This window comes from Rhizobium sp. 05L419, assembly GCF_056397845.1.
In genome coordinates this window covers 226734-283399 of sequence record NZ_JBFTOF010000002.1, presented here as the reverse complement: position 1 = coordinate 283399, position 56666 = coordinate 226734, and the positions used below count along the sequence as shown (strand labels likewise).

The following is a 56666-nucleotide window of genomic DNA, read 5'->3' as shown; positions in this document are numbered from 1 at the left end:
ACGATGACGAAGCTTCTGGAGCGTGAAAACCGCCCCGACCATATTGTCATCGAAACCTCCGGCCTGGCCTTGCCGCAGCCGCTCATCGCCGCCTTCAACTGGCCGGATATCCGCACGCAGGTCACGGTCGACGGCGTGATCACGGTGGTCGACAGCGCCGCTGTTGCCGCCGGTCGCTTTGCCGACGACCACGATGCCGTCGAAGCACGTCGCGTCGAGGACGAATCGCTCGATCACGAGAGCCCAATCGAGGAGCTTTTCGAGGATCAGCTGACCTGCGCCGACCTGATCGTTCTCAACAAGACCGATCTTCTTGACAGCGCGAGCCTCAGCCGCGTTCGTGACGAGGTCGCCTCTCGCATTTCCCGCAAGCCCGTCATGATCGAGGCAAAGAACGGCGAGGTGCCGGCAAGCATATTGCTTGGTCTCGGCATCGGCACCGAAGGCGACATCGTCAACCGCAAGTCCCATCACGAACTCGAGCACGAGGACGGCACGCCGCACGACCACGACGAATTCGACAGCTTCGTCGTCGAACTCGGCCCCGTTGCCGATCCCTCGGCTTTCGCTGAAAAGCTGAAGGGCATCATCGCGGAGCATGACGTACTGCGTCTCAAGGGTTTCGTCGATGTCCCGGGGAGGCCGATGCGACTGCAGCTGCAGGCCGTTGGCACCCGTATCGATCACTATTTCGACCGAGCCTGGGCACCCGATGAAGCGCGCGGCACGCGTCTGGTGGTGATCGGGCTGCACGAGATGGACGAGACTTTGGTGCGCAAGGCGATAGAAGTCCTGGCATAAGGCAAACCGATGCATCTGCTTCTGGCACAGCAGGGAACGATCAATGACGGCGAGGAGGCGATCGATCTCGGTCAGTCTCCCGGCGACATCCTGTTCCTGTCCGCCGCCGACACCGAGCTTTCGGCAATCGCCGCCGCGCATGGCCACAGGCATCAGGCGCGCACGCTGCGCATTGCGAGCCTGATGAGCCTCAAGCATCCGATGTCGGTGGATGCGTATATCGAGCGAACGGCACGACATGCCAAGCTCATCATTGTGCGGGCGCTCGGTGGCGCAAGCTATTTCCACTATGCGCTCGAAGCCCTGCACGCCGCCGCCGCGCGGTATGGCGCGCTGATTGCCGTCTTGCCGGGCGATTCCAAGCCTGATGCGGGTTTGGCGCCGTTTTCGAATGTGCCGCTTGAGGATCTGAATGCGCTTTGGGCCTACCTGATCGAAGGCGGGGACACGAATTCTGCGGCATTCCTTGCGTATGCGCAAACCATGCTTTCGGGTGGTGAGAAGCCGGAAGCGGCCAGCCCTTTGATGAAGGCGGGGATCTGGTGGCCGGGGCGCGGTGTTATCGGCGTCGAGGAGTGGAAGGAAGCGGTTGATCGCTTCTGCTACCCAGGGAGAAGTGGCCCTTCAGGGCAGATGTGGCGCAGGAGTGATGCTGGGAGTGAGCAAGTCGATCGTCACGCCGATGGTTGCGGCACTGCCGATGGGGAGACGGGAGAGCGCCCGACTGTCGCCATCTCCTTTTATCGCGCACTTGTCCAGAGCGGCGAAACGCGCCCCGTTGAAGCGCTGATCGAAGCGCTTGCGGCGGAGGGAATGCGGCCGCTGCCGTTATTTGCCTACAGCCTCAAGGACGCGGTCTCGAAGGGTATCGTCGAGGCTGTCTTTCATGCGGTGAAGCCCGATGTGGTGATTAACACCACGGGATTTGCAGTCTCCGCACCCGGCGCTGCACGACAGCCGACCGTGCTGGAGGCTAGCGACGCCGTCGTGCTGCAAGCAATCTTTTCCGCGTCGTCTCAAGAGGCATGGGCCGCATCGTCGCAGGGCCTTTCGGCGCGCGATCTCGGCATGAATGTGGCCCTGCCGGAGGTCGATGGGCGGATACTTGCGCGGGCTGTCTCGTTCAAGTCGGCAGCGCGCTACGATGCGCTGGTCGAGGCGAACATCGTCGCCAGCGAGCCGGATGCCGGCCGCATGCAATACACCGCGCGGCTCGCCGCCAGTTGGGCGCGATTGCGCAAGACGCGTCCGCAGGACCGACGTGTGGCGCTTGTCATGGCGAACTATCCCAACCGCGATGGCCGTCTTGGAAATGGTGTTGGCCTGGACACGCCGGCAGGCACCATCGAGGTGCTTGGCGCGATGCGGTCGGCCGGCTACGCGGTTTCCAACTTTCCCGGGGATGGTGATGCGCTGATGCGGCATCTGATGGCGGGGCCGACGAATTCCGGCAACGATGGCAAGGTTGTCCGCGAGACGCTTTCCTTGAGTCGCTACAGGGAGTTCCTCGAAGGTCTTCCGAAAAAGATTCAGGATGAAATCGGCCGTCGCTGGGGTGCCCCGGAGACTGATCCGTATGTCAGGGATGGGGCGTTTGCACTGTCGTTCACCCGTTTCGGCGACGTGCTGGTCGGTATCCAGCCGGCGCGCGGCTACAATATTGATCCGAAGGAAAGCTACCATTCGCCGGATCTGGTGCCGCCGCACGGATATCTCGCTTTCTATGCCTTTCTCCGTCATGAGTTCGGTGCCCATGCCGTCATTCACATGGGCAAGCACGGCAATCTCGAATGGCTGCCGGGCAAGGCGCTGGCACTGTCGCAGGAGTGCTACCCCGAGGCCATCCTCGGGCCTCTTCCGCACCTTTATCCCTTCATCGTCAACGATCCTGGCGAGGGAACGCAGGCCAAGCGCCGCACCGCCGCTGTAATCATCGATCATCTGACGCCGCCGCTGACGCGCGCCGAGAGCTATGGGCCGCTGAAGGACCTGGAAGCGCTGGTCGATGAGTACTACGAGGCCTCGGGGGGCGATCCGCGCCGTATTCGTTTGCTCAGCAAGCAGATCCTCGACCTCGTCGCCGATATCGGCCTCGACCGGGATGCCGGCATTGCGAAAGGCGAGAGCGAGACCGAGGCGCTTAAGAAGCTGGACGCATATCTCTGCGACCTCAAGGAAATGCAGATCCGCGACGGCCTGCACATCTTCGGCGTTTCACCGCAGGGGCGGTTGCTGACCGATCTGACGGTGGCGCTGGCGCGCGTGCCACGTGGGCTTGGCGAGGGTGGAGATCGGAGCTTGCAGAGGGCGATCGCAAGCGATGCGTTTGGAAACCCCTCCCCAACCCCTCCCCATAAGGCGGAGGGGCTCAATCTGCGGCAGACCTCTCAACCACGCAAAAAGATCCTCAACCAGCTGCTAGGAGAGGCGGTAAAACAGGTAAGTCCTTCCCCCTTGTGGGGAGGGGTTGGGGAGGGGGCTTGTTTCGACCCGCTCGATTGCGACATGGCCGGCGATTGGCTCGGACCGCGCCCGGCGATGCTCACCGAGGTCTCCGCCGATCCATGGCGGACACAGGGTGACACGGTTGAACGGATCGAACTGCTCGCGGCGAAGTTGGTGTCTGCCGAGATCGCCTGCCCGAGCGATTGGCATGCGACCAATGCAGTCCTTGCCGAGATCGACGCCCGCCTGAAGCCCGCGATCCTCGCCTGTGGCGCCGCCGAGATCGATGGATTGCTGCGCGGTCTTGACGGTCGATTCGTGCCGCCCGGTCCTTCCGGAGCGCCGACGCGAGGGCGTCCGGACGTGCTGCCGACGGGGCGCAATTTCTACTCGGTGGACAGCCGCGCGGTGCCGACACCGGCGGCATATGAACTCGGCAAGAAGTCTGCCGAGCTCCTGGTCCGTCGCTATGTGCAGGATCACGGCGAATGGCCGGTTTCCTTCGGACTGACGGCATGGGGCACATCCAACATGCGCACCGGTGGCGACGATATCGCCCAGGCAATGGCGCTGATCGGCGTGAGGCCGATCTGGGATATGACGTCACGGCGTGTCACCGGCTACGAGATCATCCCGCCTGCCATGCTGCGCCGTCCGCGTGTGGACGTCACCTTGCGCATATCAGGCTTCTTTCGCGATGCGTTTCCCGAGCAGATTGCGCTTTTCGACAAGGCGATCCGCGCGGTCGGTGCGCTGGACGAAGATGTCGCGGACAATCCGGTCGCCGATCGCATGCGCGGCGAGGCGGCGAGGCTTGTCACAGCCGGGCTCGACGAAGCGCAGGCGCGCCGCCGTGCGGGCTTTCGCATTTTCGGCTCGAAGCCGGGGGCTTACGGCGCGGGGCTGCAGGCGCTGATCGACGAGAAGGGATGGGAGCGGCGTGCCGATCTGGCCGAAGCCTACCTGGTCTGGGGCAGTTATGCCTACGGTGCCGGCGACGAGGGGTGCGCGGAGCGCGGCGTCTTCGAGGAGCGGCTGCGGTCGATCCAGGCCGTGGTGCAGAACCAGGACAATCGCGAGCACGATCTTCTCGACAGCGACGAATACTATCAGTTCGAGGGCGGCATGGCGGCGGCGGCCGAGCAGTTGGCCGGCGCACGGCCGTCTATCTACCACAATGACCACTCGATGCCCGAAAAGCCGGTGATCCGCTCGCTGGAAGAGGAAATCGGCCGGGTCGTGCGCGGCCGTGTCGTCAATCCGAAGTGGATCGACGGTGTTATGCGGCATGGCTACAAGGGCGCCTTCGAGATTGCTGCGACGGTGGACTATCTCTTTGCCTTCGCGGCAACGACGGGTGCCGTCGGCAATCATCATTTCGAAGCCGTCTACCAGGCCTTCGTCGCCGATCCCAAGGTGCGCGACTTCATGATCGAGAAGAACCCAGCAGCGTTTGAAGAGATGAAGGAGCGGCTGCTGGAAGCGGTCGACCGCCAACTCTGGACGCCACGCAGCAATTCGGCGCAATTCGATCTTGCGCGCGCCGTCCACGACACTTTCAAGACCACAGAGACATTCAAGATTGCATCCGGGGAAAAATGAGATGACTGACGAAACGACGGATATGGTGGCCCACGACGACGCGCGCCATGCTGACAAGATGGCCAAGAAGAAGGCCGCGCGCGACAAGATCATGGCGACGAAGACGGACGAGAAAGGCCTTGTCATCGTTCATACAGGCAAAGGCAAGGGCAAGTCGTCAGCCGCCTTCGGCATGATCTTCCGGCATATCGCGCATGGAAAGCCCTGCGCTGTCGTGCAGTTCATCAAGGGTGCGATGTGGACGGGTGAGCGTGACCTCATCGAGAAGCACTTCTCCGATATCTGCCAGTTTCACACGATGGGCGAGGGCTTCACCTGGGAAACGCAGGACCGCGCCCGCGATGTCGCCGCGGCCGGTGCCGCATGGGAAAAGGCAAAGGAGCTGATCCGAGACGAGCGCAACTCGATGGTGCTGCTTGACGAGATCAACATCGCGCTTCGCTACGACTATCTCGACGTCAACGAGGTGGTGGCGTTTCTCAAGAACGAGAAGCCCTATATGACTCACGTCGTGCTCACCGGGCGCAATGCAAAGGACGAGCTGATCGAGGCCGCCGATCTGGTAACCGAGATGGAACTCATCAAACATCCGTTCCGATCGGGCATCAAGGGGCAGCCGGGCGTGGAGTTTTGATGACGCAGAGCTGGATTTTCTGGGCCATACTATCTGCGGCCTTTGCCGCGCTGACGGCGATCTTTGCGAAGATCGGCGTCGCCGGTGTGAATTCCGATCTCGCAACGCTTATCCGGACGATCGTTATCGTCATCATCATCACAGTGATCGTGGCTGCGACCGATCAGTGGCAGCCGTTCTCCAGCATCTCCGGGAAGACGTGGCTGTTTCTCTGTCTGTCCGGGGCAGCGACGGGTGCCTCCTGGCTTGCGTACTTCCGGGCGCTGAAAATCGGCGACGCGGCGCGCGTGGCGCCGATCGACAAGCTGTCGATCGTGCTTGTGGCGGTGTTTGGCGTCGTGTTTCTCGGCGAAAAGCTCAACACGATAAACTGGCTCGGCGTGAGCCTTATTGCCGGCGGGGCCTTGTTGCTCGCGCTGTTCTAGGGCCGTTTCGCAGCCGGCGCCATTTGAGCGAGGATTTCCACCGTTTCTCTGTTGGCTGGAAAGAAGGACTCGATCGCCAGTTCCGAGAGCGTGACGTCCACCGGGGCCCCGAATACCGTTGTCGTGGAAATGAAGGAAAGCAAGCCTGCCTCCGTCTGCAACTCGAATGGTACGGCGATGCCGGCATAGTCGTGCCCGCCGGCATGATCCTGTTTTTCGGACGGTGCCGGGTAGGCGGACAGTTCCTTGAGCAATTCACCGAGGACGGGGTCTGCCGTTGCCGATATCTGCTGGTGCAGGCGCTCCAATAGGTGAACCCTCCATTCTGGCAGGTTTGCGATGTGTGGCGCAAGGCCCATCGGGTGCATGCTGACGCGCAGGACGTTGACCGGCCCTGCCAGCAGCGACGGGTCGGTGACCCCAGCAAGAAGCGGGGCAACTGCCGCGTTGGCTGCTACCAGCGTCCAGTGGCGATCGACGGCGAGGGCCGGGTAGGGCTCGTGCCCCTTTAGCACCATGTCGATTGCTTGGCGTGCCGGACGCAGGGCAGGATCGTCGAGAGAGCGCTCGGAAAACAGCGGCGCAAAACCTGCGGCAAGCAGCATCGGATTGCGTTGGCGCAACGGCACGTCGAGCCGTTCGGCCAGGTGCAGCAGCATGTCGCGGCTCGGAACCGACCGGCCGCTCTCGATGAAGCTCAGGTGCCTTTGCGATATCTCGGCTTCCAGCGCGAGGTCGAGCTGACTCATCCGACGTCTCTGCCGCCAATCTCTGAGGTAGTCTCCAAGGGAGCGGGCGGGCGCCATCATCACGCGGCGTCCGGCAGCTGGTCGATGAAGCCGTGCACGGTCTTCAGGCGTCCGCTTTCGAGCACGGCAAAGTCGGTGCCCTTGATCAGATGTTCGCCGTCCTGCGGTCCAAGGCCCCAGGAAAACCGCAGGTTGTTGCCGTAGCCGTCGGCAGGGCCGAGGAGTTCGAACCGGAAGCCGGGGAAGCGGGTCTGGACCGCATCGACCAGAGCGTTGATCTGCGCGTGGCCTTCGCCGCGCATCAGCGGGTCGATATAGCTTGCCTCTTCATGCCAGGTTTCGGCAATCAGCGCGCTGCGGCGGGCGGCGTCCGTCTCGTTCCAGATTGCGATGTAGCGTTCGGCGCTGCTGTTTGCGTCTGTCATCAGATCGTCTCCTGTTTGGCGCCCGGCTCGTCCAGGCATTGCGATCATGGAGTAGCGCCAACGCCTCATCAATTACGCCGGAGGTAATCGGACGCCGGCCTCAGATCTCCAGCCAGAGGCGGATAGGGTTCAGCGGATCAGCCAGCAGCTTGATCGTAAAGGCGATGCACACGATGACCAGGAGTGGCTTGATCAGCCGCGCGCCGGTGCGCATCGCGAGCCGGGAGCCGAGCTGCGCACCCAGAAACTGGCAGGCACCCATAATCAGGCCGATCTTCCACAATATCGCGCCATAGGAGATGAAGACGACGAGGGCGCCGACGTTCGAACCGAAGTTGAGCAGCTTGGTGTGCGCGGTGGCCTTGAGCATTCCGAAGCCTGCCAGGGAAACGAAGGCCAGCATCAGGAACGAGCCGGTTCCGGGTCCGAAGAGGCCGTCGTAGAAGCCGATTGCCGGAACCAGCGTGAGTCCGAAAGCAAACGGCGTGATGCGGCGGTGTTTGTCGATATCGTTGAGGTTGGGCTTCAGCGCGAAATAGAGGGCGATTGCCACGAGCAGAACCGGCATGATCGCGCGCAGTACACCGCCGGGTACAATCGTCGCTAGCGCTGCACCGAGGGCGCCGCCCATGACCGCCATCAGCGCCATCGGCAATTGCTTGCGCAAATCGACATGTCCCTTGCGGGCGTAGGCAAACGTCGCAGACGCTGCCCCGAAAACCGATTGCACCTTGTTGGTGCCGAGCGTCTGCAGCGGCGGGATGCCGGCAATCAGCATGGCCGGAACCGTGATCAGCCCACCGCCGCCAGCGATCGAATCGACAAAGCCGGCAAGAAATCCCGCGGCGGCGAGGAAGAGAAGCAGATTGGGGGCAAGATCGGACAAGGCGGGCTCTGAGATGGGCTGTAATGGCGCGCATGTTGCATTTCCGGCCCTCTGCTGCAATGGCTTGCGTGACACAGGGGGACTGGTATTCGAAACGCCTATGAGCAAGATCGAATTCGATATGACACGCCGCCATGTGCTCGGGCTCGGTTGCGAGCGCGGCACATCGTTTGAAGAAGTGCATAGCCTAGCCGTGGCTGCGTTGGCGAAAGCAGGCGTTGCAGCAAAAGAGCTGGCTGCCGTTGCATCAATCGATACGCGCAGGCAGGAGGCGGCGATTTTGGCGGTGGCGGTGAAATTCGCCGTGCCGAGCATCTTTTTCGATGCAGCCTCGCTCGAGCGGGAGACGCCTCGTATCAAGAATCCCTCGACAATAGTCTTCGCGCACACGGGCTGCCACGGCGTCGCCGAAGCTGCGGCGCTGGCGGCAATCGGACCGGCGGCGGAATTGATCTTGCCGAAACTCAAATCGGAACACGCCACTGCGGCGATCGCGCGCATCCTGTTGCAGAAACAATAACGGGCGCTATGGTTGCCGCCGATCTCGCGGCGCCGTCGGGCGGCCTGCGGAAATAACGATAGAAGGAACACTCATGCACAAGGTCATTTATGACACGGATCCGGGCGTCGACGATGCAATGGCGCTGCTATTCCTGCACCGCCATCCGGAGATCGACCTTATCGGCATCACGACCGTCTTCGGCAATGCCTCGATCGAGACGACCACCCGCAACGCGCTGTTCCTGAAGAAAGAATGGAATATTCCGGCCCCCGTCGCTAAGGGTGCCAACGTGACGATCGATCCCTCCCGCAGGGAGGGCGCGTGGCCGACCTTCGTGCATGGCGACGACGGCCTTGGCAACATCAACGTGCCGGCCACCGTTGACGTGCCGCTCGATCCGCGCCCGGCCTACAAGTTCATCATCGAAACGGTTCGCGCCAATCCAGGCGAGGTAACGCTGGTTGCGGTTGGCCGCATGACCAATCTCGCGCTAGCCCTGAAGGAAGATCCCGAGATTGCCAGGCTGGTAAAGAGTGTGGTCATCATGGGCGGCAATTTCTATGTGCCGGGCAATATGTCGCCGGTCGCCGAGGCGAACATCCATGGCGATCCCGAGGCCGCCGATATCGTCATGACTGCGCCCTGGAAGGTGGTGGTCATCGGTCTCGATGTCACCGCGATTACGACGATGAGCCGCAGCTATCTTGCCGATGCCGCCGCCAGGGGCGACAACGCGGTGAAGCTGTTGAACGACCTGTCGCAGTTTTACATCGACTTTTACAAGCATGCAGTCGATGACGGAATGATGGTTCACGACAGCTGTGCCTGCGTCTACGTCGTGGCGCCCGAGCTGTTCACCACGATATCCGGTGCGGTGCGCGTCGTCTGCGGCGGCATTGCCGACGGGCAGACGATCGTGAAGCCGGATGGCCGCCGCTTTCCGCCAGGCGATTGGGACGGCCTGCCGAGCCAGGTCGTTTGCACCGGTATCGAATCGGGAAAGGTGATCGACCTCATCCGAGATACGCTGCTCAGGGCTTAGTCGCCGGCTGTCCCTGCGGATTTCGGCGCAACGGCAATGGATGAGTCCATTCAGTCGCTTGCGCCGCAATCTTCGCGTCTTGAATCCGATCGTTGAACATCTGCTACAATGCTATTTCGACAGATCGGATTCATCGCTCCAACTGGCGTTGACCTTGTCACCCCTCCGGCATAGATCATCCCCATGATCGAAGCTGCGCTTTCACATCTTCCGGCTCTGGAACCCGGCAGCGTCTGGCTTGTGGGCGCAGGCCCGGGCGCGCCCGGCTTGCTGACGCTTCTTGCTGTCAGGGGGCTGATGGACGCCGATGTCGTCGTTCACGACGCGCTGGTCGATGCCGACTGTCTCAAGCTGGCGCGGCCCGATGCGCTGCTGGAATATGCAGGCAAGCGTGGAGGCAAGCCTTCGGCCAAGCAGCGCGACATTTCGCTTCGCCTCATCGAACTGGCACAGGCCGGCAAGCGCGTGTTGCGTCTCAAAGGGGGCGATCCGTTCGTTTTCGGGCGTGGCGGCGAGGAAGCCCTGACGCTGGTCGAATACAATATCCCTTTTCGCATCGTGCCTGGTATCAGTGCCGGGATCGGTGGCCTTGCCTATGCCGGTATTCCGGTTACCCATCGCGACATCAATCATGCGGTCACGTTTCTGACCGGCCATAACTCTTCCGGTCTCGTGCCGGATGGCATAAACTGGGACGCGGTCGGCAAGGGCTCGCCTGTCATTGTCATGTACATGGCGATGAAGCATATCGCCGAGATCAGCACGAACCTGATCGCGGCAGGGCGGTCTCGCTCGGAGCCGGTGGCGTTCGTCTGCAACGCGACGACGAGTGGTCAACAGGTTCTGGAAACGACGCTCGGTGAGGCACCTGCTGCGGCTCTGGCGTCGGGCCTCGAGCCGCCCGCCATCGTGGTGGTGGGCGAAGTGGTACGGTTAAGGCAGTCTCTCGATTGGTTGGGCGCGCTCGCCGGACGGCGGTTGCGCCCCGATCCATTCCGGCATTCCAGCAGCAAGGAGACGGTATGAGTGGTCTGTTGATTGCGGCTCCGTCCTCCGGGTCGGGTAAGACGACGGTAACCCTTGGGCTCCTCAGGGCGCTGCGTAAGAGAGGTGTGGAGATCGCACCGGGCAAAGCGGGCCCGGACTATATCGATCCCGCCTTTCACGCAGCCGCGAGCGGAGTTGCCTGCCTCAACTTCGACCCATGGGCAATGCGGCCGGAGCTGATTGCGGCAAACGCGACGCTGCACCGCACCGGCGACCGGCTGCTCGTCATCGAGGCGATGATGGGGCTGTTCGATGGCGCTGCAGACGGAAAGGGAACCGCGGCTGATCTGGCGGCCATGCTCGGCCTCTCCGTCATCCTCGTGGTCGATGCCTCGCATATGTCGCAATCGGTTGCGGCGCTCGTGGCCGGATTTGCCGGATTTCGGGCAGATGTCCGCATCGCCGGCGTGATCCTCAACAAGGTCGGGGGCGAGCGCCATGAAATGATGCTTCGTCAGGCGCTGGATGCGATCCGCATGCCCGTGATCGCCGTCGTCCGCCGCGACAATCAAATCGCCCTGCCTGAACGTCATCTCGGTCTCGTGCAGGCTGGAGAACATCAGGCTCTGGAGAACTTTATCGAGCATGCGGCCGAGGCCGTGTCGGAAGAGTGCAATTTCGAGTTCCTGCTGCGCGTCGCGCGCCAGGGGCTGAACAAGCCATCGACCGCAAACATTGCGCGCTTGCCGCCGCTTGGCAGCCGTATTGCCGTTGCCCGCGATATCGCTTTTGCTTTTTCCTACGAGCATATGCTGCTCGGCTGGCGCCGCCGTGGTGCCGATATCTCGTTCTTCTCGCCGCTTGCCGACGAGGCACCTGAGAGAACGGCGGACGCCATTTACCTTCCCGGCGGATATCCCGAGTTGCACGCTGGCGAGATTGCAGCGGCGCAGACCTTCAGGGCCGCGATGCGTCAAGCCGCCGATGGTGGCGTGCGGATCTACGGCGAGTGCGGCGGGTACATGGTTCTGGGCGAGGGACTGGTCGATGCCGGCGGCGAGCAACATTCCATGCTCGGTCTGCTGCCGTTGGTGACGACCTATGTGGATCGAAAGCGCCACCTCGGCTATCGGCGCGTGTCACCACTCCGCGGCTCGTTCTTCGAGCAATCCATGACGGCGCATGAGTTTCACTATTCGGCCGTCGTTTCCGAGGGTGATGCAGACCGCCTCTTCGGCGTGACCGATGCCCTGAACAACGACCTCGGCAGCGCCGGGCTCCAACGGGGACAGGTTGCCGGATCCTATATGCACCTGATCGACCTTGCCGGGGAAACAGCATGAATGCGCCGATCGTCCACGGCGGGGGCATCACGGCAGCTGCAGCGCTTTATGGTGGCAAGCCGGAGGAGTGGCTGGACCTGTCCACCGGCATCAGTCCTTTCGCGGCGGCATTGCCCGAAATCTCGACGCGTGCCTGGCAACGGCTTCCCGACGGCTATCTGACGGATGAAGCACGCAAGGCCGCACGCGATTATTATGGTAGCGGCGATATTCTGCCCTTGCCCGTTCCGGGTACGCAGTCGGCCATTCAGCTCGTGCCGCGATTGCTGGTGGGGGCGGGGAGGGTTGCCATTCTCGGGCCGACCTATGGAGAGTACGAGCGTGCGATGAAATCGGCGGGCTGTGCCGTCGATCTGATCGGTGACCTAGAACAGATCTGCGACGCCCATGCCTTGGTTGTCATCGTCAATCCCAACAATCCCGATGGCCACACCTACGAGCCGGATCGGCTTGTCGCGCTCTGCAAGACCATGGCCGCGAGCGGAGGTCTCGTCGTCGTCGATGAGGCCTTTGGCGATACCGTCCCGCGCGCCAGCGTGGTGCCGCGGGTGGCGGAGCTGCCCAATCTCATCGTTTTCCGCTCTTTCGGCAAATTCTTCGGGCTTGCCGGACTGCGGCTGGGCTTCGTGGTTGCCGCCGGACCGATTCTTGATCGCTTCGAGAACTGGCTGGGACCATGGGCAGTATCCGGTCCCGCCCTGTCGATCGCCTCGTCGTTGCTGCGTTCGGACACCGCGCCGATCCGCCGGGCCATTGCGGAGAGCAGCGCCGCACTGCGTGTGGTACTGGAGAGCGGCGGACTTCGCATCGAAGGCGGCACCGCACTTTTCTCGCTCGTGGATCATTCATCTGCGAGTGCTCTGCATGCGCATTTGTGCCGCCACCGTATATTGGTCCGCAAATTCGACTATGCCCCGCATTGGCTACGTTTCGGGATCACTGCCCATGCCGCCAGCGACAAGCGGCTGGCGGCAGCCCTTCAGAGTTACGACGGATGATAATCGAGCTTAATCTTCTCGTGCTGGTGCTGGCCCTTCTGCTCGACAGGATAGTCGGAGATCCGGACATTCTGTGGGCGCGCTTGCCGCATCCCGTCGTCCTCTTCGGCAAGGCGATTTCAAGAGCGGACGCGTGGTTCAATCACGGCGACCTGACAAAGCCGAAACGGCGGCGCAATGGCGTGTGGTCGATTGCATGCCTGCTTGCCTTAAGCGCTCTTGCAGGGCTCGCGTTGCATTGGTTCTTTAGTCTATTCGGTCTTGCGGGCATTCTGCTGGAGGTCGTCTGCGTCACCATTTTCCTGGCGCAAAAGAGCCTTGCCGACCATGTCGGGGCGGTTGCAACCGGGCTCAAGGATGGCGGCATTCGCGGCGGGCGCACTGCCGTGTCCATGATTGTCGGGCGCGATCCGGAAACGTTGGATGAGCCTGCGGTGTGCCGCGCGGCTATCGAAAGTCTTGCCGAGAATTTCTCCGATGGCGTGGTTGCGCCGGCTCTGTGGTATGCCGTCTTCGGTCTGCCGGGGCTTCTGGCCTACAAGATGTTGAACACGGCAGACTCGATGATCGGCCACAAGTCCGAGCGCTATGTGGATTTCGGAAGGGCTGCGGCGCGTCTCGACGACTTTGCCAACTGGCCTGCGGCAAGGCTCTCAATCGTGCTGATCGCAGCGGGTGCATGGCTGCGTCGTGGACGTGCCGCTTCCCGCGAGGCATTCCGTACCGCCATGCGCGATGGTGGCCTGCACCGCTCGCCGAATTCGGGTCGGCCGGAAGCAGCCATGGCGGGCGCGCTCAATGTCCAGCTCGCCGGTCCGCGGGTCTATTCCGGCGTCGTTGTCATGGAGCCGATGATCAACGCGGCCGGACGAGAGACTGCAAGCGCAGCAGATATAGACGATGCAGTTTCCGTTTTTTATGCCAGCTGCTCGATGCTGACATTCATCGTCCTGTTGTTCTTCGTTTTTCTGCTGTAGGTGGTCAACAATTGCGCGACCTGGCGCTTCAGGCCGAGCTGCAGCTAGCCTGCACCACTGCCAATTGCCGGTCTCGCTCCAGGCAAGTGTGGCGCGCACACCCGGCCATAAGCTCCATGCTGTTTAAGCAACAGTGCGGTCGCAAATTGCGCCTTGCAGCAGGTGAGGGCATTGGCTTTTGAAATGGATTTGCCTATGAGGGGGATAAATTGTCATTACAAGAGGTACAGGCGTGACCGCTACATTCGATAAAGTTGCCGACATCATTGCAGAGACGAGCGAGATCGATCGCGACACGATCACGCCGGAAAGCCATACGATCGACGACCTCGGTATCGATAGCCTCGACTTCCTCGACATCGTCTTTGCGATCGATAAGGAATTCGGCATCAAGATCCCGCTCGAAAAGTGGACGCAGGAAGTCAACGAGGGCAAGGTCTCCACGGAAGAGTATTTCGTGCTGAAGAACCTTTGCGCGAAGATCGATGAGCTGCGTGCCGCCAAGGCCTGATCTGTATAGCCATTTTTTTCTCCGCCCTGCCGCCGTTAACCATGGCGGCCGGGCGGTTTTGTTATTAAGTAGGCCTAGCCGACGGGCATGTTGCCCCTCCGGCCGGAGGATACGATGCTCCTGGAATACTTCCAGATGATTGACCGCATCGAGGCGGTCGACCTTCAGAACGGTACGCTGAAGGCGCGCTCTGTCGTGCCTGCAAAGAGCCCGGTTTTCGAAGGTCATTTTCCAGGCATGCCCCTTGTTCCGGGCGTGCTTCTCATCGAAACCATGGCGCAGGCTTCAGGCATGCTCGTGCTGGCTGCGACCAACTTTACCGCGATGCCGTTCCTGATGTCGGTCGATGGCGCCAAGATGCGCACGTTTGTCGAACCGGAAGCGGTTCTCGACATCGAGGCGTTTCTGGAGCACGACGGTTCGGGATTTGCGGTCACAAAGGCAAAGATCACGAGCAATGGCAAGAAGGTGTGCGATGCGCAATTGAAGCTGCGTACCGTGCCTTTCAGCGAGGTTCCGCTCGGGGATATCGTCAAGAGGCGTGCAGGTGAAGTGGGTCTGATGGATGCCATCGCCGCACAGGGAGTGAATGGATGAGCAAGGCTCAGAATGATGTCGTGATCACTGGCATCGGCATTGTGACGTGTCAGGGGGTGGGCAAGGAGCCGCATGTTGCGCTGCTCAGTGCCGATGGATCTCCGAAGACAATCGTCGAAACCGAAAAGTTCAAGCCCTATCCGGTTCATCCGCTTCCGGAAATCGACTGGTCGCAGCAGATCGTCAAGCGCGGCGACCAGCGCCAGATGGAAAACTGGCAGCGCATCGGCGTTTTCGCGGCGGGTCTCGCCCTCGATGACGCCGGCTTCAAGGATGATGCGGAAGCGTGTGGCAGCATGGACATGATCGTTGCTGCCGGCGGCGGCGAGCGCGACATCAATGTGGACACACTGATCGTCGACGAAGGCCTGAAGCGCAATGATCGCGAGGTCCTGCTGAACGAAAAGCTGACGACCGAGCTTCGCCCGACGCTTTTCCTCGCCCAGCTTTCCAACCTGCTCGCCGGCAACATTTCCATCGTACACAAGGTAACCGGTTCCTCGCGCACTTTCATGGGTGAAGAGGCGGCCGGCATCTCGGCGGTCGAGACGGCGTTTTATCGTATCAAGTCCGGGGAATCTTCGCATGCTCTCGTCGGCGGCGCCTTCTCGGCCGAGCGGCTCGACATGGTCCTGCTGTTCGAATCGATCAATGCCCATTCGCGCGGCGGATGGCAGCCTCTCTGGTCGCGCGACGAGGGCGGCATCATCACCGGTTCCCTCGGCGTGTTTCTCGTGCTGGAATCGCGCGCCCATGCGACGGCGCGCGGCGCACATGTCTACGCAACGATTTCATCGATCGAAGGCGATCGCGGCAGCCGCAATGCCGGCAACCTGGAGAAGCGTCTCGAGCGGCTTCTTGAACCAGCCACCGGCCTTCCACCCCAGAGCTTGGCGATCTTCTCCGGCTCGACTGGCATGAAGGATCTCGCACAGCGCGAAAAAGCGGTTCTGGAGCATCAGTTCCCCGGAGCGGCGATCCGCGGTTTCGGCGGCGTCACCGGCCATGGGCTTGAATCGCATTTTGCGCTTGGCCTCGCGTTGGCGGCGCTGGCGGTCGACAGCAAGGCGAAGGTTCCACCGTTTGACGCTGTGCATGAGAAGGCGATGGTCACCGGTACGTCTGCGGCCATCGTCACGACGGTCGGCCATCAGCGCGGCGAAGGCGTCGCAGTTCTATCCGCGGAAGCATGAGGAGTAGGCACATGACAGATTCGGCTTACAAGGATCATCTCGGCCGTCCCATCGTCGCGGTCACTGGTGTCGGCATATTGACGTCTCTTGGCCAGGGGCTCAAAGACAACTGGGCAGCGCTGACTGCCGGCAAGTCCGGGATACACGAGATCAACCGTTTCCCGACCGACGGTCTTTCGACGCGCATCGCCGGGACGGTCGACTTCATCGACATTCCGGTCGCCAACGCGGTCGAGCGTTCCTATGCCTTCGCGCGCGAAACGACCATCGAAGCGCTCGCCGATGCCGATATTTCAGGGGATTTCAACGGCCCTCTGTTTCTTGCCGCGCCGCCGATCGAGCCTGAGTGGAGCGCACGCTTCGAACTTGCGGATCGCTCGCCGCCGGCCGATCATCCGGGCGACGCCTATGACCGCTTCCTGGCGGCAATGCGCCAGCGGCCCGATGCGGCTTTCCATGAGGCGGCGCTGTTCGGCTCGATTTCCGAGCGGCTTGCCGACCGCTTCGGCACGCGCGGCCTGCCGGTGACGTTGTCCACGGCTTGCGCATCCGGCGCGACTGCGATCCAGCTCGGCATCGAGGCTATCCGTCAGGGCCGAACGACGCGCGCGCTGGCGGTTGCCACCGATGGATCCGTCAGTGCGGAAGCTCTGATCCGCTTCTCGCTGCTTTCGGCGCTTTCCACGCAGAATGATCCCGCGACCAAGGCATCGAAACCCTTCAGCAAGGATCGCGACGGCTTCGTCATCGCCGAAGGCGCTGCGACACTTGTTCTGGAGTCGCTTGAATCGGCGATTGCCCGCGGTGCCAAGGTTCTCGGCATCATGAAGGGTGCCGGCGACAAGGCCGATTCCTTCCATCGCACCCGTTCGTCCCCCGACGGTGGCCCGGCGATCGCGACGATCCGTGCAGCGCTGGCGGACGCCGGCATGGATGAGAGCGGCATCGGCTATATCAATGCGCATGGCACCTCGACGCCTGAAAACGACAAGATGGAGTATGGCTCTATGCTGTCGGTCTTCGGCGAGCGACTGGCGTCTATTCCGCTGTCGTCGAACAAGTCGATGATCGGCCATACCCTGACGGCGGCTGGCGCTGTTGAGGCGGTGTTCTCGCTGCAGACGATGCTGACGGGTACGCTCCCGCCGACGATCAACTACAACAATCCCGATCCCTCGATCGTTCTCGACGTCGTGCCGAACAAAAAGCGCGAAGGCCAGGTGAATGCCGTGCTCTCCAACTCTTTCGGCTTCGGCGGGCAGAACGCCAGCCTTGTCATGGCGCTGGAACCGGCTTAATCGGTTCCCGACCGACGTTGAGATAAGACCAACATTGCTGCGCCCGCAACCCGATAGGGTGCGATAGGGACGCAGTAACATCCATAAACTGCGCATTAGCCTCAGGGCGGGTGCGCCCGTGAAGGACTTTGCCATGCGCGCTTTGCAACTGATCGATGACCGCAAGCTTGAGATCACCGACCTGCCCGAACCGGATGCTCCGGCCGCGGGCGAGGTGACGTTGCGCGTCAAGGCGGTCGCTCTCAACCATATCGACGTGTGGGGCTGGCGCGGCATGGCTTTCGCCAAGCGCAAGATGCCGCTGGTGATCGGCGCTGAAGCGTCAGGCGTCGTCGAAGCGATCGGTCCAGGCGTTGCCAATGTGTTGCCGGGCCAGCTCGTCTCAATCTATGGCGCGCGCACCTGCGGTCTCTGCCGTCCCTGCCGCGAGGGCCGCGACAATCTCTGCGAACACGTCTCCGGCGTTCACGGCTTCCATCTCGACGGCTTCGCGCAGGAGAAGGTCAACCTTCCTGCCCGCCTGCTGGTTCCGGCTCCTCCGGGTGTCGACGCTATCGGTGCCGCACTGGCGCCTGTGACATTTGGCACTGTCGAACACATGCTGTTCGACAATGCCAAGCTCGAATCGGGCGAGACGATCCTCATTCATGCCGGCGGATCGGGCATCGGCTCGGCGGCGATCCAGCTTGCCAAGAAGATCGGCTGCACCGTCATCACCACCGTCGGCTCCGATGACAAGATCGAGAAGGCCAAGGCGCTTGGCGCCGATCACGTCATCAACTATCGCACTGACCGTTTCGAAGGCGTGGTGCGCAAGCTGACGAAGAAAAAGGGTGTCGACGTCGTCTTTGAACATGTTGGCAAGGATACCTGGGCAGCATCGATGTTCTGCCTGAAGCGTGGTGGCCGGCTCGTCACCTGCGGTTCGACATCGGGCGTGTCGACCGAGATGAACTTGATGATGCTGTTCCAGCAGCAGCTGAAGCTACTCGGTTCGTTCGGCTGCCGCATGGAAAACATGGCTGATGCCATGCAGAAGATGGGCCGCGGGCTGGTTCATCCGGTTATCGATACCGAAGTAAGCTTCGATGACATCGACAAGGCCCTGGAGCGCATGGAGTCGCGCCAAATCTTCGGCAAGATCATCTTGAAGATGGATTGAGCCATTGAAGCTCTTCATCACCCGTATCGTCCTCAAACTGGACCATCTCCGCCAGTGGCTGATCGCGCAGGTGATGTTCGGGTTCCTGAACTTCCTCAAGCTGTTTCCGGCTGATGGTGCAATAAACTTCATCGATTGGCTGATGCGCAAGATCGGCCCGCGCACAAAGCGTCACAGGCTGATGCTCGCGAATCTGCGCAACGCCTTTCCCGACAAGAGCGATGAGGAGATCAACGACATTGCGCTGGGAAGCTGGGCCAACATGGGCCGGCTTGCCGCCGAATACGTGTTCCTCGATCGTCTGTTCGATTTCGATCCGGCGCGGAGCGAGCCGGGCAGGGTGGAGGTTTCGGGCATTCCGATTTTTATCGACCTCCTGACCAATCCGCGGCCGTTCATGGTCTTCACCGGCCATACCGGCAATTTCGAGCTGCTGCCGGTCGCGGGAGCTGCGTTCGGTCTCTACGTCAGCGTGCTCTTCCGTCCTCCTAACAACCCCTATGTGGCGCAAAAGGTCTTCGATTTCCGAAGTGCGCGCATGGGCAAGCTCGTGCCGTCGCATGCGGGTTCTTCCTTCGCGCTCGCCCGGCAGCTGGAAGCCGGCAAAGGCGTGGGTGTTCTGGTTGATCAGAAATTCGGCAGGGGGCTGAAAACCACGTTCTTCGATCGTCCGGTAAAGACGAACCCGCTGCTTGGAAAGCTGGTCCGCCAGTTCAATTGCGACGTCTATCCCGCCCGCTGCGTCCGCCTTCCAGGCAACCGCTATCGCCTTGAAATCGAGCCCAGGCTCGAAATCCCGCGCGATGCCGACGGCAATCTCGATATGACCGCGACCGCTCAGATGCTGAATAACAAAGTCGAGAGCTGGGTTCGGGAATACCCGGAGCAATGGCTTTGGTACCATGATCGCTGGGAAATAAAACGTCAGGTTATTTAGAAGGGGCATACCCCTACATCTCCTCATTGAAAAACAATGGGCCTTCTTCATTGAAAGTGAAGATGTGTCATGTTACCCATTTCTATGAGTGCGAGAGACTGCGCGGTTTCGGCCGGATCAGCTGGCTTGCCAGGTTCAGCCGCTATCGAGAGCACTACCTTACGGAATCGGCATTTGGAGGTGTCGTGCTCGGTCTTTTTCAGGCGTTCTCACAGCGCTGTGCGCAAATAGAAGAGGCAATAAGAAATGGTGACGATGCTCGCGTCAGCAGTCTTGATGGTTCGGTCGATGCGCTCGTCGAAGCGATTCTTGGCTACAGACCTGCCAATTTGCTCTATGCGCACATGCAGCTCCAGTTCGTCGGCTGCCTGATCGATCAGTATTCCGAAGACAGCGATGCCGTGCGGGAGCATGTGAAGCTGTTGTCGCATTTGATGCAGCAATATTTCGATTCATCCTCGCCGCGCTGGCAGATGCCGCCGTTGGAGATTGACCTTGTGTCGGCTCCGACCGCCTATGTCCCGAACACGGATAACGGAAATTTCCTCAATGCGGCGATTTTGGAGGCACTTCCGGACCGCGTTGCAGTGCTTACGAGGGACTACCGATACCTCTATTCCAACGCGGCTAACTCTGCTCATCACGGCAGGAAGCCTATGGAGATGATCGGACGTCATGTCTCGGAATTCATTGGCGAGAGTCTCTTCTGCGAGGATATCAAAGCGAGGCTGGACGCCTGTTTTTCTGGCCAGCACTCCGACGATACCTATCATCAGCATGAAAGCGCTCTCGTCCAGCCGATACGTTGCCGCATGTCCCCGTTGCGCGATTCCTCGGGAAGCATCATCGGTGCCTTGATCGTTCTTGAGGATGTGAGGGCAGCGTCGGGTACGCTTGCTGCCTGATCAGGCTTTCGTCCAGACCGCGAGCTCGTATCCGTCCGGATCGCTGAAATGAAAGCGGCGGCCGCCGGGAAAGCCGGTGATCGGGCGAATAATTTTTCCGCCGGCCCTTTCGACCGCACCAAGGGCGGCTTCGAGATCGTGCGCGTAGAGGATAACGAGCGGTCCGCCGGGCCGAGGCGCCTCGAGGTTCGTGAAGCCGCCTTTGAGCCGACCGTCGTCGAACTCGCAGTAGTTCGGACCGTAATCGGTGAAGTGCCAACCGAAGGCGCTTCCATAGAATGCTTTGGTCGCCTCGATGTTGGCCACGTTGAATTCGACGTAGTCGATTCTGAGATCGTCTTCAGTCTTTGTCTTGGGCATTTCCTATACCTCCATCAGCGATTTCAAGGCATCAAGGTCTCGGGCGACATGCGCGGCATCGGCCTCGAACTGTTCGTCGGACATCCCTGGCATCCGCAACAGCGTAAACATGACCTCGCAGCCATCATCGTTCGGCACGACGCGCAGGGCGTTATAGACGCGCAGGCCGCTTTCTATCGTCACCGTGTGATCGATGACGCCGAATTCGTTGTGCGGAACAAAGCTCACCTTTACAATGCCGAGGACGCCCTCGGCGATCCAGTCGTCGCCGCTGCGCTCGAGCCCGGATGCCAAGCCCGATGCCCAGAGCGGCATATTTTGTGGCGCCCCCGCGAAGGCGTAGACGTCACGCCAGTTCCTATCGATGGAGCGATGGATGATCCTTGCAGGCATTGTGACCATGATGTTCCTCGTATTCGTTGCGAGAGATAGCATTGTGACGGGCAAGGTCCTGAAGGAAACGGTCCGCGTGTGAGGCAATATGGTTGGATTCGCGGAGGGCGCAATACGAGACCATTGTAGCCCTAATCGAACTTGCCGTTTTGACAATTGAATGCCACAACACCGATCCAAAATGACTCACCGGAGGTTTATCGTGGAAAAGGCAGAAATCGGGCTGATCGGTCTTGCCGTCATGGGTTCCAACCTGGCGCTTAACATCGCGGAAAAAGGCAACAAGATTGCGGTGTTCAACCGTACGCCTGAGAAAACGGATGAGTTCTACGAAAGCGCCGGCGATCTAAAGAAGCAGATCATTCCTTGCAAGACCATCGAGGAATTTGTCGAGGCGATCCGCCCGCCGCGTCCGATCATCATCATGATCAAGGCCGGCGAGGCAGTGGATCAGCAGATGGAACTGCTGCGTCCGCACCTGTCGAAGGGCGACATCATGATCGATGCCGGCAATGCGAACTTCCGCGACACGATCGCGCGCTTTGACCGTCTGAAGAATACGGACCTCACCTTCATCGGCATGGGCGTATCGGGCGGCGAGGAAGGTGCGCGCCACGGTCCTTCGATCATGGTCGGCGGCACGGAAGATAGCTGGAAGCGCGTCGAGAAGGTGCTGACCTCGATTGCCGCCAGGTACAAGGGCGATCCCTGCGTCGCCTGGCTCGGCAACGACGGCGCCGGCCATTTCGTCAAGACGATCCACAACGGCATCGAATATGCCGATATGCAGATGATCGCTGAAATCTATGGTATCCTGCGCGACGGCCTCGGCAAGAGCTCCAAGGACATCAGCGGCATCTTCGGCGAATGGAACAAGGGTCGCCTCAATTCCTACCTGATCGAGATCTCCGAGAAGGTACTGGCTGCAACCGACCCGGTCTCCGGCGGTTCGATGGTCGACATGATCCTCGACAAGGCAGGCCAGAAGGGCACCGGCAAGTGGTCGGCGATCGAAGCGCAGAACATGGGCATTCCGGCGACCGCGATCGAAGCGGCCGTGGCTGCCCGCAGCATCTCCTCCATGAAGAGCGAGCGTGAAGCAGCCGAGAAGATCTTCGGCACGCCGAAATACGACTTCCCGATCGCCTATGGCGCGGAACTTAACAAGGATCTGGAACTCGCGCTCTTCGCCGCCAAGATCGGTGCCTATGCGCAGGGCTTTGCGGTCATGGCCGAGGCGTCGCGCGAGTTCAACTGGTCGCTGCCGATGCCCACGATCGCCAAGATCTGGCGTGACGGCTGCATCATCCGCTCGCAGTTCCTCGACGAGATCACGTCCGCCTTCACCAAGGCACCTGATGTGGCCAACCTGATCGTGACGCCGGCCTTCTCCGAGATGGTCAAGGAGTCGCTTCCGGCACTCCGCCGTGTGGTTGCTGCTGCTCTGCAGGCCGGCCTGCCGGTTCCGGCACTGACCTCGGCGCTGACCTATTTCGACGCCTACCGCCAGGGCCGCGGCACTGCCAACCTGATCCAGGCGCAGCGCGACTTCTTCGGCGCACATGGCTTTGACCGCCTCGACGGCAAGGATTTCCACCACGGCCCATGGGGCAGCGGCGCATCGACCTTCTAGGGCTGCCTGCCGAAACGAAATCAGCCGGGCCATTGGCCCGGCTGTCAGTCAATAGTACCCAGCTTTCGCGCCTGACGATTGCCGCGGCCAAAGCCGGATAGCGCCAGTTCAGAACTGGATGTCGGCAACCGGACGCACCATGATCGTGGCGGAGCCGGCGTCGAAGTCGTGCAGCGTTTCGTTGTGATGAGCGACGATGTCGGCAAACGTCAGCGTCTGGGAATCAGCGGTCGTGTGCCCGTCGGCCACAAGCGTTACGTCGTAACCGAGCGACACGGCACGCCGCACGGTGGTATCGACGCAGAACTGCGTCATGCATCCGCCGACCACCAAGTGGGTAACAGACTTTTCCTTGAGCCGATCCTCAAGGTCTGTCCCGAAGAACGAATCCGGGCTTTTCTTGTGAACGACCACGTCGTCTTCGGCGGGCGCGAGCTCATGACGGATTTCCCAACCGTTGGTGCCGATTGCCAGGCGATGATCGGCTTCACCATCGTGTTGCACGATCACGACAGGTGCGCTCTGCTGCCGCGCCAGTTCCTTGAGCCGGCGAAGACGTGCGACGGTCTCGTTCAGCGCCATGTCGATGAGCGGCTGACGTTGCGGCGTTCCTTTTCCTGCAAGGATCGCATTCTGGACGTCGATGATGAGCAGGGCTTTCGTCATGTCTTCTTTCGCAATCGGTATTGATGTCGCCATGAGGCGTGTGGTTTTCGGTGCGCTGAGCGTTTTAGCGACTGTCTATACTTCAATGGAAGAGTTTGCCCAAGGCGGTTGTCGCAAAACGATTTGCGATGGTGATGGTGAAAAGGCGGATCGTCTGAGCGGCTTAAGCCGAAGCTGTTTCCACTCCGTCCGCGAGGTACAGGCTGATCAGGCGGACAAGCTCGCTCTGCAGCTGCCCGCCGTGGCACGCTGAAGGACCCGACGGTCGTTGTGGATTGCCTCGTCAAGGCCATCGGAGATGATCAAAGCGGCGGTTCGGTCGGTCGCGTTTGGCTGGCTGTTCAGATAGGTCGCGACGGCCGCTGTATGGTTGCCGAGGTATTCAACCTCAAATGCGCTATCGGGATTGCGGTGGCTGTCAAAGCTGGGGGCCCTCGTCGAGCAGCACTCTATGGAGCCCAGGGCAGATGCTATGCGCCGCCACCATGGCCCGAACCAAATTCGCGCCAATTGCTCCAGCGACAGTCGATTTGTTCGTGATTTCCGCATCACCGAAAGACAATCATCGAGGTGGCGGTGGCGAATAGCTTCGATCAAAGAGAGCTTATCCGGAAAATACTGGTAGAGCGAGCCGATACTTATCCCGCCAACTTCTCTGTTGGTTGTGAACCCGGCCCACCCTGCCTCGCACGCCTTATCTGTCCCGCTGCCGCCACACCGGCTGGCTGATGCTCTGGAGCAGTTCCGGTTCGACGCCGTCGATCCGGGCGATGACGGCCTTGGCCATCTCGCGGCCGGCATGGCGGACGTCTTCGTAGACGGTGATGATCTCCGGCCGGATCCAGTTGAGGATCGGTGCGGATTCCTTCGAGACCATGTCCACGTCGTGGCCGAGCCGCTTGCCGGCTGCCTCGATGCCGGCGTTGACGGCGATGGCGGCGCTTCCGGCGGAACACACGATGCCATCGGGCGCGTTTGGAGAGCGCATCATCGTTTCGACCGCATTGCGGATTTCTTCGAGGGGGGTGTCGATCGTAACCCGCAGCGGCACTTCCTCGGCGCCGTAGTCGTGCAGGCCGGTCTGAAAGCCTATTCGCATGTGCGTGTAGTATGTCAGCTTGCTTGGCGGCTGGAGGAGGGCGATGTGCTTGCGCCCTCTGGCGACCAGTTTTGCCACGGCCTGGTAGGCAAAGGCCTCGTTGTCGAAATCGTGAAACGGATGAACCTGCCCGGCATCCGTTCGCCCATGCGTGGCAAAGGGCATGTTGCGCTCTGTCAGCAGCCTGACGCGGGGGTCGTCTGGCTCGATGCGGGAGATAATGACACCGTCTGCCGAGCCGGTATCTAGAATGTAACGTACCGGCAGCATTGGATCCTTGCTGTGCGAATGCGGCGTGACGACGATGTGATAGGGCGTGCCGCTCAGAACTTCAGAAATGCCGAACACCATCTGGCTGCTGAAACCCATGATCTCTTCGTCGATGCTCAGCACGAGGGCAATGACGTTGGTCTTGCCTGTTCTAAGGCGCACGCCGGCCCTGTTCGGCTGGTAGCCGAGCTGACGGGCGACCATGCGGACGCGCTCCTTGGTCTCCGCGCCTATATCGGGCGCGTCCTTGAGGGCGCGGGACACCGTGGTCACGCCAAGGCCGGTCATGAAGGCGATTGTCTTCAGTGTTGGCCGTTCGCGCGTTGCCTCAGCCACCGCTCCCCTAAAACTCCCTTTGTTTTCCATCCTGCTAGGCCGTCCTGTGCGATTTTGGTCCGCTTATAGATGCTTTTGGAAGCGCTGTAAGCACGAAGGCCGCAAGCCGCTTATCCCGCAAGATGCAAAATCTGTAACGATACAGTAGAAATGTCGAGCGCTTTTTCCAACATGCCTGGAGCTATCGCTCGCATTGATTGAATCGTCGATTTATGCCCGTATTTTTTGCGCTTGCGAAAGGATGGCAGTTTCAAAGTCTCCAAGACTCCCTAGAAATTCTAGTTATATCAAATAATTACACGTAGTGTGCGTTGCACACACCGCTGCTTGGCTTTATCTCGCCTTGCTATGGAAACGGGCTTTATGACAGGCATTGGTAGCAAATGACGCGGGAAAACAAAATTTTCGGGGAGGACTGTTGCGCGAAAATATCGATTGAACTAAGTTTTTCCGGCAACGTTTCAGTGAGGGAGGAAAACTCATGAATTTCCGTTTGATGGCGGCTGCGCTTGCCGCTTCCGTCGTGCTGCCGCTTGGTGCGGCAAGTGCGACCGATCTCGAAGTTACCCATTGGTGGACGTCCGGCGGCGAAGCTGCAGCCGTGGCTGAACTGGCCAAGGCGTTCGACGCCACCGGCAACCACTGGGTCGACGGGGCCATTGCCGGTTCCGGCGGCACCGCGCGTCCGATCATGGTCAGCCGTATCACCGGCGGCGATCCGATGGGCGCTACGCAGTTCAACCATGGCCGCCAGGCCGAAGAACTGGTTCAGTCCGGCCTGATGCGCGACCTGACCGACGTCGCGACACAGGAACACTGGAAGGATATCATTCGTCCGGCCAGCCTGCTCGATTCCTGCACCATTGACGGCAAGATCTATTGCGCTCCGGTCAACATTCACTCCTGGCAGTGGCTCTGGCTTTCGAACGCGGCCTTCAAGAAGGCCGGCGTCGCCGTGCCGAAGAACTGGGATGAATTCGTTGCTGCTGCACCGGCGCTTGAAAAGGCCGGTATCGTGCCGCTCGCCGTTGGTGGACAGCCATGGCAGGCCGCTGGTGCTTTCGACGTGCTGATGGTCGCAATCGCCGGCAAGGACGTCTTCCAGAAGGTTTTCGGCGACAAGGATGCTGAAGCCGCTGCGGGCCCGGATATTGCCAGGGTCTTCAAAGCTGCCGACGATGCGCGCAAGATGGCCAAGGGCTCGAACGTGCAGGATTGGAACCAGGCAACGAACCTCGTCATCACCGGCAAAGCCGGCGGACAGATCATGGGCGACTGGGCGCAGGGCGAATTCGCTCTGGCTGGCCAGAAGGCCGGCACGGACTACACCTGCCTTCCGGGCCTCGGTGTCAACGAAGTGATCTCGACGGGCGGCGACGCCTTCTACTTCCCGCTGCTCAAGGACGCCGAAAAGTCCAAGGCGCAGGAAGTGCTCGCCAAGACGCTTCTCGACCCCAAGACGCAGGTTGCCTTCAACCTGAAGAAGGGCTCGCTGCCGGTTCGCGGTGACGTCGATCTTGCTGCCGCCAACGACTGCATGAAGAAGGGTCTCGAGATCCTCAAGGCGGGCAACGTCGTGGCGGGGACCGACCAGCTGCTGTCTGCCGATAGCCAGAAGCAGAAGGAAGACCTCTTCTCCGAGTTCTTCGCGAACCCTTCGATGACGCCTGAGGCGGCACAGAAGCGCTTCGCCGAGATCATCGCGTCTGCCGATTGATCGTCTAAATCCTTGCTGTTGCGATCCGGCTCCCGTTGAGGGAGCCGGATCTTCCGGAATTCCTGCTTGCGATCCGGCTTGTGACAGCGCTCTTCAGGCGGCTCCGTCGTGCCTCGCACGACCTGCGGTCTGGAGGTGGAAAACAGGAGGGGCGTCCACTTGGTCCGCCGCTCGCGATCACAGAAGCATTTGCGTTTCAGGAGGAGTCACAATGACGGGTCAAGCGAGAGCAGGCCGGCCAAATCAGTTGCTGCGCAATCTGAACTCTAAAATTGCATCCATCCCGATGATTCTGACCGCCGTCGTTATTTTCCTCGGCGGCACACTCTGGACGGTGTTCTATTCCTTTACCAACTCGAAGCTGCTGCCGCGGCTGAGCTTCGTTGGCTTTGACCAATACAAGCGCCTGTGGGCGGCGCCGCGGTGGATCATTTCCATCGAGAATCTTGCCCTTTACGGCATCCTTTCCCTGATCTTCAGCCTGGTGATCGGCTTCGTTCTGGCCGCCCTGATGGATCAGAAGATTCGTTTCGAAAATGCGTTCCGGACGATTTTCCTATATCCCTTCGCACTCTCCTTCATCGTCACCGGCCTGGTTTGGCAGTGGGTGCTCAATCCGGAGTTCGGCATCCAGTCGGTGGTGCGCTCGCTCGGCTGGACGAGCTTCAGCTTCGATCCGCTCTATACGCCTGAAATCGTCATCTACGGGGTGCTGATCGCGGCGTTGTGGCAGGGAACCGGGCTCGTAATGTGCCTGATGCTCGCCGGACTGCGCGGCATCGACGAGGATATCTGGAAGGCCTCGCGCGTCGACGGCATACCGATGTGGAAGACCTATCTCTTTATCGTCATTCCAATGATGCGTCCGGTGTTCATCACCACGCTCGTCATTATCGCCAGCGGCATCGTCAAGGTCTACGACCTTGTGGTGGCGCAGACCAGCGGCGGTCCCGGCATTTCGTCGGAAGTTCCTGCGAAGTACGTCTACGACTACATGTTCCAGGCGCAGAACCTCGGACAGGGCTTCGCGGCCTCGACCATGATGCTCGTGACGGTCGCCATCATCATCGTGCCCTGGGCATATCTGGAATTCGGGGGAGGGCGTAAGCGTGCCTGATGCCATTGCTCTCAAGAAGACGGACACCAGCGTTGTGACGGAGAAGACATTTTCCGGGCCGAGCGGTCCGAAGCCGAAGCGGGTGATCTCCCCGCGCAATATCATGCTCTACGGCTCGCTTTTCGTCGCCGCCGCCTACTACCTGTTGCCGCTCTACGTGATGATCGTTACGTCCCTGAAGGGTATGCCCGAGATCCGTCTCGGCAACATCTTCTCGCCGCCTGTCGAAATCACCTTCGAGCCGTGGGTCAAGGCCTGGGCAACGGCCTGCACGGGTCTTAACTGCGACGGCCTGTCTCGGGGCTTCTGGAACTCGGTGCGGATCACCGTTCCCTCGGTGATTGTCTCGATCGCGATCGCTTCTGTGAACGGCTATGCGCTTGCCAACTGGCGCTTCAAGGGATCCGAACTGTTCTTCTCGATCCTCGTGATCGGTGCGTTCATTCCCTATCAGGTGATGATCTATCCAATCGTCATCGTGCTGCGTGAATTGGGAATATACGGGACGCTGACTGGTCTCATCATCGTGCACAGCATCTTCGGCATGCCGATCCTGACGCTGCTCTTCCGCAACTATTTCGCGTCGTTGCCGCAGGAGCTTTTCAAGGCGGCGCGCATCGATGGGGCGGGCTTCTGGCAGATCTTCCTGAAGATCATGGTGCCGATGTCGCTGCCGATCTTCGTCGTGGCAATGATCCTGCAGGTCACCGGCATCTGGAACGACTTCCTCTTCGGCGTCGTCTTCACGAGGCCTGAGTACTATCCGATGACCGTGCAGCTCAACAATATCGTCAATTCTGTCCAGGGCGTGAAGGAATACAACGTCAACATGGCCGCAACGATCCTCACGGGTCTGGTGCCGCTGGTTGTCTATTTCGTGTCGGGACGACTTTTCGTCCGTGGCATCGCCGCCGGCGCAGTGAAAGGCTGATCCATGAATTCGAGCGTTTCCATCAAAGATCTTTCGTTGAACTTCGGCGCGGTCAATGTTCTCAAGGATCTCAATCTCGAGATCAACGACGGCGAGTTCCTGGTGCTGCTCGGCTCGTCCGGCTGTGGCAAGTCGACCTTGCTCAACTGCATCGCCGGTCTGCTGGATGCATCCGACGGCCAGATCTTCATCAAGGGCAAGAACGTCACTTGGGAAGAACCCAAGGACCGGGGCATCGGCATGGTGTTCCAGTCCTACGCGCTCTATCCGCAGATGACGGTCGAGAAGAACCTGTCCTTCGGGCTCCAGGTCGCCAAGATCCCGCAGCCCGAGATCGACAAGCGCGTCGCCCGCGCTGCCGAGATCCTGCAGATCCAGGCGCTTCTGAAGCGCAAGCCGGCCGAGCTTTCCGGCGGCCAGCGGCAGCGTGTCGCGATCGGTCGGGCGCTGGTGCGCGACGTCGACGTGTTCCTCTTCGACGAACCGCTGTCCAATCTCGACGCCAAGCTGCGTTCGGAGCTGCGCGTGGAAATCAAGCGTCTGCACCAGTCGCTGAAAAACACCATGATCTACGTCACCCACGACCAGATCGAGGCGCTGACGCTTGCCGACCGTATCGCTATCATGAAGAGCGGCATCATCCAGCAGCTAGCCGATCCGACAACGATCTATAACAAGCCGCGGAATCTCTTCGTGGCAGGCTTCATCGGTTCGCCGTCGATGAACTTCCTGCGCGGCGAAATCGCCAAGCAGGGCGACCAGACGGTGTTCACCGCCAATGGCGTGAGTTTCTCGGTCGACGCTTATGAGACGACCGAGCGGCTGCAGGCCGGCCGCAAGGTCATTCTTGGTGTCCGTCCGGAACATGTGAAGGTCAACGAAAACCTCGGTGCGGAGGTGCACGACGCGACGGTCGATATCGAGGAGCCCATGGGCGCCGACAATCTGCTGTGGTTGAAGCATGCCGGCCACACAATGTCAGTGCGCATCAACGGTTCGCGCCGCTTCAGCCCCAGCTCACGCGTGAAGCTCGGCTTCGATATGTCGCTGGCGTCGATCTTCGACGCCGAAACCGAACTCCGCCTCTAGAAGTCGCATGCGGGTGGAGCCGAAAACTCCGCCCGTTCTTACAATCGGCCATCTTGGCCTGCCAAATTCGGTCGCAGCCCGGTGTTCCGGGTTCTCCCAAGAGCGGCCTGATCGGGACAATGCTATGACATCCTTGCCGACCAACCGGTTCAACCTCGACCTTTCCGGATCGTGGCAGCTCACCTCCACCGATGGCGAAATCACCACGCCGATCACCCTGCCGGGTGATGTGCACTCGGCGCTGCATGCCGCAAAGCTCATTCCCGACCCTTATTTCGGCCGCAACGAAGACGTGGTGCAGTGGGTGGCTGATCGCGATTGGGCGATCGAACGCAGCTTCACGCTGTCGGAGCTGGATGGCGACTGGTACCTCGATATCGACTATCTCGATACCGTTGCGGCGGTTTTCGTCAACGGCTCTCCGGTGCTGTTGGCCGATAACAGCTTCCGTCGCTACCGGCCCGATGTCAGCAGTCAGCTGAAGGCTGGCGACAACGTCATCCGTGTCGTGCTGCATTCAAGCATTGCGGCCGGCGCCGACCGCCAGGCCAAGCAGCCCTTCTATATTCCATATTCGACAGGCAATTCGCCGATCGCCAACGGCAACATGCTGCGCAAGCCGCAGTGCCATTTCGGCTGGGACTGGAACATCGCGATAGCGCCGCTTGGCCTGTACGGCACGATTGCGTTGCGCAAGCTCGAAACCGCACGCATCGAACACGTCACGACCCGACAGGTGCACAATCTCGACGGCTCCGTGGATCTGCAGGTCAGTGCGACGCTGTTTGCCAAGAGCCCCGGTATCGTTCCCGTGCATTTTTCGCTCGACGGCGAGCGCGTGCGCCTCGACGTTGGTGTCGCTGCCGGCGAAACGGTGGTGAACCACGTTTTCCAGATCGACAAGCCCCGCCTCTGGTGGCCCGCAGGGAGCGGCGAGCAGGCGCTCCTTGCTCTGACGGTGGATCTGCCGTCGGATGCACTGACCAAGCAGATCGGGCTTCGGACCGTCGAACTCATCACCACGCCGGATGCTACCGGCAGCCGCTTCGCGCTCAAGGTGAACGGCCGGGAGATCTTCTGCCGCGGCGCCAACTGGATCCCGGCGGATGCGCTGTTTTCGCGTTCGAGCCCCCAAAAGACCGCGGATCTGTTGCAGTCTGCCAAGGCTGCGAACATGAACATGATCCGCGTCTGGGGCGGCGGCTTCTACGAGCAGGATTACTTCTACGACCTTTGCGATCGGCTCGGCCTGCTGGTGTGGCAGGATTTCATGTTCGCCTGCAATCTCTACCCGTCCACCCAGGACTTCCTAGAAAACGTCACGCTCGAAGTAGACTATCAGGTCCGCCGCCTTTCCTCGCATCCGTCAATTGCGCTCTGGTGCGGCGACAACGAGCTGGTCGGTGCGCTGACCTGGTTCGATGAATCGAAGAAGGATCGCGACCGCTACCTCGTTTCCTACGATCGTCTCAACCGGACGATCGAACAGGCGATGAAGAAGGCGGCTCCCGACGCAATCTGGTGGCCGTCGAGTCCGGCTTCCGGCTATCTGGATTTCGGCGATGCTTGGCATGCCGACGGTTCCGGCGATATGCACTACTGGTCCGTTTGGCACGAGAACAAGTCGTTCGACAATTATCGCTCGGTGCGCCCGCGCTTCTGCTCGGAATTCGGCTTCCAGTCATACACGTCGCTGCCCGTCATCAAGACCTATGCCGATGCCAAGGACATGAATGTCGCGTCGCCCGTCATGGAGCTGCACCAGAAGAATGCCGGCGGCAACGAACGCATTGCCGGCACGATGTTCCGCTATTTCCGCTTTCCCAAGGACTTCCCGAACTTCGTCTATCTCTCCCAGATCCAGCAAGGGCTGGCGATCAAGACAGCGGTCGAATACTGGCGGTCGCTGAAACCGCATTGCATGGGCACCATCTACTGGCAGCTGAACGACACCTGGCCGGTCGCATCCTGGTCGAGCCTCGATTACGGCGGCCGCTGGAAGGCGATGCACTACCTGGTGAAGCGCTTCTTCCAGCCGGTGGCGGTTGCGGCCATTCCTTCGGATGACGGCATGACGGTCCAGTTTTCGCTTGTCAACGACACGCTCGACGAGGTGAGCGTCGATCTTTCGATCTCGATCCTCGATATGAAGGGCGAGCGCAAGCATCTGAAGGATGTGCAGGCGGTCTGCAGTCCGGATGCAGCGGTCACGGCGGCTTCCGTCGAGGTCGCCGATTTGCCTGCGGGTACGCTGCTTGCCTGGCGTTTCACGGCGTCGAACGGCATGGGCGGCGAGGGGCACTACGTGCACGGCACCTACAAGGCACTGGAACTCGAGCCCGCGGGCCTGATGGTCACGCACGAGTATGTCGAGGAGGACGGCTCCGTCTGCCTCAACGTCACCGCCAAGGGACTTGCACTCTTCGTGATGATCGAGACTGACACCGACGGCAAATATTCCGACAATGCCTTCGATCTTGCGGCGGGTGAAACGCGCCGCATCACCTTCACCCCGGCAAAACCGCTCGAGGGCGGCGTTCTGCCGGAATTCCGTTTCTACGACCTGCAATCCTGCCAGTCCGTGGATTGATGCTGATTAAAATGCAATGGGCACGAGGCCCGAGGAGAATGATATGACGAAACTCAGTTTTCAGCTGTATAGCGCCCGCAATTTCCAGCCCTATTCGGCAATCTTCGAAAAGCTCGGCAAAGCCGGCTATCAGGAAGTCGAAGGCTTCGGTGGCATCTACGCCGATCTGGACAACGCCGGGCTGAAGAGCCTGCGCGCCGATCTCGACACGAACGGCCTCGTCATGGCGACCGGCCACTTCAGCCCCAGCTTTCTCGATGGCGAAGTCGAGAAGTCGCTGAACATTGCCAAGGTGCTCGGCATGGATTCGATCTATGCACCGCATCTGGCCGCTGACGAGCGCCCGACGGACGGTGCCGGCTGGCTTGCGTTCGGCAAGCGTCTGCAGGAGATGAGCAAGCCTTACAAGGACGCCGGCTATGAGTTCGGATGGCACAATCACGACTTCGAGTTCGTCAAGCTCGCCGACGGTTCGCTGCCGATCGAGCGTATCTTCGAAGGCGCGCCGGATATTTCCTGGGAAGCGGATATCGCCTGGGTCATCCGCGGCGGCGCCGATCCCTTCGCCTGGATCGAGAAGCTTGGGAGCCGCATCACGTCCGTCCACGTCAAGGACATCGCGCCGGCCGGCGAGAACAAGAACGAAGACGGCTGGGCCGATGTCGGTCATGGCACTGTCGCATGGTCGAAGCTGATGGCCGCGCTGAAGGGCACCAAAGCCAAGCACTACGTCGTCGAACACGATAACCCGAGCGATATCGATCGTCTGATCACCCGCTCGATCGCATCCTTCAAGACCTACTGAGGCACACTATGACCAAGGAACTTGGCGTCGGCATCATTGGATGCGGCAACATCTCCACGACTTACTTCTCCCTTTCGCCTCTCTTCAAGGGGCTCAAGGTTCTGGCTTGCGCCGACCTCAACGTGCAGGCCGCCCAGGCCCGCGCGGAAGAGTACGGCGTCAAGGCGCAGACCATCGACGAGCTTCTCGCCAATGACGAGATCGATGTCATCGTCAACCTGACGATCCCGGATGCGCATTTCCCTGTTTCGAAGGCGATCCTCGAAGCCGGCAAGCACGTCTATTCGGAAAAACCGCTGGTGCTCACACTGGAGCAGGGCGAGGAGCTTCGTAGCATCGCCAAGGCGAAGAATCTCTCCGTCGGCTGCGCGCCGGATACCTTCCTCGGGGGCGCACACCAGCTTGCCCGCAAATATGTGGACGAGGGCGGTATCGGCCGCATCACTTCGGGCGCGTGCTACGTCATGAGCCCAGGCATGGAAATGTGGCATCCGAACCCGGACTTCTTCTTCCTGCCGGGCGGCGGTCCGATCCTCGACCTCGGCCCTTACTACATCGCCAACCTGATCAACCTGATCGGCCCGGTGAAGCGCGTCGGCGCCATAACATCCATGGCATCAGAAACCCGCACGATCACCAGCCAGCCGCGCAACGGCGAGATCATCCCGGTCAAGACGCCGACGACGGTCCAGGCGATCCTGGAGTTCGTCAGCGGCGCGACGGTCACGCTGACGGCCAGCTGGGACGTCTGGTCTCACCGCCATGCCAACATGGAGCTCTACGGCACCGACGGCTCGCTCTATGTGCCAGATCCGAACTTCTTCGGCGGTGTCGTCGAGGCCAGCGGCCGCGACAAGGAGATCAAGCCGCTGGAAGACTGGGATCACCCCTTCGGCATTTCCAACCAGGAGAGCCCGCAGGGTCCGCGCGCAAACTACCGTACGGCCGGCCTTGCCGACATGGCGATGGCGATCATCGAAGGCCGTGACGCGCGCTGCTCGCTTGATCGCACGCTGCATGGCGTCGACGTGATGACGTCCATCCTGAAGTCGGGTGAAGAAGGCAGGTTCATCGACCTGACCACGACCTGCACTCAGCCTGCAGCGCTCGGGATCGAGGAAGCACAGGCACTCTTGAAGTAGTTTAGAAACTTGCGCCGTGCGCTTGCCGTATCGGCGCGCTTGCTCCCATAGTTCCGTCATGCTCGGGCCTCACGCGGGATCTATAACGCTCTGTTGCAGATCCTCGGCACAAGGCCGAGGATGACGCCGGAGGTGCTTTTACCTTTCGGCTGCCGCCCAATGCGGATACGAACGAGAAGCACTTTTAAATAGGTTTAGGAGACCTTCGCAGATGAGCTGGCAACCGGCTTCAGACCGCTATTCGAAGATGAAGTATAATCGTACGGGCCGTTCCGGCCTGAAGCTTCCGGCCGTTTCGCTCGGCCTCTGGCACAACTTCGGTGGCGACACCCCGCATGACCGCAAGATCGACATGTGCCGCACGGCGTTCGATCTCGGCATCACGCATTTCGACCTCGCCAACAACTACGGCCCGCCTCCAGGCTCTGCCGAAACCGCCTTCGGTGAAATCCTGCGCACCGAATTCGCCGGGCTGCGCGACGAGCTGATCATTTCGTCCAAGGCTGGTTACGACATGTGGCCAGGCCCCTACGGCGAGTGGGGCAGCCGCAAGTATATAATCGCCTCTTGCGACCAGAGCCTGAAGCGCATGGGCATCGACTATGTCGATATCTTCTATTCGCACCGCTTCGACCCGGATACCCCTCTGGAGGAGACTTGCGGTGCTCTCGATCATATCGTTCGTTCCGGCCGGGCACTTTATGTCGGCATCTCGTCCTACAATTCGCAGCGCACCCGCGAGGCTGCTGCGATCCTTAAGGACCTCGGTACACCATGCCTGATCCATCAGCCGAGCTATTCCATGCTCAACCGCTGGGTCGAGGACGACAAGCTTCTCGATACGCTTGACGAGGTCGGCATGGGCTCCATCGTGTTCTCGCCACTGGCCCAGGGCATGCTGACGACCAAGTATCTCGGTGGCATCCCGCAGGACAGCCGCGCTGCGCAGAACCACTTCCTCAAGAAGGACTTCATCCGCCCAGGCATCATCGATAATATTCGCAAGCTCGCCGAGATTGCCGAAAGGCGCGGGCAGACGCTGGCGCAGATGGCGATCGCATGGGTGCTGCGCGGCGACCGCGTGACGTCCGCGCTGATCGGCGCCAGCCGTTCGTCACAGATCGTCGATTGCGTCAAGGCGCTCGACAACCTTGAATTTACGGCAGACGAGTTGAAGGAAATCGATGTCTATGCCCGCGAGGCTGATATCAACCTTTGGGCCAAGTCCGCGGAAATCGAATAATCAAAAACGCCCGGAACGACCTTCCGGGCGCTTTTCATCTACAGTTTGATGTACGTGCCGCAGAGTATGCGAGCGTGAGGAGGAGACGCCATCATGATCCGCAATCCCATCCTGCCGGGCTTCAATCCGGACCCATCCATCTGCCGCGTCGGCGACGACTACTATATCGCCACCTCGACCTTCGAATGGTATCCCGGCGTGCAGATTCATCATTCGCGCGATCTCGTGAACTGGACGCTAGTGCGTCGCCCGCTGGAGCGAAAATCGCAACTCGACATGCGCGGCAATCCGGACAGCTGCGGTGTCTGGGCACCGTGTCTTTCCTATGCCGATGGACTCTTCTGGCTGGTCTACACCGACGTCAAGCGCTTCGACGGAAGCTTCAAGGATGCGCACAACTACATCGTCACGTCGCCTGAGATTGAGGGCGAGTGGACCGATCCGATCTACGTGAACTCCTCGGGGTTCGATCCGTCGCTCTTTCACGACGAGGATGGCCGCAAGTGGTTCCTCAACATGCAGTGGAACCACCGCACCGAAAGCTTCGGCGGCGCGCCAAAGTCGCCGGCCTTCGACGGTATCTTGATGCAGGAGTGGGATCCCCGCACGAAGAGGCTGAAGGGTTCGATCAAGAACATTTTCGCCGGAAGCCCGCTTGGGCTGGTCGAAGGCCCGCATCTATTCCAGCGCAACGGCTACTACTATCTAACGACGGCGGAAGGCGGTACCGGCTATGACCATGCAGTGACCATGGCCCGCTCGCGCAATATTGATGGTCCCTATGAGATGCATCCGAACATGCACCTGATAACCTCAAAGGATCATCCCGAAGCCGTGCTGCAAAGGGCAGGGCATGGGCAGTACGTCGAAACGCCGGACGGCCAGGTCTATCACACGCACCTCTGCGGTCGCCCGATGCCGCCAAAGCGCCGCTGCACGCTCGGGCGCGAAACCAGCCTGCAGAAATGCGTCTGGCAGGAAGACGGCTGGCTCTATCTCGAGAATGGCATGACTGTGCCCGATGTCGTCGTCGAGGGACTGAAGGGTGCCGTTCCCGTCGAAAAGCCCACGCGGACCGAATACAGTTTCGATGACGGCCGGCTGCCGGCTGATTTCCAATGGCTTCGCACGCCGCAACCCGAGCGCATCTTCAACCTGACCGACCGCCCCGGCCATCTCAGGCTTATCGCCCGCGAAAGCGTTGGTTCCTGGTTCGAGCAGTCGCTGGTCGCCCGCCGCCAGGAGCACCACAGCTTCCGTGCCGAGACCGTCGTCGAGTTCGATCCGGACACCTATCAGCAGGCTGCCGGCCTGACGCACTACTACAATCGCCACAAGTTCCACGCCGTGGTGGTGACGCTGCATGAAAAGCTTGGCCGCTGTGTCACCATCCTATCTTGCGATGGCGACTATCCGCACAGCCGCCTGAGTTTTCCGGCAGGCAGCGGCGCTGCTCTTCCTGCCGAAGGGCGCGTGCAGCTTTCCATGGAAATCCGCGAGAATGACTTGCAGTTTTTCTGGCAGACGGAAGGCAAGGGCGCCTGGCAGGCGATCGGCCCGGTGCTCGATGCCGGCGTGGTTTCCGACGAGGGCGGACGCGGCGAGCATGGTTCGTTTACCGGGGCTTTCGCGGGTGTCCTGGCATTTGACACATCTGGCCGCGCCAAGACGGCTGATTTCGACTGGTTCAACTACGAAGAGCTGTGATCGATCGTCGGCATCAGCCGGAGATAGGGCGATGCCGCATTTGTCGTCGAGCGTGACGTTCACGTGACGAAATACATGTGGAGCCGTGGCCATCGCATGCCCCCGGCCGAGCGGCGTCACATGCAGGACGTCCGCGATTATCGCCGTTATCGCCTGTCGGAGCCGCCACGCGGCTATCGGCGGGTCCGCATCGACAACGACTACCTATTGATCGGTACCGCCAGCGGCGTGATCTCCAACATCATCGCCGGGCGCTGACGGCTTCGGCGCAGGCGATAGGAGGGCCGCAATGATGGCCGCCCTTCCGGCTTATGGACCACCGCTATGGCGACGACGGCGGCCCCGTCGACAGCAGCCGCTGAGCAACGCTCCTGAACAGGTTGCCTGCGATGGGGTCTCTTTCTGCTTGGGGTGGTGTCTGCAATCCGTCAATCGGCGGAAGTGGCTCGCATTCCTCGCATAGGCAGCGATATGGCCTGGCCGCGGGTACCTTCATGCGGCCCGGTCTCCCCATCTTACGAACGGGTCAGGCAGGTTGCGCCATTTCTCGGGCACGAAATCCTCATCGTCGATCAGACATGCATCGAGCTCGCTCCGGATCCAGCCTTCGTTCATCGGGTCCGCGCCGATGAATACGATCTCCTGGCGACGATCGCCCCAGGTCGGATCGAGGTAGGGGGAGATCGCGGTGAGGAAACGCTGGTCCTTTGGCCACTGGTCGAGCGGCACCGCAGCCCACCACAGCCCCATCCGGCGAGTTCGCAGGATCGCGCCTGCCTGGCTGAGCTCCCCGACGTGATGCGGCCGCGTGGCGAGCCAGAAAAAGCCCTTGGCGCGCACGACGCCCGGCCAAGTCGTGTCGAGAAACTGTTGGAGCTTGAGCGGATCGAAGGGACGCTTTTCGCGGTAAACGAACGAGCGGATGCCGTATTCCACGGTTTCTGGCACGTGGTCCTTGAAGCCGTGCAGTTCCTTGTACCAGAGCGGATGGGTCTCGGCGCGGTCGATGTMGAAACGGCCGGTCCCAAGGACGTCCTTCAGGTCCACTTTGCCGAAATCGGTTTCAATGAGCCGCGCATCCGGATTGAGGCCAACGATGATCTGGCGCGCTGCTTCGCGTTCCGCCTCCGTCGCGGCGCCGATCTTGTTGAGGACGACGACGTCGGCGAATTCGATCTGCTCGACGAGCAGATCGACGACGGTGCGGTTGTCGCCGTTGCCGGCGGTCTCGCCGCGCTGCGCAAGGAAGTCGGCGGAACCATAATCGGCCAGCAGGTTGGCCGCGTCGACGACCGTCAGCATGGTATCGAGCCGTGCGACGTCGGAAAGGCTCTCGCCGTTTTCGTCGCGGAATTCGAACGTGGTGGCGACAGGAAGCGGCTCGGCGATACCAGTCGACTCGATCAGCAGATATTCGAAGCGCCCCTGTTCGGCGAGCTGCCGAACCTCCTTCAGCAGATCGTCGCGCAGGGTGCAGCAGATGCAACCGTTGGTCATCTCGACCAGTTGTTCCTCCGTCCGCGACAGGTTCGCGCCGCCGTCACGCACCAGTGCGGCGTCGATGTTGACCTCGCTCATGTCGTTGACGATGACGGCCACCCGCATTCCCTTTCGGTTCGTGAGGATGTGGTTCAGCAAGGTCGTCTTTCCAGCGCCGAGAAACCCGGAAAGGACAGTGACCGGAAGCTTATTATCCATCAATGGCTCCTATTTATGTTATATCATTACATCGGCAACACTGAAAAAGGCGGACCTCGAGTCCGCCTCGATAGACCTTCAGCTTTCGCTCGAAAGGCAATCCTTCAAGCTGTTGGCAATGCTGCGCATGAGGTTGAAATAGAGATCGGGGCCGGCGTCGAGTGTTGCCGCTTCCGGATCGAGGACACCCGGCTTTGCCTTCGTACCTTCGATCACGACATCGACAAGACGGGGCTGGAACTGCGGCTCGGCGAAGACGCAGGTGGCGCCGAGACTGGCGACTTTCTTGTGAATCTCCGATATGCGCTCGGCGCCTGGAATGGTTTCCGGGCTGACAGTGATGGAACCGGCGACGCGTACCTTGTAGCGATCTTCGAAATATTGATAGGCATCATGGAAGACGACGAAGGGCTTATCCCTCACCGGTGACACGATGCCGGCAATCTCCGTATCGAGCGCATCCAGCTTGTCGTCGAGCGCTTTGGCATTTGCCTGATAGGACAGCGCGTTTGCAGGATCTGCCGCGACGAGCGTGGTGGTGATCTCGGCGGCCATTGCCTTTGCATTCATCGGATCAAGCCAGAGGTGCGTGTCAAACGCACCGTGATCGTGGCCGGCGTCGGCGTGGTCATGACCTTCGTGGTCTTCGCCTTCGTGCCCTGCGGCATCATGCTGATCGTCGTCGTCGTGCGCTTCGAAGGCGCCGCCTTCGCGGAATTTGAGCTTCGTCAGCCCCGGTGCCCGGTCCAGCTCGGCAACTGTTGCGTCCGTGCCAAGCGCTTCCAGCGGCTTTTCCAAGAAGGCTTCGAGCCCTGGCCCCACCCAGAACACCACCTTGGCGTTTTGCAGGGCACGGGCGTTCGACGGCCTCATCGTGTAGGTGTGCGGCGAGGCGGCACCGTCGACGATCAGCTCCGGCGTACCGACGCCCTGCATGATCGCCGACACCAGCGAATGGACCGGCTTGATCGAGGTGACGACGACTGGCGCGTCGGCTGTTCTGGCCGTCCCGGCAAAAAGGATCGCGGGGATTGCGAGGGTAAGGCCCGTCGCGAGTTTCATCTGCACGCTCCGCTTGAATTGCGATTGTTATGTTATTACATCAATTGCGTTATGCTATAACGTGTGCGATAGCAGGACGCAACAGCACTTTCGGAAAAATGATGTTATCTCCCGCAAATTTCGAGACGAAGCCGCTGGTCTCGCTCTCCAACGTTGGCGTCCGGCGAAATGGTCGGTGGCTGGTGCGCGGCGTCGATTTCTCGGTATCGCGCGGGGAGATCGTGACGCTGATCGGCCCAAATGGCTCCGGCAAATCGACCACCGTCAAGGCCGCGATCGGCGTGCTGAAGCCGGACGAGGGCAGGGTTGACCGTGCATCCGGTCTGAAGGTGGGCTATGTGCCGCAGAAGCTTTCGATCGACTGGACGCTGCCGCTGACCGTTCGCCGCCTGATGACCCTCACAGGGCCGCTTTCCAACAGTGATATGACGGCGGCGCTCGAGGCCGTCGGACTTTCGCACATGGCTGGGGCCGAGGTGCAGCATCTCTCGGGCGGCGAATTCCAGCGGGCACTGATGGCGCGTGCCATTGCCCGCAAGCCTGATCTGCTTGTGCTGGACGAACCCGTTCAGGGAGTCGATTTTTCGGGCGAAATCGCGCTTTACGATCTGATAAAGTCGATCCGCAATAGCACTGGCTGCGGTATCTTGTTGATTTCGCACGACCTGCACGTCGTCATGGCCGCCACGGATACGGTGATCTGCCTCAACGGGCACGTCTGCTGCCGCGGCACGCCGCAAGCCGTGACGCAGAGCGCCGAGTATGTGCGTCTGTTCGGCAGCCGCGCAGCGCAGGCACTTGCCGTCTACAGCCACGATCACGACCATACGCATCTCCCAGACGGGCGCGTGCTGCATTCGGATGGAACGGTGACGGATCATTGCCACCCCGATGACGGACACCACCACGATCACGACGTTCACGATCACGTGCACCATGATCATGCCGGCCATACCCATCACGATCGCACCGCGGCCGATCACGGCCATGAGCATCACGACCCGGCTGGAGAGCGGCATGTTTGACGATTTCTTCGTTCGCGCCATCCTTGCGGGCGTCGGGCTGGCACTGACGACCGGGCCGCTCGGATGCTTCATCATCTGGCGCCGCATGGCCTATTTCGGCGATACGATCGCCCACTCGGCGCTGCTCGGTGTGGCGCTGTCGCTGCTCCTGCAGTTCAACGTGACGCTCGCGGTCTTCATGGTGTCGGCGACGGTGTCGATCCTGCTGCTCTTCCTGCAAAAGCGGCAGGCTTTGTCGGCGGATGCACTGCTCGGCATCCTTTCGCATGCGACGCTGGCGATCGGTCTTGTCATGGTCGCTTTCATGAGCTGGGTGCGCATCGACCTCATCGCTTTCCTGTTCGGCGACATTCTCGCCGTATCGCAGACGGACATCGTCTTCATCTGGGGTGGTGGCGTTCTGGTGCTGGCTGCAATCGCATGGCTCTGGCGGCCGCTACTCGCTTCGACTGTCAATCCCGAACTTGCCGAGGCCGAGGGGCTGCGGCCGGAGCGGGCACGTCTGTTCTTCATGCTGTTGATGGCCGTCGTGATCGCTATCGCGATGAAGATCGTCGGTATCATGCTAATTACCTCGCTGCTGATCATCCCGGCAGCTGCCGCGCGCAGGTTTTCCTCGACGCCCGAGGTCATGGCGGTTCTCGCATCGCTGATCGGCGCTGTCGCCGTCGTCGTCGGTCTCTTCGGCTCGCTTACCTACGATACGCCGTCGGGTCCCTCGATCGTGGTCGCGGCATTGATACTCTTCATCCTCAGCCTGCTGCCCAAGCGCGGGCGGGGGCAGGCGGCAATGGAAGGACAAGGCTCATGAACGCACCACTTCTGACCAAGAACCAGGCCCTTGTCTTCGACGTGCTTGAAAAGGCAGAGGGGCCGCTCAGCGCCTATACGATCCTCGACAAATTGCGCGACCATGGGTTTCGCGCGCCATTGCAGGTCTACCGGGCACTGGAGAAGCTGCTCGAATACGGCGTCGTACACCGGCTCGAAAGCATCAATTCCTTCGTTGCCTGCGCACATCCCGGCGAGAACTGCCACAGCCACGGTATCGTCGCCTTCGCGATCTGCGAGAGCTGCGGGCAGGTGATGGAGTTCCACGATCACGAGGTGGACCACCGCCTCATGGACTGGACGCGCGGCAAGAAATTCAAGGCCGAGAAGACGACGATCGAAATTCGCGGCCTTTGCGAGGCCTGTGCCGCTTAGCGTATCGCGATCGCGGTGGCGCAGTGGCGTTGATCCTCAGCAAGGGGTCAGAGCGCCTTCAGGTCTCGGGCGAAACGATGCCAGTTAGCGACGTATCTCTCGGCCGACTTCCGCAGGCCATCGATCGCTGCGTCATCGAGGGTACGGATCGCTCGGGCAGGCGATCCGACGATCAGGGAATTGTCAGGGAACGCCTTGCCTTCGGTGATCAGCGCATTGGCGCCGACGAGGCAGTTGTTGCCGATCGTTGCGCCATTGAGGATCGTCGCGCCCATTCCGACCAACGAGTTGTCGCCGATCTTGCAGCCGTGGACGATCGCGTGATGGCCGATGGTGCAGCCTTTGCCGATCACGACCGGAGAGCCGGGGTCGGTATGCAGCATCGCGCCTTCCTGGATGTTGGTCGCCTCGCCGACGGTGATAGGTTCATTGTCGCCGCGCAGCACTGCACCGAACCAGATGCCGACGTCGGCGCCCAGAACGACTTCGCCGATCACGTGGGCGTCCGGCGCAATCCAGTAGGTGCCGGACGGCGGCAGTTGCGGCTTCAATCCACCCAGAGCGTAGACAGGCATCGCTTTTCCTCCGTTTGAGCATTTCCGCTTTTCTTCTAATCGCGCTCTAACGTTGTGTTTTACGCAATTCCAAACGCAAAACCGCTAAGCACTTTTGCTGGATTTGCTCTAGGCGACGGTGACGCCGAGCGTTGCAATACCGTCGATGCCGCAATCCACCCGGTCTCCACGCTTGACGGCGCCGACGCCGGCCGGCGTGCCGGTCATGATGACGTCCCCCGGTGCGAGAATGAACAGCTTCGAAAGTTCGGCAATGATTTCCGGCACCTTCCAGATCATCTGGTTGAGATCGCCGTCCTGGACACGCTTGCCGTTGAGATCGAGCCAGATGCGGCCTGCTGAGGGATGTCCGAGCTTGGCTGCCGGAACGATGGCCGAGACCGGCGCGGAATATTCGAAGGCTTTCGCAACTTCCCAGGGGCGGCCGAGTTTCTTGGCTTCGGCCTGCAGGTCGCGCCGGGTGAAATCGATGCCGACGGCGTAGCCGTAGACGCAGTCGAGTGCCGCTTCGCTCGGGATGTTTTGGCCGCCGGCTTTCAGTGCCAGGACGCATTCGACCTCGAAATGAACGTCGTTGGAGAGCGGAGGATAGGGGAAATCCCGGCCCGACGGCAGAAGGTTGTCGGCGTTCTTCTGAAAGAAGAAGGGCGGCTCGCGGCTCGGGTCATGCCCCATCTCGATCGCATGGTCTGCATAGTTCCGACCGACGCAATAGACACGTCGAACCGGGAAACGATCGGACGCGCCTTCAACGGGCAGCAGGACGGGTTTGGGAAGAGGAATGACGGTGGCGGTGGACATGATGCGCCCTTGCTGTTTTGCGACTCCCGTTATCTTAGACGGAAAGCGGCGCGTGTCGCTAGTCGGCATCCTGTTCGTCGCCGCCCGCCCAGCAATACCAGCATTGCTGCCCCGCGCGGGGAAAACTGGTGTTTTTCGAAGCTTTGCGCTATGAGCGCGGACATGACGACATCTCATTTCTATGCCGAGGCCCCGCAAACCGGCCAGCCGATCCTCGCCGTCGCACCGATGATCGACTGGACGGATCGCCATTGCCGCTATTTCCACCGGCAGATCAGCCGACACGCGCTGCTCTACACCGAGATGGTGGTGGCGGACGCGATCATTCACGGGCCGCGCGAGCGGCTGCTGTCGTTCGACGCGGCGGAGCATCCGGTCGCGCTGCAGCTCGGCGGCTCGGATCCGGAAAAGCTCGCGAGGGCGGTGGAGATCGCCGCGCCCTACGGCTACGACGAGATCAACCTCAATGTCGGCTGTCCCTCCGACCGGGTGCAGTCCGGAACCTTCGGTGCCTGCCTGATGCTGACGCCGCAGACGGTGGCGACGTGCATCGCGGCGATGAAGGCGGTCTGCAACGTGCCTGTCACGGTGAAGTGCCGGATCGGCGTCGACGAGCAGGATCCGGAGATCGCCTTGCCCGACCTGCTCGACCGGGTGCTCGACGCCGGCGCCGACGCGGTGTGGATCCATGCCCGCAAGGCCTGGCTGAAGGGTCTGTCGCCCAAGGAAAACCGCGAGATCCCGCCGCTCGATTATGACATCGTCTACCGCATGAAACAGGCGCGGCCCGGCGTCTTCGTCGGCATCAACGGCGGCATCCAGACGCTGGATGCAGCAGCGGAGCATCTCTTGCATGTCGACGGCGTCATGCTTGGGCGCGCGGCTTACCAGAACGCAGCCGTGCTTGCCGATATCGACCGGCGCTTCTTCGGCGCGCCTGCCGGCGAGACGGACTGGCACGGCCTGCGCGATCGGATGATGGCCTATGCCGAGCGGCATATCGCAAGCGGCGGCCGGCTGCAGCAGGTGGCGCGGCACATGGTCGGCCTGTTCACCGGTCTGCCGGGCGCGCGGCGCTACCGGCAGATCCTCTCGACCGATGCGGTGAAACCGGGAGCGGGGCCCGAGGTGATCGCAGCCGCCTTTGCAGCGGTGGATTTCGACGGCGCTCGGGAAGCGGTCAGCGCATAGGGAACGGCTTATCCGGCGCGGCTGCATTTTGCGGGAGCATCGAGCGCTGCCGCGCGTGCTCGTTGCTCCCGCATTCCTTTGCTCATCACAGAAAGCTTCTAGCGCGCCTCGGCGCGAAGGGCTGTTGTCCGGGGCGTGTTCATGCCATCTCTCCTTCATCCGCGCCCAAGGACCTGGGCGCATTGGGTTCCTGTGACGAGCACAGGAACGAGGGAGCGTTTGGGGCCCTCGCGGCCAGTATCGCACCATCGGAGGAGGTGGGGAAATTCGGGGCGTCGAATATGCTGGCGATCATGACGAGTGTGTTGGTCGCGCAAACGAAAACGACGCCCCTTGCGGAGCGCCGTTGTCATTCCTGCCGAAGCAGAAATGGAATTAGTTCGCCGAGATGTTGACTGCCTTCGGGCCCTTGCCCATGCGATCCGGCTCGGTGTCGAAGGTAACCTGCTGGCCTTCGCGGAGCGACTGGATGCCGGAAGCCTGAAGAGCGGAGATGTGAACGAAAACGTCCTTTGCACCGCCGTCCGGAGTGATGAAACCAAAACCCTTGTCCTGGTTGAAGAATTTTACGACGCCTTTGGTGGCCATTGGGATAGGTCCTTTTCCCTGTAGTCTGTCTGGTATCCACCCCCCCGAAAGGAAATGGACGGCTTTCACTTTCGCGCCCCCTCATCAAATTCAGCGCGCGAAGGGTCAGTCGAGTAGTTCACGAACGGGGAAAGAACGTCTACGCACGTGAGGTCCCCCACGCCACCCCCCTGCCGGAAGGCTTTACCACATCAGTCCAGTCACCGGCATGCAAATGCCCGAGTACTTCGATTGGTGCCAGTATTCGAAGCAAAATGCAAGCGAGAATATTCTCGCACCGGATGTGACAACCCGGGAATAGCCAAAGATTCAAAGACTTGACGAATAGTAAGCATTCACAGCGGCTGCTGTTTCCTTTTGGGAAACCGTGCCGGAACGGCACTGTTTCGCGACGCCTGGCCCCCGCATCCATCCGCGCGGCGGCGGCGGCCTAGCGGGCAGCGGCTCCGCCTAGCCTGTGCTGCACAAGTTCCGCGCTACCGCGGACATGGGAGACGACGGGCTTGCCACCGGCATCGGCGACGGCATAGGCGATGATGGTGACATCTTCTTCGAAGGTCGAGACGTAGAGGACCTGCGCCGGATTGACATAAATCGTGTGATTGTGGGTGTTCTTGAAGCCTATAAGTGCCATGCATGTCTCCTTCCGTGCTGCGGGTGCAGATATGCCATGCAGGGGTTGATGCAAGTTTAACGGGCCGCCCATCGTGATCGACAATGTGATTTCCGATCAGGCGCTGCGCGTCGACGAGTGGATCGACGGAGAATTTCGGTCTTGCGTCCATGCAAGTCCGAATTTCCAACGCGCTCATATCACCGTCCCGGCCGCCCGGTTTTGCCCTTCGTCCGCTTCTGCCGCTTCACGTCGCCCGGATCCTCGTAGCTCCCGACGCCCGTCTTGCCGCGCACCAGCGGGCGCGGATCGTCGCGCTCCGGCTGGCTTTCCAGCAGCGGCGAGAAGCGTTTCGTGCTCTTGGCGGCTTCAGGCTTGTCGGGTAAGTTGCCGGCGACCGGCTTTTCGGTGCGGCCGACGGTCATTTCGTCGAGGTCGTTGCGGCGGAAGAGGGTCTGTTTCGCGGGGTCGGCGATGTCGCGGCCCATTTCGTCGAAGCTGGGTTTGGCGAAGAGGGAGGTTGAGTTCGTGGCCCCCTCATCCGCCCTGCCGGGCACCTTCTCCCCGCTTGGGGGAAGGGACTCGTGGCTGCCTTTCGCTCCACGCTCATGCTGAGGTGCTGACGTCGTAGACCGGAGCCTCGAAGCATCCTTGCGGCCGGCTTCCATGGACTTCGCTTCTTCCCGCGCCATCGGGTCGTCCATGACGGCGAGTTCGGCGGCCTTGAGGCGCTTGATTTCGTCGCGCAGGCGGGCGGCCTTTTCGAAGTCGAGGTCGGCGGCGGCGTCGCGCATCTGCTTTTCCAGCGCGTTGAGGTGGGTCTGCAGGTTGCCGCCGACGAGGTTACCACCGTCCGCGAAGCCCTTGCCGGAGGCGCCCGATATGTCGGCGCGGACGTGGTCGCGTTCGTAGACGCTGTCGAGGATATCGGAGATCTTGGCCTTCACCGATTCCGGGGTGATGCCGTGTTCGGCGTTGTAGGCCACCTGCTTTTCGCGGCGGCGGCTGGTTTCCTCCATCGCGCGTGTCATCGAGCCGGTGATGTTGTCGGCATAGAGGATGACCTTGCCGTCGACGTTTCTTGCTGCGCGGCCGATGGTCTGGACCAGCGAGGTCTCGGAACGCAGGAAGCCTTCCTTGTCGGCATCGAGGATGGCGACGAAGCCGCATTCGGGGATGTCGAGGCCTTCGCGCAGGAGGTTGATGCCGACAAGCACGTCGAAGGCCCCGAGGCGGAGATCGCGGATGATCTCGATGCGTTCCAGCGTGTCGATGTCGGAGTGCATGTAGCGGACACGGACGCCCTGCTCATGCAGGTATTCGGTGAGGTCTTCGGCCATGCGCTTGGTGAGCACGGTGCAGAGCGTGCGGTAGCCCTTGGCCGCGGTCTCGCGGATTTCGCCGAGCACGTCGTCGACCTGGCTGCGGGCAGAGCGGACCTCCACCGGCGGGTCGATCAGGCCGGTCGGGCGGATGACCTGTTCGGCGAAGACGCCGCCGGACTCTTCCATCTCCCAGCCGCCGGGGGTGGCGGAGACGGCGACGGTATCCGGGCGCATCGCGTCCCATTCTTCGAAGCGCAACGGGCGGTTGTCCATGCAGGACGGCAGGCGAAAGCCGTATTCGGCCAGCGTCGCCTTGCGGCGGAAGTCGCCGCGGTACATGCCGCCGATCTGCGGCACGGTGACGTGGCTCTCGTCGATGAACAGCAGGGCGTTGTCGGGGATGTATTCGAACAGCGTCGGCGGCGGTTCGCCGGGGGTGCGGCCGGTGAGGTAGCGCGAGTAGTTCTCGATGCCGGCGCAGGAGCCGGTCGCCTCGAGCATTTCGATGTCGTAGCGGGTGCGCTGTTCCAGGCGCTGGGCTTCCAGCAGGCGGCCGGCCTTTTCGAGCTCGGCGAGGCGCAGGCGCAGCTCTTCCTTGATCGACTTGATGGCGCCGTTCAGCGTCGGGCGCGGGGTGACATAGTGCGAGTTGGCGTAGATCTTCACCGATTTCAGGTCACCGGTCTTCTGGCCGGTCAGCGGGTCGAATTCGGTGATGGAGTCGATCTCGTCGCCGAACATGGAGATGCGCCAGGCGGCATCCTCCAGGTGGGCGGGGAAGAGTTCGATCGTGTCGCCTCTGACACGGAAACTGCCGCGGGTGAAATCCATGTCGCGACGCTTGTATTGCTGGGCGACGAGGTCGGCCAAGAGCTGACGTTGATCCAGCCGGTCGCCGACCGTCATCTGGAAGGTCATGGCGGTGTAGGTCTCGACCGAGCCGATACCGTAGATGCAGGAAACCGAGGCGACGATGATGCAGTCGTCGCGCTCCAGCAGCGAACGGGTGGCTGAGTGGCGCATGCGGTCGATCTGTTCGTTGATCGAGCTCTCCTTCTCGATGAAGGTATCAGAGCGCGGAACATAGGCTTCCGGCTGATAGTAGTCGTAGTAGGAGACGAAGTACTCGACCGCGTTGTCGGGGAAGAAGTTCTTGAACTCGGAATAGAGCTGGGCGGCGAGCGTCTTGTTCGGCGCAAGGATGACAGCCGGGCGTTGCGTCGCCTCGATCACCTTGGCCATGGTGAAGGTCTTGCCCGAGCCGGTGACGCCGAGAAGGACCTGGCTGCGGTCGCCATTGTCGAGGCCTTCCACGAGGTCCTTGATCGCCGTCGGCTGGTCGCCTGCCGGTTCGTAGTCCGAGACCATGCGGATCTTGATGCCGCCTTCGGACTTCGGCGGCCGAGCCGGGCGATGCGGCGTCCACATCTTGCCGTCCTTGAACAGCGGATTGCCGCTCTCGATCAGCGCAGACAGGGCTTCCACCGTGGCCGTGACGGCCGTGCCGGCCTTCAGCTCCGCCGCTTCCTCCAGCGTTGTGTCCATGCCGGAAACGGGGTTGAGGCCGGCGGCCGCACGGGTCTTCGGGTCGGTCGAGCCGCCCATCGAGGTGCCTCTTGCCGATTTCGACGCAGCGATTTCCACCTTCTTGCGATGCTTGCCGGCCTTCGAGGCAATCTGGCGCTGCGTCTCGACGCCCGAGGCCTCGGCGTCGGCCTCGAGCTGCTTCACCCAGTCGGCAACGGAGCCGCCGAGCGGCGCGTCTTCGAAGGACGACTGCGGGGCTTCCTCGAAGCCATCGGGGGCGGGGGATTTTTCCGGAGATTTGGCCATCGCCGGAATATGGAGAGAGTCCCGCCGAAATGGAAGAGGCAAAGAGTACAAAAGGGAAACGGATTCTCCGGGTGCGGTTGCTCCCGAGAAGCGGAGCGTTTTGTTCCCGATTTTTCAGGATCGGCCGGAGGGACGTTGTCTGCCGTCGCCGCAAGGCGATTTGCCAGTGCCATCCGCCAAAAGCTGCCGAGCCTGATTTCCACTGGCCTGATCGCCCGCCGCGTGCCAGATTGAGGACCCGCAACCGTCGCGACGAAGATGGTACGGCTTTGGAGAGGGTGGCATATGTCGGCTATACAGGTTCCAGGCTTATTGTCTTTCACCATCGCAATTCTCGTGTTCTTCGCCGGCGCAAATCTCAATCGTTTCATTCCGATCCTGACCCGCTGGAGCATTCCGGAGGCGGTGACGGGCGGGCTCCTGGCGGCGCTGGCGACGCTGATCGCCTATGAGTTCTTCGACGTCGAGATCAGCTTCGCGCTGGCTGCGCGCGACATGCTGCTCCTGTATTTCTTCACCGGCGTCGGCCTCAACGCACGGTTCGCCGATCTGATCGCCGGCGGCAAGCCATTTCTCATCCTGTTGGGGCTGACGCTCGTCTTCCTGGTTATCCAGAACCTCGTCGCCTTCGGAACCAGCTCGATGCTCGGCCTTCCTGACGGGGTGGCCATTCTGCTCGGCTCGACGTCTCTGATCGGCGGTCACGGCACGACCATCGCCTGGGCTCCCCTCGTGACCAGTCGCTTCGGCCTGAGCAACGCCCTGGAGATCGGCATTGCCAGCGCGACGCTCGGCCTCGTCATCGCCAGTCTCGTTGGCGGGCCGATCGCACAGTACCTGATCAGCCGCAACCGCCTGAACGGTCCCGCAGACGAAGAGCTGACGATCGGGGTGTCGCAGGCATCCGTCAGCAGTCACCACGACGACGTCAGCTATGTCAGCCTGTTGCGAACGCTGTTGGTGACCAATGTCGCCATCCTGGTGGGATACGCCCTGCACGAGATCATCCTGGAGACCGGCGTCAATCTTCCGCTTTTCGTCGTTTGCCTGCTGGTCGCCATTGTTCTGACGAATACCGTTCCCTTCCTGGCGCCAAGATTTCCCTGGCCGACGCGCAGCCGCGCCCTGTCGTTGATCTCCGATCTGTCGTTGAACATATTCCTTGCCATGTCATTGATGAGCATGCAGTTGTGGGCGCTCAGCGGCCTCGGTCTGGCGCTGATGATCGTGCTGGGCGTTCAGACCGTCGTCGCGATCGTCTACATTCTGTTCGTGGTGTTCCCGGCGATGGGGCGCAACTACGACGCCGCGGTCATTTCCGCCGGCTTCTGCGGGGTCGCGCTGGGGGCAACTCCGACGGCGATCGCCAACATGACGGCGGTTACCAAAATCCACGGCGCAGCCACCATCGCGTTCATCATTCTGCCGCTTGTGTCCGCGTTCTTCATCGATCTTGCCAACGCCGCGGCACTTGGCTTCCTTGTGCGGTGACATAGGTCGGCGTCCGAGCCTGGTGCTTTCTCGCCAGCCCGTCAACGGTGCGACGCCTGTCGACGTTTGTCTTCGAATATTGCCTGGCGGTGCCCGCGAACCGCATCGGCTCGCAGGTCTATGCGACCGCGTAGCTGAAGACGATGCAGGTAGTGATCACGCTGCTCGTCTTTTCCGGGTTTTCTGTCTTCTGGCTCGGCGAGAGCCTGACGTGGAACCATGCGATCGGCTTTGCCCTGATCGCAGTCGGCGCCTCCTTCATCTTTCGCGGCTGAACGCGCCTTATCCTGTCGCCGGCAGGCGGGGGCAGGATAAGGCAAGCTTGGGGAGGAATATCGTCGCTGCGAAGATCGATGGTTGGCGCGGCCGACGGCGCGATCCGACGCAAGGTTACGCGGCCACGCTGGGTCACTCCGCGCGGGCGAAGGGTCATCGCTCCACGAAGGACTGAAGCCGGCCAAGCGCGTCGTCCCATTGCCGGGAAACGGCGTCGAGATAGGCGCGCATGGTGACGATCTGCTCGGGGCGGAAGGCATAGTGGCTTTCGCGTCCGACCTTGGTGCTGTGAACAAACCCCGCCTGCTGGAGGACGTGCAAGTGCTTGGTGACCGCCTGGCGCGTCAGCCCGGTGCCGTCGGACAGGCTGGCGATCGAGCGTTCGCGCCCATCGCTGAGGGTCGTCAGGAAAGACAGGCGTGTCGGGTCGCCAAGCGCCGCAAACAGCGTCGCGGGAGTTTCACTGCGGTCGGCGAAATCAGCGTTCAACATAAGCCTTGATGTTTTTCACCTGTTCGGCCCAACCGCCTTCGTTCATGCGGAAGGCTTCGGCGCGGCGATGTGCCGGGACGGTGTCAAAGCCGGATTCGGTCACCGTCAGGCGGGTGCCGGAGGGGGTCGGTTCCAGCCGAAACTCGACGAGTGTCGGCGTCTCTTTGGAGTAATCGACATCGGGATCGACGGCGTAGGGCTTCCAGGTGAAGGAGAAAAGGTCGGGCTTGTCCATGCGCTTGACGGTCGCGTGCCAGCGGACGTGTTCGAAGCCTGGGTAGGTGATATGGCCTGACGACACCTCGCCGGGGACGAAAGGTCCGTCCAGGGTTACGCGGAACCATTCACCAAATTCGCGGTGGTCGGCAATTGCCTTCCAGACCCGGTCGATCGGGGCGTTCAGTTCAATTGTCGTCTCGATGCGATCGGACATATTGGCAACCTCCTGGTTGCCTTTTGTATCGCACGGCGTGCCGTAATTGGCAACCTAAAAGTTGCCTTTTAAAATTCAGCCCAGCACGTCGTACAGGCGGAAGATGAAGCTGATCTGATAGATGAGGTTCAGGGAAACGAAGATCGCGTGGAAGCGGCGGCTGGCCGTCCAGGCGGCGGCGATGCAGAAAACGATGTAGACGAGGTTGCGGGCAGGGTATTCCCAGCCCAAAGACAGGATGTGGTCCCGCCCCTTGATGGCCGTGTCGGCGATATCGATCGCATAGGTGAGGCCAAGCGTGCCGAAAAACCAGCGGCGGCGGGAGATGAAATATTCCTCGTAGCCTCCGTAATCGTCGAGCGATGCGGGAAAAAGCAGGGAACAAAGAAGGAAAAACAGACTGCAGAAGCAGACCAGGAAGAGGTAGACGCCGAAATGCAGGACGGGGATCGCCTGCACTCGATATTCCCACCACCAGATGTGGACGATGAACAGGAACATCGACAACGCCCAGCCGAGATGCACGGGATAGATCTTGCCCTTGGCCGGATGCTGCACGATGCCGGCAATGCCCGTGAGCAGGCGCGCCAGGCTGAGCGAAATCACCATCCCCATCACGACCTTGAGGTGGAGGAAGACCTCCGGCGAGGCGACCGGGTCCATGGTCCTACTCCGCAGGCACCGGCATCGGCTGCCCGTTCTCGTCGAGCGCGACCATGATAAACGTGCCGGCAGTGACCCTTTCCATCTTGCTGTACCGGAAGCGTGTCGCCCAGGCTTCCACACAGAGGGTCATCGAGGTTCGCCCGACGCGTTCGACGTCGGTGTAGACGGACAGCGTGTCGCCGATCTTGACCGGAAGCGCGAAGGCCATTTCCTTGACGGCAGCCGTGACCACGCGCCCCTTGGCGCGCTCGGCTGCGGAGATGCCGGAGGCAAGGTCCATCTGGGCCATGACCCAGCCGCCGAAGATATCGCCGGCCGGATTGGCATCGGCGGGCATCGCCACGGTCCGGAGTGTCAACGTTCCCTTCGGCTTGGCGTCTTCGGTCATAGAGGCTCCTGTTTCCAGCGGTGCATAAGGCGATTCTCACGGAACCTAGCGCATAAGCCTTCAAACCGAAATTGGGCATGGTGACAAAGTGAAGACGGGTCGACCGCAGCGTGATTCAAGTTTGTTTATCACGGGGCACAGCTGAAKGCGCTGCTATTCGGCGCTTTGACATCAAGGCTCGTTGTGTCTGCAAAAGCTACCGATCCGTTGGCAAAACGGAGCGCAGATCTTCGACGAGAACTGCAACTATAGTCCTATTCGAAATTACCCGGCTGGAATGTCCTTGGTCATAATAGGTAATTGCACCAATATCTTAAGGGGCCGGAGCGAATTTTCTGACGCAACGTTATGTGAGGCTCCCCTAATTGAGGTTCACGGTCCGGTAATAAGCACATAGCAATATTCGACTATTATCAAATTCTGAACTTCTGGGGCTCCATGCGTAACGTGAAGATTTCTACCCGCCTCTACACTCTCGTGGGCATGGCGCTCGCCATCCTCGTTCTGACGATAGGCTTCTTCCTCAACTATTCGCATTCCAAGCTCGAGAGCGAGCGGAAGAGCGGTTTGGCGCAGATGGACGCCACCGCGATCGCGATCTTCCAGAAATATTACAAGCTGGAGCAGTCCGGGGCGATGACGCGCGAGCAGGCGCAGACGGCGGCAAAAGACGTGATTTCAGCGATGCGCTACGGCGGCAGCGGGTATTTCTGGATCAACGACATGCATCCGACGATGATCATGCATCCGATCAAGCCGGAGCTGAACGGCGCGGATCTGTCGCAGAACAAGGACCCGAACGGCAAGCTCATCTTCGTCGAATTTGCCAATACGGTGAAGAAAAGCGGGCAGGGCTTCGTCGATTATTACTGGCCGAAGCCGGGTGCAGCCGAGCCGGTGCTGAAATATTCGCATGTCGTCGGCTTCGACCCCTGGGGCTGGGTCGTCGGCACCGGCGTCTATGCCGACGATCTCGCAGCGCTCTACTGGCAGAACGCGCTCTGGGCGGCCCTGGCCTGCCTCGTCGGCGCGGTCGTCATCCTGTCCGTCGCCTTCGCGATCGTGCGCAGCGTCACTGCGCCGATCGCGCGACTGAAGACGGCGATGACCGCCATTGCCGACGAGAGGGATACGGTCGACATCGTCGATCATGACCGCCGTGACGAGATCGGTGCGATGGCGAAGTCACTTCTTGTGTTGCGCGATTCGGTTCGCGACCGCATCGCCATGCGGGATCGCGAGAGCCGGCAGCAGCTGCAGATCGAGGACGAGCGGCGCGGCAACGAGGCAAGCTGGCGTTCGGCTGCCGACCGCCAGAACGTCGCGATCCAGGCGCTCGGCACGGGCCTGGAACGGCTTGCCGCCGGCGACCTGACGGTTGCGATCGACGATATCGGTGATGACTACTCCAAGCTTCGCTCCGATTTCAACACGGCGGTCGAAGCGCTGAACGGCGTCATTCAGGCGATCGCGGAATCGACCCGGATCGTCAACAACAGTGCCGGCGACATCAGCGAGGCGACCAGCAACCTATCGAAGCGGACCGAGCAGCAGGCAGCCGCTCTCGAAGAAACCGCTGCAGCCCTCGACGAGATCACCGCGACCGTGAAGACGGCATCCGAACGCGCCGGCGAGGCCCGCGAGATGGTGTCCGAAACCAAGGCGAGCGCCGGCAAATCGGGAGAGATCGTCCGCAACGCCGTCGCCGCCATGAACCGGATCGAGGATTCTTCCAATCGCATCAGCCAGATCATCGGCGTGATCGACGAGATCGCCTTCCAGACGAACCTGCTGGCGCTCAACGCCGGCGTGGAGGCGGCGCGTGCCGGCGAAGCGGGTCGCGGCTTTGCTGTCGTGGCGCAGGAGGTGCGCGAACTGGCACAACGATCTGCCAATGCCGCCAAGGAGATCAAGGCGCTGATCAGCAGTTCGGCCAGCGAGGTCGGCAACGGCGTCAAGCTCGTTCGCTCGACCGGCGACGCGCTGGTGGAAATCGAGGAACTGGTCAACCGCGTCAACAGCCGCGTCAGCTCGATCGCAACCGCCGCCGGCGAGCAGGCGACCGGCCTCAACGAGATCAATGCTTCCGTCAACCAGATGGACCAGATGACGCAGCAGAACGCCGCCATGGTCGAGGAGACGACCGCGGCCAGCCAGACGCTTGCCGAGGAGAGCCATCAGCTGAGCGGGCTGTTGTCGAATTTCAAGCTGAAGGACGATGGGCCAGCCGGTCAACGTTTCAACCGAGCAGCCTGAGGGCGAACGCGTGATCTCTGCGGCCGGTCTGCAACCGGCCGCATCGCCATGCCAGCATCACTTGAATTTTCGCCTTCTAATAGTAAGCTGACAGCCAGCTATTTAAATGAGGGCTTTGGATGCGGCTTTTGAGCGCCCGGCTGGTGTTGCCTCTGGCCTTTCGAGGTGCCCTTCATGAGTATTCGCATCTGCCAAGGTCAGCGCCAGACGTTCCGAGGATTTCAACGCCTTCAGTCCCTGTGTCTGCCTGGCTGGCGCCGGGACAGAGCTGAATCTTGAGGGCGGAAAAGGCCTGGTGGCTCAACTGACAAAGGGAACAGGATGAAACGGGTGTTATCGAGCGTCATCGCTTCCCTTTCGGTCGTCGGGCTGGCCTTGGGCTTTGTGTTCTTTGCGGCGTCCTTGACGCCAAGCCTGATGCCGCGGTCGTTCCTGGTGCAAGGCGCGCTGTCTGGGGTCAGCGCGGCGGTCGGCTATCTGTTCGGCGTCGTGCTCACCTGGCTTTGGAGATACATGCAGCTCCCCACACCAACGACGCGGCCGGTATGGGTGAAGGTGGCCGTCGTCGTTTGCGGTCTTGTGCTCTCTGTCGCTTTCCTGTGGCAGGCGGCGGGCTGGCAGAATTCGATTCGCGATCTCTGGCACATGCAACGCCTCGATAGCGCCGAGCCCTACAAGCTCGCAGCGGTCGCAGCCGTGGTTTTCCTGGCCGCGGTGCTTCTCGGGCGGCTGTTCCGGTTGACCGTTCTGTGGCTGTCGGACCGGTTATCGCGTTTCGTGCCGCGACGCGTCTCGAACGTCGTCGGCGGTTTGATCGCGATCCTCCTTTTCTGGTCCGTCGTCGAGGGCGTTCTTCTGCGCGGCGCGTTGCATGTCATCGATTCATCGTTCCAGAAGGTGGACGCTCTGCTGGAGGACAATGTTCCGAGGCCGAGCGATCCTGCAAGGACAGGCAGTGCGGCTTCGCTGGTCGGATGGAACGGGCTTGGCCGGCAGGGCAGGAATTTCATCGCTTCCGGGCCGAAGGCGGCCGATATCGGCGCATTCTGGAAGGGCGAAGCCCGCGATCCCATCCGCGTGTATGTCGGCCTGAACAATGCCGATACGATCGAGGCGCGGGCGAAACTCGCCCTGCAGGAGCTGCAGCGCGACGGAGCGTTCGACCGTTCGATACTCGTTATCATCGTCCCGACGGGTACCGGCTGGGTCGATTCCGCTGCGATGGATCCG

53 protein-coding genes and 2 pseudogenes (2 of these 55 cut by a window edge) are annotated in these 56666 nt (G+C 61.1%); 37 read left to right on the top strand and 18 right to left on the bottom strand.

Annotation, left to right across the window (positions count from 1 at the left end; translation table 11 throughout):
• The 4 genes in view from cobW to AC1DMK_RS03705 are tightly spaced (at most 9 nt apart) and all read left to right on the top strand, a layout consistent with a single transcriptional unit that may run on beyond the window.
• Positions 1-801, top strand: partial view of a cobalamin biosynthesis protein CobW gene (cobW, locus tag AC1DMK_RS03720; protein WP_477857180.1) — the 3' portion only. 249 nt of this gene lie to the left of the window's left edge; 801 of the gene's 1050 nt are visible here — the last part of the coding sequence; the start codon falls outside the window, past its left edge; the stop codon is at positions 799-801.
• A gap of 9 nt (positions 802-810) precedes the next feature.
• A complete protein-coding gene (gene cobN, locus AC1DMK_RS03715; protein ID WP_477857178.1) occupies positions 811-4848 on the top strand; it encodes a cobaltochelatase subunit CobN in 4038 nt (1345 codons plus the stop codon).
• A 1-nt stretch (position 4849) separates the two neighbouring features.
• The gene (gene cobO, locus AC1DMK_RS03710; protein ID WP_037061082.1) at positions 4850-5482 is read left to right on the top strand and encodes a cob(I)yrinic acid a,c-diamide adenosyltransferase; all 633 of its coding nucleotides are present in this window, start codon (positions 4850-4852) and stop codon (positions 5480-5482) included.
• Positions 5482-5907 carry an EamA family transporter gene (locus tag AC1DMK_RS03705; protein ID WP_037061085.1) on the top strand — a complete coding sequence of 142 codons (426 nt, stop codon included), beginning with the start codon at positions 5482-5484 and terminating at the stop codon, positions 5905-5907. The genes cobO and AC1DMK_RS03705 overlap by 1 nt, the downstream gene beginning before the upstream one ends.
• Here AC1DMK_RS03705 and AC1DMK_RS03700 read toward each other — a convergent pair.
• The 3 genes from AC1DMK_RS03700 to AC1DMK_RS03690 all read right to left on the bottom strand — a co-directional run bounded on the left by AC1DMK_RS03700 (position 5904) and on the right by AC1DMK_RS03690 (position 7967).
• Entirely contained in the window at positions 5904-6716 is an 813-nt protein-coding gene (locus AC1DMK_RS03700) for a helix-turn-helix domain-containing protein (RefSeq protein WP_477857175.1), read from the bottom strand. The two genes, AC1DMK_RS03705 and AC1DMK_RS03700, sit on opposite strands and share 4 nt — an antisense overlap.
• Positions 6716-7081: a nuclear transport factor 2 family protein gene (locus AC1DMK_RS03695; protein WP_477857173.1), complete on the bottom strand. Its 366-nt coding sequence runs from the start codon at positions 7079-7081 to the stop codon at positions 6716-6718. The genes AC1DMK_RS03700 and AC1DMK_RS03695 overlap by 1 nt, the downstream gene beginning before the upstream one ends.
• A 100-nt stretch (positions 7082-7181) precedes the next feature.
• On the bottom strand, positions 7182-7967 hold the full coding sequence (locus tag AC1DMK_RS03690) for a TSUP family transporter (RefSeq protein ID WP_037061090.1): 786 nt from the start codon (positions 7965-7967) through the stop codon (positions 7182-7184).
• Between the two features lie 100 nt (positions 7968-8067).
• Here AC1DMK_RS03690 and AC1DMK_RS03685 point away from each other — a divergent pair, with 100 nt between their 5' ends.
• From AC1DMK_RS03685 to AC1DMK_RS03625, 13 genes are all read left to right on the top strand, one after another.
• Complete coding sequence (locus tag AC1DMK_RS03685) at positions 8068-8487, top strand: cobalamin biosynthesis protein (RefSeq protein WP_477857171.1); 420 nt, start codon at positions 8068-8070, stop codon at positions 8485-8487.
• Positions 8488-8560: 73 nt separating this feature from the next.
• Positions 8561-9511 carry a nucleoside hydrolase gene (locus AC1DMK_RS03680; RefSeq protein WP_037061094.1) on the top strand — a complete coding sequence of 317 codons (951 nt, stop codon included), beginning with the start codon at positions 8561-8563 and terminating at the stop codon, positions 9509-9511.
• A gap of 183 nt (positions 9512-9694) precedes the next feature.
• Complete coding sequence (gene cobA / locus AC1DMK_RS03675) at positions 9695-10537, top strand: uroporphyrinogen-III C-methyltransferase (RefSeq protein ID WP_037061095.1); 843 nt, start codon at positions 9695-9697, stop codon at positions 10535-10537.
• Positions 10534-11841, top strand: a complete 1308-nt coding sequence (locus AC1DMK_RS03670) for a cobyrinate a,c-diamide synthase (protein WP_477857168.1) — start codon at positions 10534-10536, stop codon at positions 11839-11841. Before cobA ends, AC1DMK_RS03670 begins: the two co-directional genes overlap by 4 nt.
• Positions 11838-12839 (top strand): threonine-phosphate decarboxylase CobD, encoded by a 1002-nt coding sequence (cobD, locus tag AC1DMK_RS03665; protein ID WP_477857167.1) that lies wholly within the window; start codon positions 11838-11840, stop codon positions 12837-12839. The genes AC1DMK_RS03670 and cobD overlap by 4 nt, the downstream gene beginning before the upstream one ends.
• Positions 12836-13816 (top strand): adenosylcobinamide-phosphate synthase CbiB, encoded by a 981-nt coding sequence (gene cbiB, locus AC1DMK_RS03660; protein WP_037061101.1) that lies wholly within the window; start codon positions 12836-12838, stop codon positions 13814-13816. Before cobD ends, cbiB begins: the two co-directional genes overlap by 4 nt.
• Before the next feature lie 232 nt (positions 13817-14048).
• The gene (locus AC1DMK_RS03655; RefSeq protein WP_037061102.1) at positions 14049-14327 is read left to right on the top strand and encodes an acyl carrier protein; all 279 of its coding nucleotides are present in this window, start codon (positions 14049-14051) and stop codon (positions 14325-14327) included.
• A 114-nt stretch (positions 14328-14441) separates the two neighbouring features.
• Positions 14442-14924 carry a 3-hydroxyacyl-ACP dehydratase FabZ family protein gene (locus tag AC1DMK_RS03650; protein WP_037061103.1) on the top strand — a complete coding sequence of 161 codons (483 nt, stop codon included), beginning with the start codon at positions 14442-14444 and terminating at the stop codon, positions 14922-14924.
• Positions 14921-16117: a beta-ketoacyl-ACP synthase gene (locus tag AC1DMK_RS03645; protein ID WP_037061104.1), complete on the top strand. Its 1197-nt coding sequence runs from the start codon at positions 14921-14923 to the stop codon at positions 16115-16117. Before AC1DMK_RS03650 ends, AC1DMK_RS03645 begins: the two co-directional genes overlap by 4 nt.
• A gap of 11 nt (positions 16118-16128) precedes the next feature.
• On the top strand, positions 16129-17415 hold the full coding sequence (locus AC1DMK_RS03640; protein ID WP_037061105.1) for a beta-ketoacyl-ACP synthase: 1287 nt from the start codon (positions 16129-16131) through the stop codon (positions 17413-17415).
• Positions 17416-17548: 133 nt separating this feature from the next.
• Positions 17549-18577 carry a zinc-binding dehydrogenase gene (locus AC1DMK_RS03635; protein WP_037061106.1) on the top strand — a complete coding sequence of 343 codons (1029 nt, stop codon included), beginning with the start codon at positions 17549-17551 and terminating at the stop codon, positions 18575-18577.
• 4 nt (positions 18578-18581) lie between these two features.
• Positions 18582-19514 carry a lipid A biosynthesis lauroyl acyltransferase gene (locus AC1DMK_RS03630; RefSeq protein WP_037061109.1) on the top strand — a complete coding sequence of 311 codons (933 nt, stop codon included), beginning with the start codon at positions 18582-18584 and terminating at the stop codon, positions 19512-19514.
• A 185-nt stretch (positions 19515-19699) separates the two neighbouring features.
• Complete coding sequence (locus tag AC1DMK_RS03625; protein WP_037061365.1) at positions 19700-20419, top strand: PAS domain-containing protein; 720 nt, start codon at positions 19700-19702, stop codon at positions 20417-20419.
• Here the strand turns inward: AC1DMK_RS03625 and AC1DMK_RS03620 are convergent, their stop codons facing one another.
• Together AC1DMK_RS03620 and AC1DMK_RS03615 are read right to left on the bottom strand one after the other, a co-directional pair.
• Complete coding sequence (locus AC1DMK_RS03620; protein ID WP_477857163.1) at positions 20420-20779, bottom strand: VOC family protein; 360 nt, start codon at positions 20777-20779, stop codon at positions 20420-20422.
• Between the two features lie 3 nt (positions 20780-20782).
• Positions 20783-21181 (bottom strand): polyketide cyclase, encoded by a 399-nt coding sequence (locus AC1DMK_RS03615; protein WP_037061112.1) that lies wholly within the window; start codon positions 21179-21181, stop codon positions 20783-20785.
• 172 nt (positions 21182-21353) lie between these two features.
• On the opposite strand from AC1DMK_RS03615, the gene gndA reads away from it, so the two are divergent.
• Positions 21354-22805: an NADP-dependent phosphogluconate dehydrogenase gene (gene gndA, locus AC1DMK_RS03610; RefSeq protein ID WP_477857161.1), complete on the top strand. Its 1452-nt coding sequence runs from the start codon at positions 21354-21356 to the stop codon at positions 22803-22805.
• A 108-nt stretch (positions 22806-22913) separates the two neighbouring features.
• On the opposite strand, the gene AC1DMK_RS03605 is transcribed toward gndA, so the two are convergent.
• Complete coding sequence (locus AC1DMK_RS03605; protein WP_477857159.1) at positions 22914-23471, bottom strand: cysteine hydrolase family protein; 558 nt, start codon at positions 23469-23471, stop codon at positions 22914-22916.
• On the opposite strand from AC1DMK_RS03605, the gene AC1DMK_RS03600 reads away from it, so the two are divergent.
• Complete coding sequence (locus tag AC1DMK_RS03600; RefSeq protein WP_158447507.1) at positions 23470-23724, top strand: hypothetical protein; 255 nt, start codon at positions 23470-23472, stop codon at positions 23722-23724. The genes AC1DMK_RS03605 and AC1DMK_RS03600 overlap by 2 nt on opposite strands.
• A gap of 441 nt (positions 23725-24165) precedes the next feature.
• Here the strand turns inward: AC1DMK_RS03600 and AC1DMK_RS03595 are convergent, their stop codons facing one another.
• Complete coding sequence (locus AC1DMK_RS03595) at positions 24166-25206, bottom strand: LacI family transcriptional regulator (RefSeq protein WP_477857156.1); 1041 nt, start codon at positions 25204-25206, stop codon at positions 24166-24168.
• Positions 25207-25657: 451 nt separating this feature from the next.
• Here AC1DMK_RS03595 and AC1DMK_RS03590 point away from each other — a divergent pair, with 451 nt between their 5' ends.
• The 10 genes and pseudogenes from AC1DMK_RS03590 to AC1DMK_RS03545 all read left to right on the top strand — a co-directional run bounded on the left by AC1DMK_RS03590 (position 25658) and on the right by AC1DMK_RS03545 (position 37775).
• Complete coding sequence (locus tag AC1DMK_RS03590) at positions 25658-26893, top strand: ABC transporter substrate-binding protein (RefSeq protein WP_037061118.1); 1236 nt, start codon at positions 25658-25660, stop codon at positions 26891-26893.
• A gap of 211 nt (positions 26894-27104) precedes the next feature.
• Positions 27105-28010: a carbohydrate ABC transporter permease gene (locus AC1DMK_RS03585; protein ID WP_037061121.1), complete on the top strand. Its 906-nt coding sequence runs from the start codon at positions 27105-27107 to the stop codon at positions 28008-28010.
• A 4-nt stretch (positions 28011-28014) separates the two neighbouring features.
• Entirely contained in the window at positions 28015-28941 is a 927-nt protein-coding gene (locus AC1DMK_RS03580) for a carbohydrate ABC transporter permease (RefSeq protein WP_051973977.1), read from the top strand.
• A 3-nt stretch (positions 28942-28944) separates the two neighbouring features.
• Positions 28945-30030: an ABC transporter ATP-binding protein gene (locus tag AC1DMK_RS03575; RefSeq protein WP_037061126.1), complete on the top strand. Its 1086-nt coding sequence runs from the start codon at positions 28945-28947 to the stop codon at positions 30028-30030.
• Positions 30031-30154: 124 nt separating this feature from the next.
• Positions 30155-32620, top strand: coding sequence for a beta-mannosidase (locus tag AC1DMK_RS03570; protein ID WP_477857153.1), 2466 nt, complete (start codon positions 30155-30157; stop codon positions 32618-32620).
• Positions 32621-32663: 43 nt separating this feature from the next.
• Entirely contained in the window at positions 32664-33425 is a 762-nt protein-coding gene (locus AC1DMK_RS03565) for a sugar phosphate isomerase/epimerase family protein (RefSeq protein ID WP_477857152.1), read from the top strand.
• Between the two features lie 8 nt (positions 33426-33433).
• Positions 33434-34567, top strand: coding sequence for a Gfo/Idh/MocA family protein (locus tag AC1DMK_RS03560; protein ID WP_477857150.1), 1134 nt, complete (start codon positions 33434-33436; stop codon positions 34565-34567).
• A gap of 211 nt (positions 34568-34778) precedes the next feature.
• Positions 34779-35810, top strand: a complete 1032-nt coding sequence (mgrA, locus tag AC1DMK_RS03555; protein ID WP_477857148.1) for an L-glyceraldehyde 3-phosphate reductase — start codon at positions 34779-34781, stop codon at positions 35808-35810.
• A gap of 93 nt (positions 35811-35903) precedes the next feature.
• Complete coding sequence (locus tag AC1DMK_RS03550) at positions 35904-37517, top strand: glycoside hydrolase family 43 protein (RefSeq protein ID WP_477857146.1); 1614 nt, start codon at positions 35904-35906, stop codon at positions 37515-37517.
• A pseudogene (locus AC1DMK_RS03545) lies at positions 37465-37775 on the top strand (RcnB family protein). Before AC1DMK_RS03550 ends, AC1DMK_RS03545 begins: the two are co-directional and overlap by 53 nt.
• 234 nt (positions 37776-38009) lie before the next feature.
• Here the strand turns inward: AC1DMK_RS03545 and AC1DMK_RS03540 are convergent.
• Both AC1DMK_RS03540 and AC1DMK_RS03535 read right to left on the bottom strand, forming a co-directional pair.
• Complete coding sequence (locus AC1DMK_RS03540; RefSeq protein ID WP_477857143.1) at positions 38010-39215, bottom strand: GTP-binding protein; 1206 nt, start codon at positions 39213-39215, stop codon at positions 38010-38012.
• Between the two features lie 78 nt (positions 39216-39293).
• Positions 39294-40277 (bottom strand): zinc ABC transporter substrate-binding protein, encoded by a 984-nt coding sequence (locus tag AC1DMK_RS03535; protein ID WP_037061137.1) that lies wholly within the window; start codon positions 40275-40277, stop codon positions 39294-39296.
• 101 nt (positions 40278-40378) lie between these two features.
• Here AC1DMK_RS03535 and AC1DMK_RS03530 point away from each other — a divergent pair, with 101 nt between their 5' ends.
• Genes AC1DMK_RS03530 through AC1DMK_RS03520 form a run of 3 tightly spaced genes read left to right on the top strand, consistent with a single transcriptional unit; the run spans position 40379 to position 42508 of the window.
• Positions 40379-41302, top strand: coding sequence for a metal ABC transporter ATP-binding protein (locus AC1DMK_RS03530; protein ID WP_037061138.1), 924 nt, complete (start codon positions 40379-40381; stop codon positions 41300-41302).
• Positions 41295-42113 carry a zinc ABC transporter permease subunit ZnuB gene (znuB, locus tag AC1DMK_RS03525; RefSeq protein WP_037061140.1) on the top strand — a complete coding sequence of 273 codons (819 nt, stop codon included), beginning with the start codon at positions 41295-41297 and terminating at the stop codon, positions 42111-42113. The genes AC1DMK_RS03530 and znuB overlap by 8 nt, the downstream gene beginning before the upstream one ends.
• Positions 42110-42508: a Fur family transcriptional regulator gene (locus AC1DMK_RS03520; RefSeq protein ID WP_037061142.1), complete on the top strand. Its 399-nt coding sequence runs from the start codon at positions 42110-42112 to the stop codon at positions 42506-42508. Before znuB ends, AC1DMK_RS03520 begins: the two co-directional genes overlap by 4 nt.
• A 47-nt stretch (positions 42509-42555) precedes the next feature.
• Here AC1DMK_RS03520 and AC1DMK_RS03515 read toward each other — a convergent pair whose 3' ends face one another.
• Both AC1DMK_RS03515 and AC1DMK_RS03510 read right to left on the bottom strand, forming a co-directional pair.
• Positions 42556-43083, bottom strand: a complete 528-nt coding sequence (locus tag AC1DMK_RS03515; protein WP_037061144.1) for a gamma carbonic anhydrase family protein — start codon at positions 43081-43083, stop codon at positions 42556-42558.
• Positions 43084-43191: 108 nt separating this feature from the next.
• Entirely contained in the window at positions 43192-43884 is a 693-nt protein-coding gene (locus tag AC1DMK_RS03510; protein WP_477857139.1) for a fumarylacetoacetate hydrolase family protein, read from the bottom strand.
• Positions 43885-44046: 162 nt separating this feature from the next.
• Here AC1DMK_RS03510 and dusA point away from each other — a divergent pair, with 162 nt between their 5' ends.
• The gene (dusA, locus tag AC1DMK_RS03505; RefSeq protein ID WP_477857137.1) at positions 44047-45075 is read left to right on the top strand and encodes a tRNA dihydrouridine(20/20a) synthase DusA; all 1029 of its coding nucleotides are present in this window, start codon (positions 44047-44049) and stop codon (positions 45073-45075) included.
• 375 nt (positions 45076-45450) lie between these two features.
• On the opposite strand, the gene AC1DMK_RS03500 is transcribed toward dusA, so the two are convergent.
• The 3 genes from AC1DMK_RS03500 to uvrB all read right to left on the bottom strand — a co-directional run bounded on the left by AC1DMK_RS03500 (position 45451) and on the right by uvrB (position 49434).
• Complete coding sequence (locus tag AC1DMK_RS03500) at positions 45451-45663, bottom strand: cold-shock protein (RefSeq protein WP_018900054.1); 213 nt, start codon at positions 45661-45663, stop codon at positions 45451-45453.
• Between the two features lie 430 nt (positions 45664-46093).
• Positions 46094-46297, bottom strand: a complete 204-nt coding sequence (locus tag AC1DMK_RS03495) for a hypothetical protein (RefSeq protein WP_037061148.1) — start codon at positions 46295-46297, stop codon at positions 46094-46096.
• 179 nt (positions 46298-46476) lie between these two features.
• On the bottom strand, positions 46477-49434 hold the full coding sequence (uvrB, locus tag AC1DMK_RS03490) for an excinuclease ABC subunit UvrB (RefSeq protein WP_037061149.1): 2958 nt from the start codon (positions 49432-49434) through the stop codon (positions 46477-46479).
• A 285-nt stretch (positions 49435-49719) separates the two neighbouring features.
• Between uvrB and gltS the strand changes: the two genes are divergently transcribed.
• A complete protein-coding gene (gene gltS, locus AC1DMK_RS03485; protein ID WP_037061151.1) occupies positions 49720-50925 on the top strand; it encodes a sodium/glutamate symporter in 1206 nt (401 codons plus the stop codon).
• A gap of 71 nt (positions 50926-50996) precedes the next feature.
• A pseudogene (locus AC1DMK_RS03480) lies at positions 50997-51200 on the top strand (DMT family protein); the annotation flags it as partial.
• Positions 51201-51354: 154 nt separating this feature from the next.
• Here AC1DMK_RS03480 and AC1DMK_RS03475 read toward each other — a convergent pair.
• From AC1DMK_RS03475 to AC1DMK_RS03460, 4 genes are all read right to left on the bottom strand, one after another.
• Positions 51355-51690 (bottom strand): ArsR/SmtB family transcription factor, encoded by a 336-nt coding sequence (locus tag AC1DMK_RS03475; protein WP_477857134.1) that lies wholly within the window; start codon positions 51688-51690, stop codon positions 51355-51357.
• A complete protein-coding gene (locus AC1DMK_RS03470; RefSeq protein WP_477857132.1) occupies positions 51680-52126 on the bottom strand; it encodes an SRPBCC family protein in 447 nt (148 codons plus the stop codon). The genes AC1DMK_RS03475 and AC1DMK_RS03470 overlap by 11 nt, the downstream gene beginning before the upstream one ends.
• Positions 52127-52201: 75 nt before the next feature.
• Complete coding sequence (locus tag AC1DMK_RS03465; protein ID WP_477857130.1) at positions 52202-52789, bottom strand: hypothetical protein; 588 nt, start codon at positions 52787-52789, stop codon at positions 52202-52204.
• Positions 52790-52793: 4 nt separating this feature from the next.
• Positions 52794-53180, bottom strand: coding sequence for an acyl-CoA thioesterase (locus AC1DMK_RS03460; protein ID WP_037061157.1), 387 nt, complete (start codon positions 53178-53180; stop codon positions 52794-52796).
• Positions 53181-53618: 438 nt separating this feature from the next.
• On the opposite strand from AC1DMK_RS03460, the gene AC1DMK_RS03455 reads away from it, so the two are divergent.
• On the top strand, positions 53619-55436 hold the full coding sequence (locus AC1DMK_RS03455; RefSeq protein WP_477857128.1) for a methyl-accepting chemotaxis protein: 1818 nt from the start codon (positions 53619-53621) through the stop codon (positions 55434-55436).
• A 321-nt stretch (positions 55437-55757) separates the two neighbouring features.
• A protein-coding gene (locus AC1DMK_RS03450; protein WP_477857127.1) for an alpha/beta hydrolase crosses the window boundary here: on the top strand, positions 55758-56666 show its 5' portion. The gene runs 753 nt beyond the window's last position; 909 of the gene's 1662 nt are visible here — the first part of the coding sequence; the start codon lies at positions 55758-55760; its stop codon lies off the right edge, out of view.

Excerpts from the sequence above, each read along its gene's own strand:
- AC1DMK_RS03605 (WP_477857159.1), bottom strand. The coding sequence starts at position 23,471 with ATGACGAAAGCCCTGCTCATCATCGACGTCCAGAATGCGATCCTTGCA.
- dusA (WP_477857137.1), top strand. The coding sequence starts at position 44,047 with ATGACGACATCTCATTTCTATGCCGAGGCCCCGCAAACCGGCCAGCCG.
- AC1DMK_RS03590 (WP_037061118.1), top strand. The coding sequence starts at position 25,658 with ATGAATTTCCGTTTGATGGCGGCTGCGCTTGCCGCTTCCGTCGTGCTG.
- AC1DMK_RS03565 (WP_477857152.1), top strand. The coding sequence starts at position 32,664 with ATGACGAAACTCAGTTTTCAGCTGTATAGCGCCCGCAATTTCCAGCCC.
- AC1DMK_RS03535 (WP_037061137.1), bottom strand. The coding sequence starts at position 40,277 with ATGAAACTCGCGACGGGCCTTACCCTCGCAATCCCCGCGATCCTTTTT.
- AC1DMK_RS03650 (WP_037061103.1), top strand. The coding sequence starts at position 14,442 with ATGCTCCTGGAATACTTCCAGATGATTGACCGCATCGAGGCGGTCGAC.
- cbiB (WP_037061101.1), top strand. The coding sequence starts at position 12,836 with ATGATAATCGAGCTTAATCTTCTCGTGCTGGTGCTGGCCCTTCTGCTC.
- AC1DMK_RS03560 (WP_477857150.1), top strand. The coding sequence starts at position 33,434 with ATGACCAAGGAACTTGGCGTCGGCATCATTGGATGCGGCAACATCTCC.
- AC1DMK_RS03700 (WP_477857175.1), bottom strand. The coding sequence starts at position 6,716 with ATGATGGCGCCCGCCCGCTCCCTTGGAGACTACCTCAGAGATTGGCGG.
- AC1DMK_RS03670 (WP_477857168.1), top strand. The coding sequence starts at position 10,534 with ATGAGTGGTCTGTTGATTGCGGCTCCGTCCTCCGGGTCGGGTAAGACG.
- cobA (WP_037061095.1), top strand. The coding sequence starts at position 9,695 with ATGATCGAAGCTGCGCTTTCACATCTTCCGGCTCTGGAACCCGGCAGC.
- AC1DMK_RS03455 (WP_477857128.1), top strand. The coding sequence starts at position 53,619 with ATGCGTAACGTGAAGATTTCTACCCGCCTCTACACTCTCGTGGGCATG.
- AC1DMK_RS03585 (WP_037061121.1), top strand. The coding sequence starts at position 27,105 with ATGACGGGTCAAGCGAGAGCAGGCCGGCCAAATCAGTTGCTGCGCAAT.
- AC1DMK_RS03575 (WP_037061126.1), top strand. The coding sequence starts at position 28,945 with ATGAATTCGAGCGTTTCCATCAAAGATCTTTCGTTGAACTTCGGCGCG.
- AC1DMK_RS03645 (WP_037061104.1), top strand. The coding sequence starts at position 14,921 with ATGAGCAAGGCTCAGAATGATGTCGTGATCACTGGCATCGGCATTGTG.
- AC1DMK_RS03680 (WP_037061094.1), top strand. The coding sequence starts at position 8,561 with ATGCACAAGGTCATTTATGACACGGATCCGGGCGTCGACGATGCAATG.
- AC1DMK_RS03695 (WP_477857173.1), bottom strand. The coding sequence starts at position 7,081 with ATGACAGACGCAAACAGCAGCGCCGAACGCTACATCGCAATCTGGAAC.
- AC1DMK_RS03685 (WP_477857171.1), top strand. The coding sequence starts at position 8,068 with ATGAGCAAGATCGAATTCGATATGACACGCCGCCATGTGCTCGGGCTC.
- uvrB (WP_037061149.1), bottom strand. The coding sequence starts at position 49,434 with ATGGCCAAATCTCCGGAAAAATCCCCCGCCCCCGATGGCTTCGAGGAA.
- AC1DMK_RS03460 (WP_037061157.1), bottom strand. The coding sequence starts at position 53,180 with ATGACCGAAGACGCCAAGCCGAAGGGAACGTTGACACTCCGGACCGTG.
- AC1DMK_RS03615 (WP_037061112.1), bottom strand. The coding sequence starts at position 21,181 with ATGGTCACAATGCCTGCAAGGATCATCCATCGCTCCATCGATAGGAAC.
- AC1DMK_RS03550 (WP_477857146.1), top strand. The coding sequence starts at position 35,904 with ATGATCCGCAATCCCATCCTGCCGGGCTTCAATCCGGACCCATCCATC.
- znuB (WP_037061140.1), top strand. The coding sequence starts at position 41,295 with ATGTTTGACGATTTCTTCGTTCGCGCCATCCTTGCGGGCGTCGGGCTG.
- AC1DMK_RS03705 (WP_037061085.1), top strand. The coding sequence starts at position 5,482 with ATGACGCAGAGCTGGATTTTCTGGGCCATACTATCTGCGGCCTTTGCC.
- AC1DMK_RS03530 (WP_037061138.1), top strand. The coding sequence starts at position 40,379 with ATGTTATCTCCCGCAAATTTCGAGACGAAGCCGCTGGTCTCGCTCTCC.
- AC1DMK_RS03470 (WP_477857132.1), bottom strand. The coding sequence starts at position 52,126 with ATGTCCGATCGCATCGAGACGACAATTGAACTGAACGCCCCGATCGAC.
- AC1DMK_RS03640 (WP_037061105.1), top strand. The coding sequence starts at position 16,129 with ATGACAGATTCGGCTTACAAGGATCATCTCGGCCGTCCCATCGTCGCG.
- AC1DMK_RS03515 (WP_037061144.1), bottom strand. The coding sequence starts at position 43,083 with ATGCCTGTCTACGCTCTGGGTGGATTGAAGCCGCAACTGCCGCCGTCC.
- AC1DMK_RS03495 (WP_037061148.1), bottom strand. The coding sequence starts at position 46,297 with ATGGCACTTATAGGCTTCAAGAACACCCACAATCACACGATTTATGTC.
- mgrA (WP_477857148.1), top strand. The coding sequence starts at position 34,779 with ATGAGCTGGCAACCGGCTTCAGACCGCTATTCGAAGATGAAGTATAAT.
- gndA (WP_477857161.1), top strand. The coding sequence starts at position 21,354 with ATGACTCACCGGAGGTTTATCGTGGAAAAGGCAGAAATCGGGCTGATC.
- AC1DMK_RS03510 (WP_477857139.1), bottom strand. The coding sequence starts at position 43,884 with ATGTCCACCGCCACCGTCATTCCTCTTCCCAAACCCGTCCTGCTGCCC.
- gltS (WP_037061151.1), top strand. The coding sequence starts at position 49,720 with ATGTCGGCTATACAGGTTCCAGGCTTATTGTCTTTCACCATCGCAATT.
- AC1DMK_RS03500 (WP_018900054.1), bottom strand. The coding sequence starts at position 45,663 with ATGGCCACCAAAGGCGTCGTAAAATTCTTCAACCAGGACAAGGGTTTT.
- AC1DMK_RS03635 (WP_037061106.1), top strand. The coding sequence starts at position 17,549 with ATGCGCGCTTTGCAACTGATCGATGACCGCAAGCTTGAGATCACCGAC.
- AC1DMK_RS03520 (WP_037061142.1), top strand. The coding sequence starts at position 42,110 with ATGAACGCACCACTTCTGACCAAGAACCAGGCCCTTGTCTTCGACGTG.
- cobN (WP_477857178.1), top strand. The coding sequence starts at position 811 with ATGCATCTGCTTCTGGCACAGCAGGGAACGATCAATGACGGCGAGGAG.
- AC1DMK_RS03465 (WP_477857130.1), bottom strand. The coding sequence starts at position 52,789 with ATGGACCCGGTCGCCTCGCCGGAGGTCTTCCTCCACCTCAAGGTCGTG.
- AC1DMK_RS03570 (WP_477857153.1), top strand. The coding sequence starts at position 30,155 with ATGACATCCTTGCCGACCAACCGGTTCAACCTCGACCTTTCCGGATCG.
- AC1DMK_RS03600 (WP_158447507.1), top strand. The coding sequence starts at position 23,470 with ATGTCTTCTTTCGCAATCGGTATTGATGTCGCCATGAGGCGTGTGGTT.
- AC1DMK_RS03595 (WP_477857156.1), bottom strand. The coding sequence starts at position 25,206 with ATGGAAAACAAAGGGAGTTTTAGGGGAGCGGTGGCTGAGGCAACGCGC.
- cobD (WP_477857167.1), top strand. The coding sequence starts at position 11,838 with ATGAATGCGCCGATCGTCCACGGCGGGGGCATCACGGCAGCTGCAGCG.
- AC1DMK_RS03620 (WP_477857163.1), bottom strand. The coding sequence starts at position 20,779 with ATGCCCAAGACAAAGACTGAAGACGATCTCAGAATCGACTACGTCGAA.
- cobO (WP_037061082.1), top strand. The coding sequence starts at position 4,850 with ATGACTGACGAAACGACGGATATGGTGGCCCACGACGACGCGCGCCAT.